The organism is Streptomyces sp. NPDC003032 (genome assembly GCF_053591415.1).
In genome coordinates, this window is record NZ_JBSFTT010000017.1 from 114197 (window position 1) to 171867 (window position 57671).

A 57671-nucleotide genomic window follows, 5' to 3' on the forward strand; every position below is an offset into this window, starting at 1 on the left:
TCGTACAAGGAGCAACCCCGCGGCGCCCTTTACCGTGCCCGTATGACGTGGTGGAACTCCCTTGACCCGGCCGCGGTGACCGTTGACCCCGGTGGCCGAGCGACCGTACGGCTTCGCGTACGCAATACGGGAGACACGGTCGAGGAGTACCGGTTGGGGGTGGTCGGCACCCCGGCGGGCTGGTCCCGCGTCGAACCGGACGTGCTGCGCCTCTACCCGGGCAGCGAGGGCACCGCCGAGATCTCCTTCGCGCCGCCCCGCTCGCCGGACGCGACCGCCGGGCCGACGCCGTTCGGCGTCCGCGTCGAGCCCCGGGAACAGCCCGGGGTCCGCGATGTCGTCGAGGGCCAGGTCACCGTCACGCCCTTCTCCGAGATACGGGCCGAACTCCTTCCGCCCACCATCGTCGGACGCGTCCGCGGCCGGGCCTCCGTCGCCGTGGACAACCTCGGCAACACCCCGCTCACCGCATCGCTGACCGCCCGCGACGACGCAGACCGGCTCACCTTCGACGTCCTGCCCACGAGCGTCCAAGTCGCCCCCGGTCGCGCGGTGTTCGCCAAGTTGGCGGTGCGTCCGCAGCAGGTGCGGTGGACGGGCCCCGCGCAGGCGCACCCGCTCACCGTCTCCGTGCGCCGCTCCGGCGACGAGACCGCCCACGAGCTGCCGGGCAGCTTCGACCAGCGTGCGCTCCTGCCGCGCGGGCTCCTCGCGCTCGGCAGCGTCCTCGTGGCGCTCACCGTCGCGTCCGTGGTGCTCTGGTTCTCCTTCACGCCCAAGATGACGGGCTCAGCGCGTGAGAACCAGGCCGCCGCGGCGCCGGACGCGGCCCCGCAGGGCGGCGAGAAGGACGAACTCGGCGACGCCCCGCCGCCTCCGAAGGAGAAGAAGACCGGTGACGCCCCAGGCAGTGGTGGTACCGGCGGCGGGGGCGCGGGGCCCGGTGGCGGAGGTGACGACGGCGGCTCCGGTGGCTCCGGTGGGTCGTCCTCGTCCGGCGGCGGCGGAGGAGGCGGGGGCGATGGAGGCGGTGTCACCGCCGGTGACGCGACCGGCGGTGACAGGCCGAGGCCCGGCGCCAAGCGCGGCGCCACCCACGCGGGACCGCCGTGGAAGCGGGGCTACAAGCCGGACGTCGTGGTCGAGTACGCCCAGCGCCGCCTCGCCGCCCTCGGCTCCAGTAACGCCTGCACGCTCGACGGCCGTTGGACCCCCGGCGTCATCGACGCCAACACGGAGGACTCGTTGATCTGCTACCAAGAAGCTGTGGTCCGTAGCGGCCGGAGCAGCGGCGACAACACCGCGCAGATCTTCGCCACCGACCAGAAGGGCACGCTCGGCCGGGCCACCCTCACCTCCCTGTGGGCACAGGGTGTCCGCGCCGCCGACGTCCGTTCCGGCGCCGACAGCTGGGAGGTCGTGCAGGTGCAGGCGGCGTTCTGGTGGGCCTCGCAGGCCGGCATCAGCGACGACGACCTGTCCCGCGACCGGGCGTACGCCCAGCACGGCGTCGCCTACTTCGAGAACGGCCGCACCCCGCCCACGACGGCCAGGTACAGCGGCAACACCGCCGCCCACATCAAGGAGTACCAGGGCGCGGTCGGCCTCCCCCGGACCGGCGTCGCGGACACCGCGACCCTCCGGGCGATGGTCGGCGGAAGCGTGAAGAGCCCCGGCGTGGCGGGGCGGTGAGCGGCATGTGGACCGCACTCGAACCCGACGCCACCACCGTGGAGCCCGGCTCCGCCGCGACCGTGCGGCTGCGCGTGCGCAACACCGGCGACACCGTCGAGGAGTACCGCCTCCAGATGGTCGGCGACGCGGCCGGCTGGTCCCGCGTCCAGCCCGACGTGCTGCGCCTGTACCCGGGCGCGGAGGCCACGGCCGAGGTCGTGCTCGCGCCGCCCCGGACCCCGGACGCGCAGGCGGGCCCGGTGCGGTTCGGCGTACGTGTGCGCCCGCGCGAGGCGCCGCACACCGCGGACGTCGTCGAGGGCCAGGTCACCGTGGCCCCGTTCACCGAACTCCGCACGGAGTTGCTTCCGTTGGTCGTACGCGGCCGGCTGCGCGCCAAGGCGGCGGTGGCCGTCGACAACCTCGGCAACCAGCAGCTGACCGCCTCCTTCTCCGGCCGCGAGAACGGCGAGGAGCTGGAGGTGGAGGCCGAGCCCGGCTCGGTCCAAGTCGCCCCGGGGCGCGCCGGTTTCGCGGAGCTGAGCCTGAAGCCCGGCGCGGTGAGCTGGGTCGGCGGCACCCGCAAGCATCCGTTCACCGTCTCCGTGCTCCGGGCCGGGGTGCCCGATCCGGTGGAGCTGCGCGGCACCTACGTACAGCCGTCGGTGTTCCCGCGCTGGGTGATGGCGGTGTTCTCCGTCCTGGTCGCGCTGGGCGTGGCGGCGGCCGTGCTGTGGTTCCAGCACAAGCCGAACGTGACCACCCAGGCCAGGGAGAAGCCCGGCAAGCAGCAGCAGCTCCCGCAGGGCGACGGCATGAAGCAGGCGCCGAGCCCCAAGCCGAGCGCCGACGAGAAGGAGAAGAAGGAGAAGCCCGCGCCCCCGGACGACGGCGAGGAAGACGCGCCGAAGTCCGAGCCGGGCGGCGGCGAGAAGGCCGAGAAGGACGAGAAGAAGGACGACACACCCAAGGGCCCCGAGACGCACACCATCCGCAGCGCCGAGGGAAGCGGCTGGTATCTGGAGGTCAAGAAGGGGGAGCAGGCCGACGGCACCTACGTCGGCCAGAACCCCTCCCTCACGGACGAGTTCGGCGAGAACCAGGACTGGGTCCTGCACCACTACCCCGAGTCCGACACCTACGCCCTGGAGCCCGCCAGCGCCCCGGGCACCGTCATGGACCAGAAGGTCAACACCAACATCGTCCAGATCCTCCGTGCCCCGCCGGAGAACATCAGGACCGGCCGGCTGCCGGACAACCAGAAGTGGAAGCTGGAGAGGCGTGACGACGGGCTGACGCGGATCGTCGCCGTCGGCTCCGGCGAGTGCCTCGTCGACATGCAGAACGACACCAGCGCGGTCACGTGGAAGTGCGACGACCGCACGAGCATGGGCTGGACGATCTCCGACTGGCCGCAGTAGCGGGTCCGCGGGTTCGCGGGTCCGCGGTCCGCGGGTCCGCGGGTCTCCCCGTGTCGGGTCACTGCCAGGGCAGTGACCCACCCGGCTCCAGGCGGCCCATCTTGCGGTACTCCCGCCGCGCCCCGGCCCGTACGTCGGCTCCCGAGACCGGGCCGCCGCGCCCCGCCGCCAGATAGGCGGCGGTGACGGCCGCCGACCGGATGCCGCCACCGGAAAGCTCGAACTCCTTGGCGCACAGGGCGAGTTCCTCCTCCAGGCCAGGTGCGCCGGGCGCGCCCGCCAGGGCGGTCCGCCACAGGGTGACGCGCTGCTCGACGTCCGGGAAGGGGAAGTCGACCACGAGGTCCAGACGCCGTGTGAACGCGTCGTCGATGTTGGCGCGCAGATTGGTGGTCAGCACGGCGATCCCGTCGAAGGCTTCCAGGCGCTGGAGCAGATAGGCGCTCTCCAGGTTGGCGTACCGGTCGTGGGAGCTCTTGACCTCCGAGCGCTTGCCGAAGACGGCGTCGGCCTCGTCGAAGAGCAGTACGGCGTCCGTGCGGTCGGCCTCGGAGAAGATCCGCTCCAGGTTCTTCTCCGTCTCGCCGATGTACTTGTCGACGACCGCCGACAGGTCCACCACGTACAGATCCAGGCCCAGTTCACCGGCCACCACCTCGGCGGACAGGGTCTTCCCGGTGCCGGAGCCCCCGGCGAACATCGCGATCACCCCGCGCCCGCGCCCGCCTCCGGTGCGCAGCCGCCAGGTGCCGAGCACCATGTCGCGGTGCCGGGCGCGCAGGGCCAACTCGCGTAGCTGGGCGAGTGGTTCGTCGGGAAGCACGAGATCCTTGAAGCCGACCTCGGGCCGGATGCGCCGGGCGTGCTTGTCGAGGACCGGCGCGGATTGCAGGCGGGCGCTGCGCTGGATGTGCGCGGCGGTCGGCACGGTCCCGTCGAACGCGGCCAGTCCGGCGGCGACCCGAGCGGCCCGGCGAATCTGCACCTCACCGAGCCGATAGGGGGCGACGGCTTCCCCAAGATCGAAGCCGAGTTCGAAGCCGGGGCCGAAGCGGGGGCCGGTGCCGGGGGCGGAGCGGGGGTCGAAGCCGAGGTCGGAGCCGGGCTCGGTGCCGGGGCCGGGGCGAGGGTCGGAGCGGGGGCCGGTGCCGGGGTCGGGGCCGGTGCCGGTGCCGAGGTCGGAGCTGAGGCCGGAGCGAGGGCCGGTGCCGGGGGCGGAGTTGGGGGCCGTGGCGAGGTCGAGGCCGGTGCCGGAGGTGGGGTCGGGGCCGCGGACCGGCTCGCTGGGCGGTGCGTGTCGGGCGAGTTCGGTGCGCCACACGCGGGGCGCGTCTATGTCGTCCCGCGGCGGCGCGTCCAGGGCGAGCAGTCCCGCGTCGGGCGCCCATCCGGGGTCGTACGGCTCGCTCCCGACGAACACCACCGGTACGTCTCCGGTCGCCAACGAGCGTACGAGGGCCGCCGCTTCGGGAGGGAGCGGCGCCACGACGAGTGCGGCCCGCCGCAGCCGTGCCTCGCGCAGCAGCGCGACGGCGGTCGCGGCATCCGCGCTCCCCGGCCCGGTGGGGGGCAGATGGTGCAGCACGGGCAGCCCGGCGGCGCGCAGCGCGGCGATCACCGGCTCGGCGGCGGTGCCTTCCCTGCGCTCGCGCAGATGGACGAGGACGGGCCGCGCGACGGCGATGTCCGCGAGGCGCGCGGCGAGCGGATCCGCCACCCGTGACTCCTCCGGACGCAGCAGTTCGACAGCGCGGCCCATCAGCTCCGGATCCAGCTCGTCGTCACCGAGCAGCCACGCCACCACCCGCTCCGGCACCCGCAGCGCGCGCCCCGGCAGCGGCCGGTCCTCCTCGTCGAGGACGAGGAGCCCCCCGGCGCGCAGCGGCGCCCGGGGATGGAAGCGGGCGCGGGCCGCCGGGTCGTACGGCCCGGTGCCCGCGAGGTCGAGGGCCAGCGCGACCGTGGCGCGACGCCGCCCCACGTCGTCGTTGAGGAAGCCGTACAGCGGCTCGAAGCGGCGGTCCACGTCGGGCGCGAGGGCGGCCAGCACAATACGAAGGTCCAGCGAGGTGAGCCCGAACAGAGCGGCCAACTCGCCGAGCGAGCCGCCGAGTTCCCGCTCTCCAAAGGTGCGGGACGGGACCGGAGACGGAGCTGTCGCCAGCCGGTGGGCCGTCTCCGGTGACACGTACAGGCCGCGCAGCGGATCCGCCGCCGTGGGGTCGGCCGCGCCGCGCAGCCCGACCAGCTCGGCCACGCGCCCGCGCAACACGTCGAGCTGGGCCAGCACCGTTCCGGACGCGTTCACCGGCTCGGACGCGTTCACTGGGCGTCCTTCCCGTCGCGCGACCGGGTCCGCATCCGCCGTGGCCGCGCGTCGCCCGGCTCGCCGTCGATGCCGTGTACGACGACGGCGCCCTCGGTGACCGGTGGCGCGACGTCGTACGTCGCGGACACCGGGAACGGCACGGTGATGACGACGTCCAGGGACGGCTTCAGCTCGCCGCCGAGCGCCGACCAGATGTCCGCGATGGACCGGGACTCGGGCGGCGGCACCGCGACGCTGAGCGGCAGCGGCACCCGCAGCGCGGCGAGCGCGTCCGGCAGCCGGTCGGGCGGCAGCAGCTCGTGCGCGAGCAGGGTGCCCAGAGCCGCCGAGAGGAGCCGGTGCTCGTCCTCGGGACGGTTGGTCCAGGCGGTGAGCAGGTACGAGAGCCGGAACCAGCGCGGCGGCTGCCGCCTGCGCAGCACGACGCCGTCCGGGCCGCGCTCCGCGTACGCGCCGCGCTCGCGCCGGGCCACGTCCTCGCGGATGTCGTACAGGTACGAGTTGAGCGTGGGCGCGTTGCGGCGCGCCGCCCAGTCGCGGTTCGGCGCCTCGAAGACGACGTCGCCGGTCCCTTCGGGGAGCGCGCCCCGCAGCAGCCGGCGCAGCGCTTCGTCCACTTCGTGGATCACGTCGACGCCCCGGGCCCGGCCGGGCGTCGGAGGTGGTGGTGGGTCGGCGGCATCAGATGTATCCCTCCCGCAGCGCGTACGCGACGGCATGCGCGCGGTTCTGCAGCTGCAGGCGCGTCATCAGCGCGTGCAGCACGTTTTTGACGGTGCGTTCGGAGTAGGCGAGCTTCTCCGAGATCTGCTTGGTGTCCAGGCCGTCCGCGATCAGCCGCACCACGTCCACCTCGCGGGGCGCCATGCCCAGCGTCGGCACGAGCGCGCCGGCGGCCGACGGGGTGCCGTCGAGCGCCGAGAGCCGCAGCCGCCCCAGCTGGGTCATGAGCCGGTTGATGAGGTCGGGCGGCAGCTCCCCTTCGCCCCGCGCCGCGCTGTGCACGGCGCGCAGCAGCTTCTGCGGGGTCGCCTGGTGCCGCCAGAGGATGGCCCGTACGCCGCACTCGACGGCCGCGAGCAGCTCCGGCTCGCGCAGCTCGCTCGCGATCAGCACGACGCGCTGCTCGGCGGACCTGGCGAGGCGGCGCAGCTCGGTGCCCGCGGGGTCGTCGAGCCGGTCGACGAGCATGACGGCGACCCGCTCCGGTGGCGGCGCCGCTTCGTGCGTGGCCCCGGGTGTCTTCGATGTGTCCTCGGTACGGTCCACCAGCTCGACGCTGGGCTGGTGGCGGAGGTGACTGATCACTCCGGCCCTACTGAGGGGGTCGGCGGCGTGCACGGCCACCGATATGCGTGTATCCGACACTGGTTTTCCCTGTCTTCCCCCGAATATCGACGGGCACAGGGTGAGCGAGGTCGATCAATAAACGATTACCGATGGATCAACGCGGACGTTTACGGACGTGAGTGGACGTGCGAGTGGACGTGAGCAGACGTCAGTGTGCGTGGGCGGACGCGAGTGAATGTGCGCGCCCGGGGACTCCCACGCGGTGCCTGACGAGGGAAAATTCCCGGGTGTGCCCGCGGCGGGCGCTGTACTTTGAGGGACCTGACCACCCCCCTCAGCCCTGACCCCGTTTCGAGGCCGACCCACCGTGTTCCTGACGATCAGCACCACCGGCACCCCAGAACGCCCGGCGACCGACCTCGGGTTCCTGCTGCACAAGCACCCCGACAACGCGCAGGCCTTCTCCACCTCCTACGGCACCGCGCACGTCCTCTACCCCGAGGCGACCGCCGAACGCTGTACGGCCGCGCTGCTCCTGGAGGTCGATCCCGTCGCGCTCGTGCGGCGCGGCAAGGGCAAGGGACGGGGCGGGGCGCCCGACGCGGCGCTCGCGCAGTACGTGAACGACCGGCCCTACGCCGCCTCGTCGTTGCTCGCCGTCGCGCTGAGCGCGGTGTTCTCCAGCGCCCTGCACGGCGTGTGCAAGGCGCGTCCCGAGCGGGCCCGGCAGCCGCTGCCGCTGCGCGTCGAGGTGCCGGCGCTGCCCGCGCGCGGCGGCGGTGAGCTGGTGCGGGCGCTGTTCGAGCCGCTGGGCTGGACGGTGGCGGTGACGCCCGTACCGCTGGACGAGCGGTTCCCCGAGTGGGGTGACTCGCGGTACGTCGGCCTCGTACTCGACGCCCCGGATGACAAGTTGACCCTGGGTGAGGCGCTCCGGCACCTGTACGTCCTACTGCCTGTCCTGGACGACGCCAAGCACTACTGGGTCTCGGCGGACGAGGTCGACAAGCTGCTGCGGGCCGGTGAGGGCTGGCTCGCGGACCACCCGGAGCAGCAGCTCATCACCAGCCGCTACCTGGCTCGGCGCTGGTCCCTGACCCGCGAGGCGAGGGAGCGGCTCGAACTGGTGCGGCTCGCCGACGCCGACGACACGGACGTCGACGAGGTCGACAACGCCGTCGACGAGGAGTCCGACACCGACGAGAAGCCGGTGCCGCTCGCCGTGCGGCGCCGTGAGGCGATCCTCGCGGCGCTCACCGCCGCCGGGGCGGGACGCGTGCTCGACCTGGGCTGCGGGCAGGGCCAGCTGGTGCAGGCGCTGCTCAAGGACGCCCGGTTCACGGAGATCGTCGGCGTCGACGTGTCCATGCGCGCGCTGACCGTCGCCTCGCGGCGTCTGAAGCTGGACCGCATGGGCGAGCGTCGGGCGGAGCGCGTGAAACTCTTCCAGGGCTCGCTCGCGTACACCGACAAGCGGCTCAAGGGGTACGACGCGGCGGTGCTCAGCGAGGTCGTCGAACATGTCGACCTGGAGCGGCTGCCGGCCCTGGAGTACGCGGTCTTCGGCTCCGCGCGGCCCCGCACCGTCCTGGTGACGACGCCGAACGTCGAGTACAACGTCCGCTGGGAAACCCTCCCGGCCGGCCACGTCCGCCATGGCGACCACCGCTTCGAGTGGACGCGCGAGGAGTTCGCGTCCTGGGCCCGCCAGGTGTCCGAACGCCACGGGTACGACGTGGAGTTCGCACCGGTCGGCGACGAGGACCCCGAGGTGGGCCCGCCGACCCAGATGGCGGTCTTCACACGGAACGAGGACAAGCGCGACGGCACCGGACCCGCCGAGAGCACGCAGGGAGTGAAGGCGGCATGACCGACGACAGCAGCACCAGCAGCACGAGCAGCAGTACCGAAGCACCTCAGGCGGGGCGAATGCTCCCCGTCACCGACCTCTCCCTCGTCGTCCTCATGGGCGCCACCGGCTCCGGCAAGTCCACCTTCGCCCGGCGGCACTTCAAGTCCACCGAGGTGATCTCCAGCGACTTCTGCCGCGGCCTCGTCGCCGATGACGAGAACGACCAGGGCGCCAGCCGTGACGCCTTCGACGTGCTGCATTACATCGCGGGCAAGCGGCTGGCCGCGGGCCGTCGTACCGTCGTCGACGCGACCAACGTACAGAGCGACAGCCGCAAGCAGCTGATCGAGCTGGCCAGGGAGTACGACGTGCTGCCCATCGCCATCGTGCTCGACGTGCCCGAAGAGGTCTGCGCCGCGCGCAACGCCACGCGCGCGGACCGGGCCGGCGTCCCGCGCCGCGTCATCCAGCGCCACCAGCGCGAACTGCGCCGCTCGCTGCGGCACTTGGAGCGCGAGGGTTTCCGGAAGGTGCACGTCCTGCGTGGGGCGGAGGAGATCGACGGCGCCGGGATCGTCACCGAGAAGCGCTACAACGACCTCTCCCACCTCACCGGCCCCTTCGACATCATCGGCGACATCCACGGCTGCGCCTCCGAACTGGAGAGCCTCCTCGGCAAGCTCGGCTACGTCGACGGGCGGCACCCCGAAGGCCGTACGGCCGTGTTCGTCGGCGACCTCGTCGACCGCGGCCCCGACACCCCCGGCGTGCTGCGCCGCGTCATGGCGATGGTCGCCGCGGGCACCGCGCTGTGCGTGCCCGGCAACCACGAGAACAAGCTCGGCCGCCACCTGAAGGGCCGCCGCGTCCAGCACACCCACGGACTCGCCGAGACCATCGAGCAGTTGGCGCGCGAGAGTGACGAATTCCGCGCCGAGGTGCGTGAGTTCGTGGACGGGCTCGTCTCGCACTACGTCCTCGACGGCGGCAAGCTGGTCGTCTGCCACGCCGGTCTGCCCGAGAAGTACCACGGGCGGACGTCCGGACGGGTGCGCTCGCACGCGCTGTACGGCGACACCACCGGCGAGACCGACGAGTTCGGTCTTCCGGTGCGCTACCCGTGGGCGGAGGACTACCGCGGCAAGGCCGCCGTCGTCTACGGCCACACCCCCGTGCCCACCGCGTCCTGGCTGAACAACACCATCTGCCTGGACACCGGCGCCGTCTTCGGCGGCAAGCTGACCGCGCTGCGCTGGCCGGAGCGGGAACTCGTCGACGTACCGGCGGAGCGGGTCTGGTACGAGCCCGCCAAGCCGCTGCGCACCGAGGCGCCCGGCGGCCACGAAGGACGCCCGCTCGACCTGACCGACGTACACGGACGCCGCGTGGTCGAGACCCGGTACGGGGGCCGCGTCGCCGTCCGCGAGGAGAACGCGGCCGCCGCCCTGGAGGTCATGAGCCGCTTCGCCGTCGACCCGCGCCTGCTGCCGTACCTGCCGCCGACGATGGCACCCACGGCCACCTCCCGCCGGGAGGCCCGCGGCGGAGCCGCTGATGGACCCCGCGGCGGAGCCGCTGATGGAGACTTCCTGGAGCACCCGGCCGAGGCCTTCGCGTCGTACGCGCGGGACGGCGTCGCCCGCGTCGTGTGCGAGGAGAAGCACATGGGCTCGCGCGCGGTGGCCCTGGTCTGCCGCGACGCGGCCGTGGCCCGTGAGCGCTTCGGCGTCGAGGAGGGCCCGACCGGCTCCCTCTACACCCGCACGGGCCGCCCCTTCTTCAGCGACGCGTCCGTCACCGAGGAGATACTCGCCCGGCTGCGCGCCGCCGTCACCGAGGCGGGCCTGTGGGAGGAGCTGGACACGGACTGGCTGCTGCTCGACGCCGAGCTGATGCCGTGGTCGCTCAAGGCGTCCGGCCTGCTCCGTACGCAGTACGCGGCCGTCGGCGCCGCATCCCGGGCCGTCTTCCCCGGGGCGCTGGCCGCCCTGGAGGCAGCGACGGCGCGCGGCGTCGACGCGGGCCCGCTCCTCGCCAGGCAGCGCGAACGCGCCGTCGACGCCGCCGCGTTCACCGACGCCTACCGCCGCTACTGCTGGCCGACCGACGGCCTGGAGGGCGTACGGCTCGCGCCGTTCCAGATCCTGGCCGTCCAGGGCCGCAGCCTCGCCGCGCTCCCGCACGACGAGCAACTGGCCCTGATCGACCGCATGGTGGAGCACGACGGGAGCGGCCTGCTCCGGACCACCCGCCGCCTCTACGTCGACACCGGCGACGAGTCGTCCGTCGGGGCGGGCGTCGACTGGTGGCTGGAGATGACCAGCCGCGGCGGCGAGGGCATGGTCGTCAAGCCCGTCGCGTCCCTCGTCAGGAACGACCAGGGGCGGCTGGTGCAGCCCGGCATCAAGTGCCGGGGCCGCGAGTACCTGCGGATCGTCTACGGCCCGGAGTACACGCGCCCGGAGAACCTGGACAAGCTGCGGGACCGCTCCCTCGGCCACAAGCGCTCGCTCGCCACGCGCGAGTACGCGCTCGGCCTGGAGGCCCTGGACCGCCTCGCGGAGGGCGAGCCGCTGTGGCGCGTCCACGAGTCGGTCTTCGCGGTCCTCGCGCTGGAGTCGGAGCCGGTGGACCCGAGGCTCTGAGCGCCACCGCGTACGGCGTTGACCGCGCGTATGGTGTCGGCCGTGCGTACGGCGTTGACCGCGCGTACGCCGTCCGGCCGGGGAAAGATGGACCCCATGGGATTCCATGTCGACTCCGAGGCCGGGCGGCTGCGCCGCGTCATACTGCACCGCCCCGATCTGGAGCTCAAGCGGCTGACTCCGAGCAACAGGAAAGCCCTGCTCTTCGACGACGTGCTGTGGGTGCGCAGGGCCCGCCAGGAGCACGACGGTTTCGCGGACGTGCTGCGCGACCGGGGCGTCGCGGTGCACCTCTTCGGCGACCTGCTGACCGAGACCCTGGACGTGCCCGCGGCCCGCCTCCTCGTCCTGGACCGGGTCTTCGACGAGAAGGAGTACGGCCCGCTGGCCACCGACCACCTGCGGGTCGCGTTCGAGACGATGCCGTCGGTGGAGCTCGCCGAGGCGCTGGTGGGCGGCATGACCAAGCGGGAGTTCCTGGAGGCCCACCCCGAGCCGACGTCCGTGCGCTTCCACTGCATGGACCTGGACGACTTCCTGCTCCGCCCGCTGCCCAACCACCTCTTCACCCGCGACACCTCCGCCTGGATCTACGACGGCGTCTCCATCAACGCCATGCGCTGGCCCGCCCGGCAGCGCGAGACCGTGCACTTCGAGGCGATCTACCGCCACCACCCGCTGTTCCGCGGCGAGGACTACCACGTCTGGTCGGAGGGCCAGGCGGACTTCCCCTCGACCATCGAGGGCGGCGACGTCCTGGTGATCGGCAAGGGCGCGGTGCTCATCGGCATGAGCGAGCGCACCACACCGCAGGCCGTCGAGATGCTCGCGCACAAGCTGTTCGCGGCGGGCTCGGCGCGGACGATCGTGGCGCTCGACATGCCGAAGCGGCGCGCGTTCATGCATCTCGACACGGTCATGACGATGGTCGACGGCGACACCTTCACGCAGTACGCGGGCCTCGGCATGCTCCGCTCGTACACCATCGAACCGGGCGTCGGCGACCGCGAGTTGAAGGTCACCGACCATCCACCCGAGAACATGCACCGGGCCATCGCCGCCGCGCTCGGCCTCGACGCGATCCGGGTGCTCACGGCCACGCAGGACGTGCACGCGGCCGAGCGCGAGCAGTGGGACGACGGCTGCAACGTCCTCGCGGTCGAGCCGGGCGTGGTGGTCGCGTACGAGCGGAACGCGACCACCAACACGTATCTGCGCAAGCAGGGCATCGAGGTGATCGAGATCCTGGGCAGCGAGCTGGGGCGCGGCCGGGGCGGGCCGCGGTGCATGAGCTGCCCGGTGGAGAGGGGCGCGGTGCCGGGGGCCTAGCCGCGGCCTGCGGCCCCGGGTGCACGGAGTCTCACCTGCCCGCATGCCTGCATATAAATGTCGAGGATCGTATATAGTTTCAATTCCCCTGTCCCCGTTCTCGCGTCCCAGGAGCGTCACCATGGCCACACACCTCACCGGTCGCCACTTCCTCAAGGAGCTGGACTTCACCGCCGAGGAGTTCCGCGGCCTGATCGGCCTGGCCGCCGAGCTGAAGGCGGCGAAGAAGGCCGGGACCGAGACACGGCGCCTTTCCGGCAGGAACATCGCCCTGATCTTCGAGAAGAGCTCCACCCGTACGCGCTGCTCCTTCGAGGTCGCCGCCGCCGACCAGGGCGCCTTCACGACGTACATCGACCCGTCCGGCTCACACATCGGCAAGAAGGAGTCCACCAAGGACACCGCCCGGGTACTCGGCCGGATGTTCGACGCGATCGAGTTCCGCGGGGACGCCCAGGAGACCGTGGAGACGCTCGCCGCCCACGCGGGCGTGCCCGTCTACAACGGCCTGACCGACGACTGGCACCCCACCCAGATGCTCGCCGACGTCCTCACGATGACGGAGCACAGCGCCAAGCCGCTCCCCGGCATCGCCTTCGCCTATCTGGGTGACGCCCGCTTCAACATGGGCAACTCCTACCTCGTCACCGGCGCCCTCCTCGGCATGGATGTCCGCATCGTCGCGCCCAAGGCCTACTGGCCGGCCGAGGAGGTCCTCACCCGGGCCCGCGAGCTCGCCGCGGCCAGCGGCGCCCGGATCACGCTCACCGAGGCGGTCGACGAGGGCGTCCGGGGCGCCGACTTCGTCACCACCGACGTCTGGGTCTCCATGGGCGAGCCGAAGGAGATCTGGGACGAGCGGATCACCGCCCTCGCGCCGTACGCGGTGACGATGGACGTCCTGCGCGCCACCGGCAACGCGGACGTGAAGTTCCTGCACTGCCTGCCGGCCTTCCACGACCTGGGCACCGAGGTCGGCCGCGAGATATACGAGAGCCATGGGCTGACCTCCCTGGAGGTCACCGACGAGGTCTTCGAGTCGGCGCACTCCGTCGTCTTCGACGAGGCCGAGAACCGCCTGCACACCATCAAGGCGGTACTGGTCGCGACCCTCGCCTGACCTGCCGTACGACGAACGCGCGACGCACCACGCTCCACGCACCACCAGAATCGAGAACCACCCATGAGCCCCGCCAACCCGCACAGGTCGCGCGTCAAGTCCCCCGACCAGCTCGTCGCCGAATCCGGCGCCGACCTGGAAGGGCACGGCCTGAAGCGGACCATGGGGCTCTTCCAGCTCGTGTGCTTCGGTGTCGGCGCCATCGTCGGCACCGGCATCTTCGTAGGCCTGTCCGACTCCGTCGCCGAGGCGGGCCCCGCCGTCGCCGTCTCGTACGTCCTCGCGGCCGTGACCTGCATCTTCACCGCGTTCTCGTTCGCCGAGCTGGGTGGCGCGATCCCGGTGTCGGGCAGCTCGTACTCCTTCGCGTACGCCTCTCTCGGCGAGCGCGTCGCGTTCCTCGTCGGCTGGTGTCTGCTCCTGGAGTACGGCGTCTCCGTCTCGGCGGTCGCGGTCGGCTGGAGCCAGTACCTCAACGAACTCCTCGACAGCCTCACCGGATGGCAGCTGCCCACCGTCCTGTCCGCGGGCCCCGGCCAGGGCGGCGCCGTGAACCTGCCCGCCGTCGTCGTCATCCTGCTCGCCGCGGTGCTCCTGGTGCGGGGCATCCGCGAGAGCGCCGGTGCCACCGCCGCGATGGCGGTGCTGAAGATCGGCATCCTGCTGCTGTTCCTGGCCATCGCCTTCACCGCATTCAAGGACGGCAATCTGACGCCCTTCGCGGGCGCGGGCGTCTCCGGCATCACCTCGGGCGCCTCGATCGCCTTCTTCTCCTTCATCGGCTTCGACGCCGTCACCACGGCCGGCGAGGAGGTCAGGAACCCGCGGCGCAACATCCCGCTCGCGATCATGATCTGCATCGGTGTGGTCACCCTGCTGTACGTCGCCGTCGCGCTCGCGGCCATCGGCGCGCTCGGCCCGGACGCCGTGGCCGACAAGCCCGCCGCGCTCTCGCTCATCGTCGACCAGGTCACCGACTCGGCCGTCGGCGGCGGCATCATCGCCTTCGGCGCGGTCGTCGCCATCGCCTCCGTCGTGCTCGCCGTGATGTACGGCCAGACCCGCATCCTGATGTCGATGTCCCGCGACGGCCTCATGCCGCGCGTCTTCGAACGCGTCTCGCCGCGCACGTCGACGCCCGTCGCGGGCACGTGGATCGTCGCGGCCGTCGTCGCCGTCCCCGCCGCCTTCTCCTCGCTGGACGTGGTGGTCAACCTGACCACCATCGGCACGCTCGCGGTCATGGCCGTGGTGAACGTCGCGGTGCTCGCCCTGCGCCGCTCGAACCCCGGCCTGCGCCGCACCTTCCGCGTCCCGCTCCACCCCGTCAGCCCGCTCCTCGGCCTGGGCTTCTGCCTCTATCTGATCTGGGGCACGGGCTGGTCGACGTGGGTGCAGTTCACCGTGTTCCTGGTGGTGGGCGCGGTGGTGTACGCGCTCTACGGCCGCGGCAGGTCCCGTCTCGCGAACGCGCCCGATCAGGCCCTGACGAGGGGCCCCGTCCAGTAAGCCGTTCCGTCGGGTCGCGGTTATATCGCGCACTCATGACGACAGTCACGAAGGGGTGATAAATTCAGGAGCGGAACCACAGCGCACGCGCACAGCGAACAGAGCGTCCAGCGAGCAGCGAGCAGCGAACTCCGCCCCAGCCCCAGCCGCAGGCCGAGGAGGCCGCACTGATGAGTCCCTTCACCGGCTCCGCGACCCGCACCCCCGACTGGCGGCATCTGCGCCTGGCCGTCGACGACGGGGTCGCCACGGTCACCCTCGCCCGCCCCGACAAGCTCAACGCACTCACCTTCGGTGCCTACGCCGACCTGCGGGACCTCCTGGCCGAGCTGTCCCGCGACAGGTCCGTACGCGCTCTCGTGCTCGGCGGCGAGGGGCGCGGCTTCTGCTCGGGCGGCGACGTCGACGAGATCATCGGCGCGACGCTCGCCATGGACACCGCCCAGCTCCTCGACTTCAACCGCATGACGGGCCAGGTCGTGCGGGCGATCAGGGAGTGCCCCTTCCCAGTGATCGCCGCCGTGCACGGGGTGGCGGCGGGCGCCGGCGCGGTGCTCGCCCTCGCCGCGGACTTCCGCGTCGCGGACCCGAGCGCCCGCTTCTCCTTCCTCTTCACCCGGGTCGGCCTCTCCGGCGGCGACATGGGGGCCGCCTACCTCCTGCCGCGCGTGGTCGGCCTCGGCCACGCCACGCGGCTGCTCATGCTGGGCGAACCGGTGCGGGCCCCCGAGGCCGAACGGATCGGGCTGATCAGCGAGTTGTCGGAGGAGGGCAAGGCCGCCGAGGCCGCCCAGACCCTGGCCCGCCGCCTCGCGGACGGCCCGGCCCTCGCGTACGCGCAGACAAAGGCGCTCCTCACCGCCGAACTGGACATGCCGCTGTCCGCCTCCATCGAACTGGACGCGTCGACGCAGGCCCTCCTCATGACCGGCGAGGACTACGCCGAGTTCCACGCGTCCTTCACGGAAAAGCGCCCACCGAAGTGGCAGGGACGGTGAGCGCGGCGACCCCGGCGACCCCGACCGGCTCCGCCGAGGCGCCCGCAGCGCACCGCATCGCCGTCATCGGTGGCGGTCCCGGCGGTCTATACGCCGCCGCGCTGCTCAAGCGGCTCGACCCCGGGCGTGAGGTGACCGTCTGGGAGCGCAATGCCCCCGATGACACGTTCGGTTTCGGTGTCGTGCTCTCCGATGAGACGCTCGGCGGCATCGAGCACGCCGACCCCGCCGTCCACGCCGCCCTCCAGGCGGAGTTCGTACGCTGGGACGACATCGACATCGTGCACCGCGACCGGCGCCACACCTCCGGCGGGCACGGCTTCGCGGCGCTCGGGCGGCGCAGGCTTCTGGAGATCCTGCACGCGCGCTGCCGCGACCTCGGCGTCGAGCTCCGCTTCCGTACCGGGGCGCCGCCCGCCGCCACGCTCGCCACGGCGTACGACCTGGTCGTCGCGGCGGACGGCGTGCACAGCCTCACCCGCGAGGCGCACGCCGACGCCTTCGGGCCGAGCGTCACGACCCACCGCTGCCGGTACATCTGGCTGGCCGCCGACTTCGCCTTCGACGCGTTCCGCTTCGAGATCGCCGAGACCGAGCACGGCGTGATGCAGCTGCACGGCTACCCCTACTCCGCGGCCGGTTCCGGCGCGTCCACCGTCATCGTCGAGATGCGCGAGGAGGTCTGGGAGGCGGCGGGCTTCGACGGCCTCGACGAGCGCGAGTCCACCGACCGCTGCGCCAAGATCTTCGCGGAGGCGCTCGGCGGCCGCCCCCTGCGCGGCAACAAATCCGCCTGGACAAACTTCCGTACGGTCGTCAACTCCCGCTGGTCACACGGCAACACGGTCCTGCTCGGCGACGCCGCGCACACCGCCCACTTCTCCATCGGCTCCGGTACGAAGCTCGCCGTGGAGGACGCGCTCGCCCTCGCCGCCTGCCTCCAGGAGCACCACGACATCCCGAGCGCCCTCCAGGCGTACGAGACGGAGCGCCGCCCCGTCGTCGAGTCCACGCAGCGGGCCGCCCGCGCCAGCCTGGAGTGGTTCGAGCGCCTGCCCGACCATCTCGACCAGCCGCCCCGCCAGTTCGCGTTCAACCTCCTGACCCGCAGCCGCCGCGTCACCCATGACAACCTCCGCCTGCGCGACGCCGGCTTCACCCGCTCCGTGGAGCGCGAGTTCGGCTGCCCGGACGGTACGCCCCCCATGTTCACGCCCTTCACCCTGCGCGGCCTCACCCTGCGCAACCGCGTCGTGGTCTCCCCGATGGACATGTACTCCGCCGTGGACGGCGTCCCCGGCGACTTCCACCTCGTCCACCTGGGCGCCAGGGCGCTCGGCGGCGCGGGCCTGGTCATGACCGAGATGGTCTGCGTCAGCGAGCGCGGCCGCATCACACCGGGCTGCGCCGGCCTCTACACCTGCGAACAGGCCGACGCCTGGCGGCGGATCACCGACTTCGCCCACACCCGGGCGCCCGGCACGGCGATCGGCGTACAGCTGGGCCACTCGGGCCGCAAGGGTTCGACGAAACTGATGTGGGAGGGCATCGACGAGCCGCTGCCCGACGGCAACTGGCCGCTCTCCGCGGCCTCCCCGCTCCCGTACAAGCCGGGCAGCCAGACCCCGCACGCACTCTCCCGGGCCGGACTGACGGAGATCCGCGAACAGTTCGTCGCCGCCGCCCGCCGCGCCGACCACGCGGACTTCGACCTCCTCGAACTGCACTGCGCCCACGGCTACTTGCTGTCGGGGTTCCTCTCGCCCCTCACCAACCACCGCACGGACGCGTACGGCGGCGCCCTGCCCTCCCGCCTGCGCTTCCCCCTGGAAGTCTTCGACGCCGTCCGCGAGGTGTGGCCGGACGGCAAGCCGATGACGGTCCGGATCTCCGCCACCGACTGGGCCGACGGCGGCACCACGGCCGACGACGCCGTCGGGATCGCCCGCGCCTTCGCCGCGCACGGCGCCGACGCCATCGACGTCTCTACGGGTCAGGTCGTCGCCGACGAACGCCCCGCGTACGGCCGCTCCTACCAGACCCCGTACGCCGACCGCATCCGCAACGAAACGGGCATCCCCGTGATCACGGTCGGCGCCATCTCCTCCTGGGACGACGTCAACTCCCTGCTCCTCGCGGGCCGTACGGACCTCTGCGCCCTCGCCCGCCCCCACCTCTACGACCCCCACTGGACCCTGCACGCGGCGGCCGAGCAGGGATACGCGGGCCCCGGCGCGACCTGGCCCCTCCAGTACCGCGCGGGCAGCCGCCGCCCCCGGACGGGACGCACGGACGCACCGAAGCCGCGGCTCTCACTCAGCGGTTGAGGCGGCCCCTCAGCTCCCGTCGGTCGGCGACACGTAACGCGCTCCGGCCTCCCGCAGCCACCCGTCAAGGCCCGCGAACACCGCGGCCGACCGCGCGCCCGGCCAGTCCCGCGGCAGGAGCGCCGCGGGCAGGCCCGGGTCGGCGTAAGGGAGTTGGCGCCAGGAGTCGAGGGCCAGGAGGTAGTCGCGGTAGGCCGCCTCGGGAGGCGGGGGAGCGTCGCCGCGGGCCTCCCAGGAGCGCAGGACCGGCTCGTGACGGTCCAGGAACGCCTCGTGCTGCTTGGCCAGGGCGGCCAGGTCCCACCAGCGGGCCACCGCCTCCGCCGTCGCGGCGAAGCCCAGATGCTCACCGCGGAACAGATCCACATACGCGGCGAGTTGGAGGCGCTCCAGGGTGTGCCTGGTCTCCTCGTACAGGTGCGCGGGGGCGATCCAGACGCCCGGCGCCGCCGTGCCGAAGCCGAGCCCCGCGAGGCGCGAGCGCAGCACATGCCGCTTGTGCCGCTCGGCCTCGGGCACGGAGAAGACGGCGAGGACCCAGCCGCCCTCGCGCGCCCCGGCCGCGCCGCCGTAGATGCGGCGGTCGCCGTCCTCCAGGAGCTGGCGCGCGTCGGGGGAGAGCGCGTACCCGGCCGCGCCCGTCTCCGTGCGCGCGGGCACGAGGAGGCCGCGCCGCTTGAGCCGCGACACCGATGAACGCACCGACGGCGCGTCGACGCCGACCGGCGCGAGGAGACGCACCAGCTCGGCCACCGGGACCGGTCCGGGCGCGGCCCGGCCGTAGGCGCCGTAGAAGGTGACGATCAGGGACCGTGGACTGTGCTGCTCGGACACGTGATCACTCTACGGTCCCCAACCCGACAGCCGCCCCCGCCGTCGGGCCTCCCGCCGTCGGGCCCCCCGCCGTCTCCCCCCGCAGCCGGAACCTCTGCAGCTTCCCCGTCGCCGTCCTCGGTAGTGCGTCCAGGAAGACGATCGCGCGCGGGCACTTGTAGGGGACCAGCTCCGTCTTCACGAAGGCGCGCAGGCGGTCCGCGTCCCGTGGTGTGCCCTCGCGTGGTACCACGTAGGCCACCACCACCTGGCCGCGCAGCTCGTCGGGGCGTCCTACGACCGCCGTCTCGGCGACGTCCGGATGGCGTAGCAGCGCCTCTTCCACCTCGGGGCCCGCGATGTTGTAACCGGCCGAGATGATCATGTCGTCCGCGCGCGCCACGTAGCGGAAGTAGCCGTCGGCGTCGCGGATGTACGTGTCGCCGGTGAGATTCCAGCCGTGACGTACGTACTGGAGCTGGCGTTCGTCGGCGAGGTAGCGGCAGCCGACCGGTCCGCGCACCGCGAGCAGCCCCGGCTCGCCGTCCGGCACCGGCGCCCCGGAACCGTCCACCACGCGCGCGTGCCACCCCGGTACGGGGCGGCCCGTCGTGCCCGGCCGGATCGCGTCGTCGGCGGCGGAGATGAAGATGTGCAGCAGCTCCGTCGCGCCGATGCCGTTGATGACGCGTTGCCCGGTGCGCCGGTGCCAGGCCTGCCAGGTCGCCGCGGGCAGGTTCTCGCCGGCCGACACGCAGCGGCGCAGCGAGGAGACGTCGTACGCGTCGAGCTGCTCCAGCATCGTGCGGTACGCGGTCGGCGCGGTGAACAGCACCGTGATCCCGTGCCGTCCGATCGCGGGCAGCAGCTGCTTGGGGGCCGCCTGTTCCAGCAGCACCGACGAGGCGCCGAAGCGCAGTGGGAAGATGACGAGCCCGCCGAGCCCGAACGTGAAGCCGAGCGGGGGACTGCCCGCGAACACGTCGTCCGGGACCGGCTTGAGGATGTGCCGCGCGAAGGTGTCGGCGATGGCGAGCACATCGCGGTGGAAGTGCATGCACCCCTTGGGGCGGCCCGTCGTGCCGGACGTGAACGCGATGAGCGCGACATCGTCGGCCGCCGTGTCCACCGCCTCGTACGCGCGGCGCCCGCCCTGCCGGGCCGCGCGCGCCAGCAGGTCGTCGGGGCCCCCACCGCCGTACGTGGTGACGTTCAGCCCCGGCACACCGGCCTTGACCAGGTCGTCGACCGACCGTATGTCGCACAGCGCGTGCCGCACCTCGGCGATCTCGCACATGGTGGCGAGCTCCGGCGCGCGCTGCTCGGCGAGGACGGTCACGGCGACCGCGCCCGCCTTCATCACCGCCAGCCAACAGGCCGCGAGCCACGGCGTGGTCGGCCCGCGCAGCAGCACCCGCTGCCCCGGCCGCACATCCAGCTCGGCGCTCAGCACATGCGCGATCCGGTCGACGTGGCCGCGCAGGACGCCGTACGTCCAGGTCTCGCCGGACGCCGAGTGGAAGGCGGGCCGCTCCGGGCCCAGCCGCTCCACCGTCCGGTCCAGCAGCTGCGTGCCGCAGTTGAGGCGGGCGGGGTAGTGCAGCTCGGGGCGGTCGTGGACGAGGGCGGGCCACTGTTCGCGCGGGGGGAGACGGTCCCGGGCGAAGGTGTCGATGTGGCCGGATGGTGTCAGCCCCGGGATGCCGTTCGGTTCCATGGCGGCTCTGCCCCTTGCCTGCCGGTCGGGCGCTGTGGTGGGCTCGCCCCACGAGCGTATCGTGATGGTGACGACAGTCAACGGTGCGCGATAAAGGAGGGGTCCGGGATGGCGGCATCGACGACATTCTCGCTCGACCCGGAACAAACCGCCTGGTGCGAGGAGCTGCGCGGGCTCGCGGCGGGGCGGCTGCGGCCGTTGGCGGAGAAGGGGGAGCCGGGCCGTGTGAACCGGCCATTGGTCGAGGCGCTGGGCGAACTGGGCCTGCTGGCACGCCTCTTCGCCGACGGACACACCCCCCACCCCGGCCGGGGAACCGGCGCCCTCGATCTCTGCCTGATGCGCGAATCCCTCGCCTACGCCTGTACGGAGGCCGAGACCGCCCTCGCGCTGCAAGGCCTCGGCGCGCACCCCGTGCACGTGCACGGCACGGCCGCGCAGCGGGAGCGTTGGATGCCGCCCGTCCGCGCCGGGCGCGCGGTCGCGGCGTTCGCGCTCTCCGAGCCGGGCGCGGGGTCCGACGCGGCGGCCCTGTCCCTCGAAGCGGCACCGGACGGCCCTGATGGCTGGCGCCTCACCGGCGAGAAGTGCTGGATCTCGAACGCCCCCGAAGCCGACTTCTACACCGTCTTCGCCCGTACGTCCCCGGGCGCCGGCGCCCGGGGCGTCACCGCCTTCCTCGTCCCCGCCGACCGCGCGGGCCTGACCGGCACGCCCCTCGACATGCTCTCCCCGCACCCGATCGGCGCGCTCGCCTTCGACGGCGTACGGGTCGGCCGCGACGACGTCCTCGGCGAGACCGACCGTGGCTTCCGGGTCGCGATGACCACCCTGAACCGGTTCCGGCCGAGCGTCGGCGCGTTCGCCGTCGGGATGGCGGCGGCTGCGCTGGACGCGACCCTCGCGCACACCGCCGAACGGGACGCGTTCGGGGGCAAGTTGAAGGACCTCCAGTCGGTCGCCCACCAGGTCGCCGAGATGGCCCTGCGTACGGAGGCGGCCCGTCTGATGGTCTACGCGGCGGCTTCCGCGTACGACCGTGAAGGCGCAGGGGCCCCCGGCGTCGCGCGGCGCGCGGCGATGGCGAAGCTGCTCGCCACGGAGGCGGCGCAGTACGTGGTCGACGCGGCCGTCCAGCTGCACGGTGCGTGTGCGCTGCGGCGCGGGCATCTTCTGGAACACCTCTATCGCGAGGTGCGGGCGCCTCGGATCTATGAGGGGGCGAGTGAGGTTCAGCGCGCGATCATCGCGAAGGAGCTGTACGGGTGACCGCCGGTCGGGTGTTCTGCGGGTCGGCTGTGGCTGGTCGCGCAGTTCCCCGCGCCCCTGGGAGGGGGCGGTCGTGTCGCCCCTATCGTCTCGTCCCCCGACCGAGGAGTACCCGTCCCATGGCCCTGCACCGTGTCAACCCCGCCGAACTCTCCCCGCCCACCGGCTTCTCGCATGCCGTTGTCGGGACCGGATCCCGACTTGTCTTCCTCGCCGGGCAGACCGCTCTGGACAGTGACGGCAAGGTCGTCGGTGCGACCCTGCCCGAGCAGTTCGAGCGGGCGCTCGCCAATTTGCTCGGCGCGCTGCGCCACGCGGGCGGTACCCCCGCCGACCTCGCCCGCGTCACCGTCTACGCCACTGACGTCGCCGACTACCGGGAGCACGCCCCCGAACTGGGCGCGGTCTGGAGGAGGTTGGCGGGGCGCGACTACCCCGCGATGGCCGTGGTGGGCGCCGTCCGACTGTGGGACGATCAAGCGCTGGTGGAGCTTGACGGGGTGGCGGTCCTCGACTGACTGGGGCGCCGCGGAGGCCCTGGTGCGCGGGCCCGCCCGGCCAAGTCTCCCGCGTCGAGGCCCGGTTACGGGGTACCTGGAGACGGCCGCGGCCAACCGGGCCGCGGTCAGTCAGGAGGGGTGAACACGTGCGTGCGACCAAGGTTTCAGGTGTCATCGGGATCATGGGACTCTCGGCCGCTCTGCTGACGGGGTGCGGAGACAGCGGCGACAGCGGCGACGGCGGCGGCTCCGACAAGCCCTTCGCCAAGGACAGCGCCGACCAGATCGCGGCCAAGGCCGTCGAGGCCACCAAGCAGGCCGACTCGATGCGCCTCAAGGGCGACATGCGGCAGGCCGGCGGGAAGTCGGTGAGCGTGGACCTCGCGGTCGACCAGGAGAAGAACTGCGAGGGGACCGTCGACACGGCGGGCGCCAAGGCCGAGCTGCGCCACACGGACGCGACGCTGTATGTGCGCGGCAACGAGCAGTACTGGAAGAACTCGATGAAGAACCAGCCCGGCTCGGACAAGGTGCTCGCCAAGGTCGCCGACAAGTGGGTCAAGATGCCCGCCGACGACGCCTCGACCTCCGGCCTCTGCGACAAGCAGGGCCTGATCGCCTCGATGGACGAGGACAAGTCGACCCGCAAGGGCATGAAGAAGGGCGACACCACGTCCGTCGACGGGAAGAAGGCCATCACCCTGACGAAGAAGGCCTCCGGGGGCGAGACCCACACGCTGTACGTCGCCACGGAGGGCAAGCCGTACATCCTGCGCAGCTCCGTGAAGGGCGGCGACAAGCCCAACGAGGCGACGTTCACCGACTACAACAAGCCCGTGAGCCCGAAGGCTCCGGGCAAGGGCGACACGGTCGACCTCAAGGAACTCGCGGCCTCGGGCCAGTAGCACGCGCGGACCAGTAGCGCGCGGACCAGTAGCGCGCGCGGGTGGGGGCGTGGGCGTGGGCGTGGCGTAGAGCGCCACGCCCACCCGGAACTCAGATGTCCCGGAACGTCTCGATCTGCGCCCCCACCGAGTTCAGCCGCTCCGCCAGATCCTCGTACCCGCGATTGATCACGTACACGTTGCGCAGCACCGACGTGCCCTCCGCCGCCATCATGGCGAGCAGGACGACCACGGCGGGACGCAGCGCGGGCGGGCACATCATCTCGGCGGCGCGCCAGCGGGTCGGGCCCTCCACCAGGACCCGGTGCGGGTCCAGGAGCTGGAGGCGGCCGCCCAGGCGGTTGAGGTCCGTCAGGTAGATCGCGCGGTTGTCGTAGACCCAGTCGTGGATCAGCGTCTTGCCCTGCGCCGCCGCCGCGATGGCCGCGAAGAACGGGACGTTGTCGATGTTCAGGCCGGGGAACGGCATCGGGTGGATCTTGTCGATGGGCGCCTCCAGCTTGGAGGGGCGCACCGTGAGGTCGATGAGGCGGGTGCGGCCGTTGTCCGCCGCGTACTCCGCCGTGCGGTCGTGGTCGAGGCCCATCTCCTCCAGGACCGCCAGCTCGATCTCCAGGAACTCGATCGGCACCCGGCGCACCGTCAGCTCGGACTCCGTGACGACGGCGGCGGCGAGCAGGCTCATCGCCTCGACCGGGTCCTCGGAGGGGGAGTAGTCGACGTCGACGTCGATGGTCGGCACGCCGTGCACGGTGAGCGTCGTCGTGCCGATGCCCTCGACCTTCACGCCCAGCGCCTCCAGGAAGAAGCACAGGTCCTGGACCATGTAGTTCGACGAGGCGTTGCGGATGACGGTCGTGCCGGCGCTGCGGGCGGCGGCGAGCAGCGCGTTCTCGGTGACGGTGTCGCCGCGCTCGGTCAGCACGATGGGCCGGTCGGGGGAGACGTCCCGCGCGACCTCGGCGTGGTACAGCCCCTCGGTCGCCGCGATGTCCAGGCCGAACCGGCGCAGCGCGATCATGTGTGGCTCGATCGTGCGGGTGCCCAGGTCGCAGCCGCCCGCGTACGGCAGCTTGAAGCGGTCCATGCGGTGCAGCAGCGGGCCGAGGAACATGATGATCGAGCGGGTGCGGCGCGCCGCGTCCGCGTCGATGGCGTCCATCTCCAGCTTGGCGGGCGGCACGATCTCCAGGTCGACGCCGTCGTTGATCCAACGGGTGCGCACCCCGATGGAGTTGAGCACCTCCAGGAGGCGGTAGACCTCCTCGATGCGGGCGACGCGGCGCAGCACCGTGCGGCCCTTGTTGAGCAGGGACGCGCAGAGCAGCGCCACGCACGCGTTCTTGCTCGTCTTGACGTCGATGGAGCCGGAGAGCCGGCGTCCGCCGACCACCCGCAGGTGCATCGGCCCGGCGTAACCGAGCGACACGATCTCGCTGTCGAGCGCCTCACCGATACGGGCGATCATCTCAAGGCTGATGTTCTGATTGCCGCGCTCGATGCGGTTGACGGCGCTCTGGCTGGTGCTGAGCGCCTCGGCGAGCTGCGTCTGTGTCCAGCCCCTGTGCTGCCGGGCGTCACGGATGAGCTTGCCGATGCGTACGAGGTAGTCGTCTGCCATGCGTCGCAGGCTATCTCAGATATGAGATGAAGCGCGCGCTGGGGTGAGCCATATGAGGAGCGGCCCCACGGGTGGCCCGTTCGGGGACGCGACCGCCCTCCCGCGTAGGGGAGTTCACCCGCAGCCGCACGAACCGTGCCGCCCACCGTGCACCGACGCGTACGCCGTGGGCCGGGGCCCCGCCGCCGCCCGCGTCACTCGGGCGGCGGCCGCGCGTCCTGCCGACGACTGTGCGTCGTGCACCACTGTGCCCCCGACGAGCGTGAGGCGCACCTCGGTGGAGCTGATATCGGCCACCGGACACCGCGTCACATCGCGGTCCAGCACGACGAGATCGACCATCCTGCCCCGCTCGACAGTACCGGTGACATGGTCGGTACGGAGTTGACGCGCGGTGCCCCGGGTGTGCATGAGCAGGGACGACGTACGGCTGAGCCCTTCCTGGGCGCGGTAGAGGCCGCCCTCGCCGTCCATGCCCTCGCGGTCGATCGCGGTCCGTATCTGGTTCCAGACCTGAAGAGGGTCGACCAGCCAGTCCGAGCCACCCGCGAGCGCCGCGCGCCGCTGGACCCTGGACGCCCTGCTGCCCTACATCGGCGCCGCGCGCCACCGGTGGCTGTACCCGGCGCGCAGCCTCCAGAAGGCGCAGGGCGTACGCGTATCCGTCGAGGGAGGTGCGCACGGCGCGGTCGCCGATGGCGTGCGCGTGCATCTGCCAGCCCTCGGCGTTGGAGGCGGCGCTGAGCCGTCCGTAGTTCCGCGGCCGAGACGTACAGGTCGCCGCGGTTGTCGGTGGGTCTGCCGTCCTTGTCCAGATAGGGCTTCAGCAGCGCGGCGGTCCGCGCCGGGTACTCGATGACGCCGTCGAGGAAGACCTTCACCGTGCCGAAGCGCAGTCCGCGTACGTCCTCGAACTCCGCCCGGAGCCCTTCGGCGTACGCGAGCGCGGCCGCCGGGTCCTTCGTCGGCTCGGCGTCGACGCGCAGGGCGGGCACGATGCGCTGCGGGAGGCGGCCGGACTCGGCGAGACGCCGATACAGGTCCAGCTCGCCGCGGCCCACCACCGCTTCCATGAACGTGGTGATCCCGGACGCGGCGGCCTCGGCGAGGATTTTCGCGGCGGTGTCCGCCAACCGGGTCTCGTCCGGTTCAGGGATGTGCCGGGAGACGAGCGGCTGGGCGTCGTCCTTGAGCACGCCGGTCGGCTTGCCGTCCGCACCCTTGACGATCTTCCCGCCGACCGGGTCGGGCGTGGAAGCGGTGATGTGCGCGATGTCCAGGGCCCGCTGACTGGCCCACAGGTTGTGGCCGTCACCGCCGCGCCGACGCCGTCTACGCGGCGTACGACCCGGGCGGCCGCCAGCTGCTGGCCGCCGCGGCCCGCCACGGGCTGCGCGTCCCGGCGGACCTGCGGGTGGTGTGCGTGAGCGAGGACCCCGGTTACGCCCGTACCGCGCCGCCCGTGACGACGGTGACCCTCGACCCGGACCGCACCGCGCGTGCCGCGGTGACGCTCCTCGTCGACCTGATCGAGGGCACGGCCGCGACGGCTCCCGGCCCCGGCCCCGTCGCCGTACCGACCGAACTCCGGATACGCGCCTCGTCATCGTCCCCGTCCTCCGTACGGCTACGGGCGCGTCACCCGGCCGCCGGATAGTCGACGTACCCCTCCGCGCCTCCCTGGTAGTACGTGGCGGGGTCGCCGGCGGCCAGCTCGCGGCCCAGCGCGAACCGGCCGACCAGGTCCGGATTGGCGATGAAGTGCGTGCCGAACGACACGGCGTCGGCGACGTCCTCCTGGAGGGCGGCGTTCGCGGAGGCCTGGTCGAAGCCGTTGTTCACGATGAGGGGGCCGTCGAAGCGCCGCCGGTAGCGGGCGAACACGGAGAGGTCCGGAGTGTCGCGGCCGGGAGCCCGGAGGTCCCGCCCCCGCAGGTGCAGATAGGCCACGGGGTGGTCGTTCAGCACCGCCACCAGTTCGTCGTACTCGGCGAGCGTCGCCGCGTCGGCGGTGAAGAGCCCGCCGGTCCAGCAGGGCGAGAGGCGCACGCCCACGCCCCGGCGGCCCCAGGGCGCGGAGGCCGCGTCGACGATGTCGAGCAGCAGGCGCCGCCGCCCGGCGCGCCCGCCGCCGTAGGCGCCGGTACGGAGGTTGAGCCTGGGGTTGAGGAACTGGGCGGGGAGGAAGACGCCGAGCGCGCCGATCTCGACTCCGTCGAACCCGGCGCGCCATGCGTTCTCCGAGGCGATGCGGTACTCCTCGACCGTCTCCTCGATGTCCGCGAGGGTCATTTCGCGCGGCGTCACGGTCGCCTTGAAACCGCCCGCCGTGAACGACTTCTCGCGAGGATCGACCGCCGAGGGCCCGGCGGGCAGTTCGCCACCCAGATGATCGGGGTGCGAGGCCGCGCCGGTGTGCCAGAGCTGCTGCACGACGCGGCCGCCGAGCGCGTGTACGACATCGGTGACGCGCCGCCACCCGGCGACCTGCTCCGCGCTGTAGACGCCGGGGACGTGGGGGAAGCCGATCGCCCGCTCGCTCACCCAGGTCCCCTCGGTGACGATCAGCCCCGCCGTGGCCCGCTGCCCGTAGTAGACGGCGTGCAGCTCCGTCGGCGCGAGGGCGTCACCGGTGGCGCGGGCGCGCGTGGTGGGAGCCATCACCACTCGGTTGGGCAGACGCAGTTCTCCCAGGTCGGTGCTGGTCAGCAGGGGCTGGGCGAGAGTGGTGGGCACGGTGGTGGACATGGTGCGCGTCTCCTTCGGGCGGGGCGATGTCACGGCCTGGCCGCCGCGATCGTCGTGTGTAGGTGACGGGGAACGACAAGAAAAGGTGACCGATGGACGGGCAGCAGACAGTGGCGGGCGGGCAGCAGACAGTGGCGGATCGCCAGCAGACAGTGGCGGACGGGCAGCAGACACTGGGCGATCGCCGGCAGGTACCGGCGGGCGGGCAGCAGGCACTGGCGGGCGGGCAGCAGGCACTGGCGGGCGGGCAGCAGGCACTGGCGGGCGGGCAGCACGCACTGGCGGAACGGTTCGAGGCGCACCGGGGGCAGCTGCGCGGCGTCGCCTACCGCATGCTCGGGTCGCTCAGCGACGCCGACGACGCCGTCCAGGAGACCTGGCTGCGGCTCAGCCGCGTCGCCGACGCCGACGGGATCGAGAACCTCGCGGGCTGGCTCCGCACGGTCGTCTCCCGCCTCTGCCTGGACATGCTGCGCTCCGCCGCGGCACGCCACGAGGAGGCGGTGGGCGGCCGACTCCCGGACCTGATGGTGGCGCGACTCGCGGACGGCGGGGCCGACCCGGAGGAGGAGATCCTGCTCGCCGACTCCGTGGGCCGCGCGCTGCTGGTGGTCCTGGACACGCTGGGCCCCGACGAGCGCGTCGCCTTCGTACTGCACGACCTGTTCGCCGTGCCGTTCGCGCAGATCGCGCCCGTCGTGGAGCGCACCCCGGTCGCCACGAAGAAGCTCGCGAGCCGCGCGCGCCAGAAGGTCCGGGGCACGCCACGCCCGGCTGCCCCCGATCTCACCCGGGACCGGCTGGTCGTCGACGCCTTCCTCGCCGCCGCCCGCAGTGGCGACCTCGAAGCGCTCCTGAGGGTGCTCGCCCCGGACGTCGTACGCAGGGCGGACCTCGCCGCGCTCCCGGCGGGCCGGGCGGCGCTGATCCGCGGGGCGCGGGCCGTGGCCGAGGAGACGGTGCTCCTCCAGCGCAACGCCCGCTTCGCCGAGCCCGCGCTCCTCAACGGCACCGTCGGCCTGATCGTGGCCCCGCACGGCCGACTGCTCCTGGCCCTCCTGATCCGGGTGGAGGCCGATCGCGTCACCGCGTACGAGGTGGTAGCCGCCCCGGAGCGCCTGCGCGCGCTGCACGTATCAGTACTCCCACCAACGGCTCAGTACTCCCACCAACGGCCCGCACGGATCACGGAAGGCCCTGCCTCGGGGGCCCGTGGACTGGCGGCGCGATGGGGGATATAGCGTCGCGATCATGAGACCGCTGACCGACACCGCCACCGACCAGGCGCCGGCTGATCCGGCCGCCACCGACGACATGCTGGCCACCCAGCCCATCGGCTACTGGAGTGGCCTCGCCCACGCGGCCGTCACCCGGCATCTGCGTGACGCCATGGCCCGGATCGACGTCACGCAGCCGCAGTACTGGGTGCTCAACCTGGTGAACGGCAGACCCGCGGCGCCGAGCCGCGAGGAGGTCGTCATCCAGCTGACGCCCCTCGCGGACGGGCCGCACGAGATCGCTCGTGTCATCGACCAGCTGCTCCACCGCGGCTGGCTCCGGTTCGACGCCGGGCAGCGTCTGCGGCTCACCGACGCCGGGGAGGCCGCCAGGATGAGGCTGCGCGAGCTGGCGACCGAGGTGCGCGCCGTGGTCCACGAGGGCATCAGCGACGAGGAGTACGTGGCCACGCTCAAGGTGCTGCGCAGGATGGTCGCCAACGTCGAGGACGACGGGGACTCCTAGGTTCCGCCCTCTTCGGTCGGCCAAAGGGCGCGTCGGGCAAAGGGCGCGCCTCGTCGACACCCCGGCTCATGTACTAGAGTTATCTCGACATCGAGATATCTGCCGAGGCGCACCAGAGGCCGCCAGCTGGTAAGGGTTACCTAACTAAGTCTTACCTTAGCGGATCGACGAGGAGTCGTGGCGGCAGGATGTGCTGGAACGCGCACAAAAATGAAGGAGACTGTCGTGTCGGCGAACAGCTTCGACGCCCGCAGCACGCTGCGCGTGGGCGACGAGTCGTACGAGATCTTCAAGCTGGACAAGGTCGAGGGCTCCGCACGCCTTCCCTACAGCCTGAAGGTCCTGCTGGAGAACCTGCTCCGTACTGAGGACGGCGCGAACATCACCGCCGACCACATCCGTGCCCTCGGCGGCTGGGACTCGCAGGCCCAGCCCGCGCAGGAGATCCAGTTCACGCCGGCCCGCGTGATCATGCAGGACTTCACCGGCGTCCCGTGTGTGGTGGACCTCGCCACGATGCGTGAGGCCGTGAAGGAGCTCGGCGGCGACCCGGCGAAGATCAACCCGCTGGCCCCGGCCGAGCTGGTCATCGATCACTCCGTGATCGCCGACAAGTTCGGCACGGCGGAGGCCTTCGGCCAGAACGTCGAGCTGGAGTACGGCCGCAACAAGGAGCGCTACCAGTTCCTGCGCTGGGGCCAGACCGCCTTCGACGAGTTCAAGGTCGTCCCCCCGGGCACCGGCATCGTCCACCAGGTCAACATCGAGCACCTCGCTCGTACGGTCATGGTCCGCAATGGCCAGGCCTACCCCGACACCCTCGTCGGCACCGACTCGCACACCACGATGGTCAACGGCCTGGGCGTCCTCGGCTGGGGCGTCGGCGGCATCGAGGCCGAGGCCGCGATGCTGGGCCAGCCGGTCTCCATGCTCATCCCGCGCGTCGTCGGCTTCAAGCTGACCGGCGAGCTGAAGCCGGGCACCACCGCCACGGACCTCGTCCTCACGATCACCGAGATGCTGCGCAAGCACGGCGTCGTCGGCAAGTTCGTCGAGTTCTACGGCGAGGGCGTCTCCGCCACCTCCCTCGCGAACCGCGCCACCATCGGCAACATGTCGCCCGAGTTCGGCTCCACCGCCGCGATCTTCCCGATCGACGACGAGACGCTGAAGTACCTGCGCCTGACCGGCCGCGACGAGCAGCAGGTCGCGCTCGTCGAGGCGTACGCCAAGGAGCAGGGCCTCTGGCTCGACCCGGCCGCCGAGCCCGACTTCTCCGAGAAGCTGGAGCTGGACCTCTCCACGGTCGTCCCCTCCATCGCCGGTCCCAAGCGTCCGCAGGACCGCATCGTCCTCGCCAACGCCGCCGAGCAGTTCAAGAGCGACGTCCGCAACTACGTGGACAGCGTCGACGAGGCGGGCAAGGAGTCCTTCCCGGCCTCCGACGCCCCGGCCACCACGAACGGCGTCCCGTCGAACCCGGTCCTGGTGACCGCCCCCGACGGCTCGACGTACGAGCTGGACCACGGCGCCGTCACCGTCGCCGCGATCACCTCCTGCACCAACACCTCGAACCCGTACGTGATGGTCGCCGCCGCGCTCGTCGCGAAGAAGGCCGTCGAGAAGGGCCTGACCCGCAAGCCGTGGGTCAAGACCACCCTCGCGCCCGGCTCGAAGGTCGTCACCGACTACTTCGACAAGGCGGGGCTCACCCCCTACCTCGACAAGGTCGGCTTCAACCTCGTCGGCTACGGCTGCACCACCTGCATCGGCAACTCGGGCCCGCTGCCCGACGAGGTCTCCAAGGCCGTCAACGACCACGACCTGGCCGTGACGTCCGTCCTCTCCGGTAACCGGAACTTCGAGGGCCGCATCAACCCCGACGTCAAGATGAACTACCTGGCGTCCCCGCCGCTGGTCGTCGCGTACGCCCTCGCCGGTTCGATGAAGATCGACATCACGACCGAGGCCCTGGGCGCCGACCAGGACGGCAACCCGGTCTACCTCAAGGACATCTGGCCCTCCGAGGCCGAGGTCAACGACGTCGTCGCCAACTCCATCGGCGAGGACATGTTCAACAAGTCCTACCAGGACGTCTTCGCGGGCGACGCCCAGTGGCAGGCGCTCTCGATCCCCACCGGCAACACCTTCGAGTGGGACACCGAGTCGACGTACGTCCGCAAGCCCCCCTACTTCGAGGGCATGACGATGGAGACCACCCCGGTCTCCGACATCACGGGCGCCCGCGTCCTGGCCAAGCTGGGCGACTCGGTCACCACCGACCACATCTCCCCGGCCGGTGCGATCAAGGCCGACACCCCGGCCGGCAAGTACCTCACGGAGCACGGCGTGCAGCGCCGCGACTTCAACTCGTACGGCTCGCGCCGAGGCAACCACGAGGTCATGATTCGCGGTACGTTCGCGAACATCCGGCTGCGCAACCAGATCGCGCCGGGCACCGAGGGCGGCTTCACGCGTGACTTCACGCAGGAGGACGCGCCGGTCTCGTTCATCTACGACGCCTCGCGCAACTACATCGACCAGGGCATCCCGCTGGTCGTCCTCGCGGGCAAGGAGTACGGCTCCGGCTCGTCCCGCGACTGGGCCGCCAAGGGCACCGCGCTCCTCGGCGTCAAGGCCGTCATCGCCGAGTCGTACGAGCGCATCCACCGCTCGAACCTCATCGGCATGGGCGTCCTGCCGCTCCAGTACCCGGAGGGTCAGACCGCCTCCTCCCTCGGCCTGACCGGCGAGGAGACGTTCTCCTTCTCCGGCGTCACCGAGCTGAACAACGGCACGACCCCCCGCACGGTGAAGGTCACCACCGACACCGGCGTGGAGTTCGACGCGGTCGTCCGCATCGACACGCCCGGTGAGGCGGACTACTACCGCAACGGCGGCATCATGCAGTACGTGCTGCGCAGCCTGATCCGTAAGTAGGCCTACGGCACGCAGTAGTTGAGGGCCGCACCTCGTTTCGTACGGGGTGCGGCCCTCGTGTGTCTACTGCTGCGGCCAGCCGCCGTACGGGACCGTGATCAGTTCCATGGCGTGGTCCGCCGGGTCCAGGAAGTAGACCCCTTTGCCGCCGTCGTTGCGGTTGATCTCGCCCGGGTGCTTCTGGTGCGGGTCCGCCCAGTGTTCGATGCCGCGCGCCTTGATCTTCTCGTACGCGGCGTCGAACTCCGCTTCCGAGACCAGGAAGGCGTAATGCTGCGGGGTGATGTGCTCGGCGGGGACGGTGGCGAAGTCCAGGGTGACTCCGTTGCTCAGGGCCACCGCGACGAACGGGCCCCACTCCCCGGCGATCTCAAGGCCCAGCAGCTCCGCGAAGAACTCGGCGGACTCCCGGTTGTCCCGGGCGTGGACGATCGTGTGGTTCAGCTCGACTGACAAGGAATGCCTCCAACAGGCATCTCCTGACACCTCCATGCCTCACCCGGCCGGTGACCGACACGCGATGTCGCCGTGGATCCTAGGCAGAGGCGTATCGAGTTGTCGACCTCATTCCTCGGCGGCCACCAGGTCCAGCAGCCCCGGGAAGCGCTTGTTCAGGTCCTTCCTGCGCAGGACCGCCGTCCGGCTGTTGCCGTGATCGACCATTCGTAGCAGGCCCGCCTCGCGCATCACCTTGAAGTGGTGCGAGGTCGTGGACTTCGACACGGGCAACTGGAAGTAGGCGCAGGTCCGTTCGGCGTCTTCCGGCTCCCGCAGGAACCGGGCGATCACCCCGAAGCGCAGGGGGTCGGCGAGGGCGTGCAGGACCGTGCGCAGGTCCATCTCTTCCGGGAGGGGGTGTCCCTCGTCGTCCGGCATGGGGTGCCTCCTCGGCAGGCTCGGCGCAGGTTCGACTTGCATCGTACCTCGGTGGCATGCCAGGGTCGGCCCAGGTTCGATCGATTCCGAACCTTCCTTCCCCCGGAACCCAAACTGGAGCCCTACCCGTGTCGCTCAGCAAAACGGCGCCAACCAGTCCTGCCCCGGACGGAGTTGGCGGAGACCGAGCCCCCGTCCTGCCGCTCGCCGCCATCCTCCTCGCCGTCTTCGTCGTCCCCATGTCGATCTCCGGGACCGCCGTCGCCCTGCCTGGCATCGGCGCCGACACGGATGCCGGGGCGGCCCCACTCCAGTGGGTGGTGAACGCCTTCAACGTCGCCTTCGCCTGCTTCACCCTGGTCTGGGGCTCGGTCGCCGACATCGTCGGCCGGGTCAGGGCCTTCGCGGCCGGCGCCGCCGTCTACGCCGTCGCCTCGCTCGGCAGCGCCCTCGCCTCCGACGTCCTCCTGCTGGACGCGGCCCGCGCGCTCGCGGGCGTCGGCGGCGCGGCGATCTTCTCGTGCGGCTCCGCGATCCTGTCCACCGTGTACGAAGGTCCGGCGCGGGCCAAGGCGTTCGCGCTCTTCGGCACCGTCGCGGGCGTGGGTGTCGCCATCGGACCCTCGCTCTCCGGAGTGCTGCTCCAGGCCTTCAGCTGGCGCTGGGTCTTCGCCGTGCACGCGGTGGCGCTCGCCCTCGTACTCCTCGCCGTCCCGGCCATCGCGCGCTCACTCCCGGCCACGCCCCGCCCGCGCGGCGCGCGTGTCGACATACCCGGCAGCGCCGTCTTCGTCGTCGCCATGGTGCTCATGACCACCGCCATCGTGCAGGGCTCCCAGTGGGGCTGGGCCAGCGCGGGCGTCCTTTGCCTCTTTGCGGGAGCGGCCGTCGCGCTGGCGGTCTTCGCCTCCGTCGAGAAGCGCCGCGCCCACCCCATGCTGGACCTGACCCTGCTGCGGAACCGCCGCTTCCTGGCGCTGTGCCTGGTGCCCGTCGCGGGCTCGTTCGGCTTCGTCACGATGCTCACGTATCTGCCGAGCTATCTGACGGAGGTGACCGGGCGCGGCACGGCCGCCGCGGGGCTCCTGATGGTCCTGCTCACCGCGCCGATGCTGGTCCTGCCGCTGCTCGCCGCGAAGCTGGTGGCGCGTGGGATTCCCGCGCTCACCATCATCTACGTCAGCCTCGGCGCCCTCGTCGTGGGCGACGCCGCCCTCACCGTCTTCGGCCCGGACGTCTCCGTGGCCGTGATCGCACTGCCGATGATCGTCACCGGCGCGGGCATGGCACTGGCCGCCGGGCTCGTCGACGGCCAGGCCCTCGACCTCGTCGACCCCGCGAAGGCGGGCATGGCCGCGGGCTTCCTCAACACGCTGCGGCTCGGCAGCGAGGCGGTCGCGGTGGCGCTGTACGGCTCGATCCTGACCACGCTCACCGCGTCACGGTCCTACGACGCGGCGTTCCATCTGGTGCTCTGGGGGCTCGCGGGCGTCTGCCTCGTCCTCGGGCTGATCATCTTCGCCCTCCTGCGAGGGGTCAGGCCGATTCCTGAGTGAGCGACAGGAAGGCGGTCCAGGCGTCCGGGGCCACGGTGAAGTGCGGGCCTTCACGGTTCTTGGAGTCGCGGATGTGTACGGAGGTGGGGTGGGCGGCGAATTCAAGGCAGGCGCCGCCTTCGTCTCCGCTGTAGCTCGACTTACGCCAGGCGTAGGCCATTTCGAGGCAGGCGCCGCCTTCCCCGCTGCTGTAGCTGGACTTGAACCATTGAAGCGCGGTGCTGCTGCCGCTCATTGTTCTCCTAGCATTCGGTCCAACAGGTCCCGGGTGTCCTCCGCGTTGAGGGCCTGAGTTCGCAGCATCGCATACTTCTGGGTCAGGATCGCCACCTCATCCGGATCGGCGATCAGATGACTGCCGCGCTGGGTCTCGGTGTAGGCAAGCCGCTGGTGTTCGGGTGTCTCCAGCAGGATGAAGGGACCTTCGAGTCCGGCGTGAGTGGAGCGGCCCAGCGGGAGGATTTGCACGGCCAGGCCTGGCAGTTCGGCGTACTCGCGCAGGTGGCGAAGCTGCTGGGCGTGCACGTCTTTTCCGCCCAGCTGGTCGCGCAGCGCCGCCTCCCAGATCATGAAGCTGGCCATCGGCGGCTGCTTGCGGTGCAGGATCTCGCGCCGCTCGATGCGCGCCGCGACGAGCTGCTCGATCTCGTCCTCGTCGTACACCGGGACGCGGCTGCGGAAGACCGCTCGCGCGTACGCCTCCGTCTGGAGCAGGCCGGGCACCAGCAGACTCTCGTACCACGAGATCGCGATCGCCTCCCGCTCCCGATCCAGATACTCCTCGGCCCACCGGGGAATCAGGTCCACCTCCGGCATGTGCTCGACCGCCGTCGCCAACGTCCCGTTGGTTCCCAGGAGTTCGTCCAGCTGGATCGCCAGGTCCATCTTCAGGGGCCGCCGCCCCTGCTCGATGGAGGCGATGTGGTCCTCGCCCACCACGAAGTGCTCGGCCAGCGACTTCTGGGTGTACCCGGCCGCCTCCCGGTGGATGGCGAGCAGCGCGCCCACCATCCGCATCGCCGAGGCGTTCCTCCGTGACCGTCGCTTTGGGCTGTTCATGTAGTCCAACTCCCCACCTGAAGTCTCGCGTTCACGCGAAAATCTCGTACAGCACCGCCGTACGAGATAACGCACTGCTTCATGATGGGCACGGAGTGTGACTCTGGTCATGTGAACGAGGAAACTTCACCCCGGCCCACGCGTGAACGCTTCTACCGCCGTGAGCGTCAGTCCGTCCCCGCCGCCCGCGCCTTCACGCGCGCCGCGCTCGCCGACTGGGGGATCGGCGACAGGGGGGACGAGATCGCGCTCTGTGTGAGCGAGTTGGCGACCAACGCGCTGCTGCACGGCGTCCCGCCCGGCCGGGGTTTCCGGCTCTGCCTGTGCTGTATCGACGACGTACTCCGTGTGGAAGTGCACGACAGCGGCGACGGATGGCCCCGACCCGGCGGTGAGAGCAATGACACCGACGAGTCGGGGCGGGGCCTGCTGCTGGTGGCGGCGCTGGCCGACAAGTGGGGAGTCGACGAACGCGACCCCGGCAAGGTGGTCTGGTGCGAGTTCGGGGCTGAGCCTCAGCTGTAGCGGGGCCTGACACGACCGAGACCGGACACACCAGCGTGGGGGACAGGTGTGGCCGGTCGTCTGCGGGTCAGGCGGTGGTCAGGCGTTCCTCTCCACTACCTTGAAGAACTGCGTCAGGTACTGCTGGAAGGGCAGCAGGTACAGAAGCATGTTCGTGTTGGTGAGTGGGGCGACCGCCACGGAGAGGTCCTCGGCCGGGTGCAGGCTGAAGCTGCCGAACAGCCCCGACGCCTGGACGCGCCATTTCTGACCGGTGGGGTAGAGGCTCCCGGAGAGAACGACCTTCTTGTAGTTCAGGCCGGAGGCTCCGGTGGTCAGTTCCCGGCCCGAAGCGGCGTTGGTGATGGTGTAGGTGTCGTTCCCAGCAGCCGTGAAGCGCCACTGCTCGCCGGGCGTGTTGGCGTTGTCCCGGTCGTGGAACAGCCACGTGTGGCCGTTCTCCCCGCCGGCCCAGCCCTCACTGTTGAGGTGCAGCGAGGTGACCAGGTGGTCGATCCACACGTTCCGGTCCGTGGGAATGTGGAGGGACGGCTGCGGCGGGGTGGGCGGTACCGGGTCCTCGTAGGGACGGGGCTCAGGCATGGTGGGGCTCCTTTTCGTGTACCCGCTTCTCGGTGGGGTTCGGGTGGTGCGGTGACGCTCCGGTCACTCGCCTCCGCCTTCTTCGCCCCGCGAGACAGGGGCGAACATCCAGGCGTGGTAGAGGCTGGGGTGGCCGTTCCAGGCTCGGATGAGCCGGACCTCGGAGCCCATGGAGAGCCCGCCGCCGCTGAGGCCGAGGGCGTAGCCCGTGCCACGGGCGATCAGGGCGCGGACGGGAGCCTTGCCGGTGTCGCTCAGCCCGGAGACGGGAACGAGCGCCCAGTGCTGCCGGTAGTCGCCCTCGGCCCTGCTCTTGATGCGGACGTTGGCGTTGTACCCGGCCGAGTACTGCACGGTGAGGAACCGCTGGCCGCTGGTCGTGCCGATGCGGTAGAAGCCGCTGGGCAGACGGGTGATCCTCCACAGGGCGGCCGCGCCGGCGGACAGCGGGTCGATAGCCTGGATCTCGACCTCGTCCTCCTCGGTGTTGTCGTTGCCGTTGTCCGGCAGGAGGTAGCCGTTGGTCACGCTGTGGATGAGCATCGCCTCAGCAGGCAGGTTGCTCGGCGGGACGGGGGGAGTGGGTTCGGACATGACGGTTCCTTTCGTTGTTGTTGTGCAGGGCGGGTCGGTGCGGGTCAGTACAGGGACGAGAGGTGCAGCACGCGGCCGGTGCGCCGGGAGAACTTCAGCGTCTTCTTCGGGGCGCCGGTCTCGTCCTTGAGGGCCTGGTAGTCGTAGAAGCGGACGGTGCCGCCTCCCGTGCCGGTGACGGCGATGTCGACGCGGTCGAGGATCCAGTCGTCGTCGACGACGTGGGGCTCGAAGCGGATGTAGACCGGGTGACGGTCCAGGTCCGCGACCCGGAGCTGCGGGTTGCGCGGATCGTTGCCCGCGGCGTTCTCGACGTTGGCGCCCTCGCCGAGGACGAACGTGTCCGTGGTGGGCCGGCCGCCGGTGGGCGGTTCGAAGTCGTCGGCGGCGGTGTCGAGTTGGAACTCGCGGCCCCCGATGCCGAGGTAGACCCAGCCGTTGGTGCCGGCGCCGGGAGAGGTGTCGGTCTGCGTCTTCACCTCGATCCGGGTGATCAGCTGCGGCTCGTTGGGGTCGATGGGGCGGGGATTGGGCATGGCAGGGCTCCTGTTCGCGCGGCGAGGGGTCAGTAGACCGAGGCAAGGGACAGCTGGACGCCGGCGTAGGTGCCGAGCCACAGCTTCCGCTTGGGGCCGGAGTCGTCGGTGATCACCGGCGAGCGGTAGTCGTAGAAGCGCACCACGCCGCCGCCGGCGGCGGTGAGGGTCACGTTCACCCAGTCGATCTCCCAGTTGTCGTTGTCGTCGGCCGGCTGGAAGCTGAGGTAGGCCGGGTAGCGGTCCAGGTCGGAGATCTGGATCTGGGGCCTGCGCGGGTCGTTGTCGTCCGGGTTGTTGACGTTGGCACGGTCGCCGAGGACGAAGGTGTCGACGTTGGTGGGCGGGTCGGGCCGCTCGAAGTCGTCGGCCGCGGTGTCCAGCAGGAACTCGCGGCCGCCGATGCCGAGGTAGACCCAGCCGTTGGTGCCCGCGGTGGCTTCGGTGCCGGTCTGGACCTTCACCTCGATCTGCGAGATCAACTGCGGCACGGAGGGGTCGATGGGCCGGGGGTTGGGCATGGGAGTGCTCCTTGGCTCGGTTCTCCGAAGGGAGAGGGACGGGGCGCTGCCCCGGTGTCAGGGGCCGCCGGTGTCAGGGGGGCCCGTTGTCAGGGCGAGGGGGTGAGGTAGACCCGTTCGCTGAAGCGGGTCCCCATGCGCAGGGTCCGCTTCTTCCCGCCTTCGTCGGCGAGGGCCTGGTAGCTGCGGGTGTTGGCCGGGCTTCCGTCGCCGGACGTCACGGTCACGTCCACCCGCTCCAGGTGCCACATGTCGTTCTGGTCGACGGGCCGGAAACGGACGTACGGCGGGAACGCGTCCAGGAACGAGGCGCGGAGCTGCGGATCACGCGGATCGTTGCTGGCACTGTTGTGGACGTTGGCGCCCTCGCCGAGGACGAAGTTCTGCGACCCCGGTTCATGGTCGTTGCCCTGGGCCGTCTTGAGCAGGAACTCGCGGCCCGCGATGAACAGGTACACCAGGCCGTCGGTGCCGGCGTCCGTCTCCCGGACGGTCTGCACCAGCACTTCGATCTTCCTGATGTTCTCGTCGGCCATGGCTGGTCTCCTTACTGACGGGGGTTGCTCCTGCCTGCGGACATGCCGGATCAAGCCGCGACCGGGCACGCCCGGCAGGAGGGAAAGAGGGGGGATCAGGCGAAGCGCCTGAGAGAGACGGTCGTGATGGACCGTGCATGGATGGCATGCCCGAGTCACATTCAGCGACACGCGCGTTCATCAGAACGAGGGACAAAAGTGATACGAGCATCGGTTCGGTCGACCCCGCGTACGCCGTGCACGCATCCGACGACCACACACCCTCGAACACGCCCACGGCCTTTGGACGCACCCTCGACACGCCCCCCAGACACCCCGAGACGCCCCTGAACGCAAAGAACCGTGCGGCGCCGACATTTGTCAGCGCCGCACGGTCACGGTCCGGCAGGAACCGCTCAGCTCAGGACAGCAACTCCACCTCCGCCAGCGTCGCGGAACCGTCCGGCACCAGCCGGTAGTGGAGGTACGTCCCCGGGTGGGCCACGGTGAACACCCGGGTCTGCTGGTCCCAGGCGAAGGACTCACCGGAGCGCTTGTCCACGGTCTTCCACTCCTGTCCGTCGGCGGAGCCCTGCAGCACCCAGCCGCGCGGCGCCTTCGCCTTGTCGGTGGACGACGTCAGCGTGTACTGCACCGCCTCGGTTTTCCCGGTGACAGGAAGCTCCACCGCTGAACCCGAAGTGGCGTCCGTGGCCGACGAGTTGTCGAAGAGCGCGCCCTCGCCCTTGAGGGAGTCCTTCCTCGGCGACGGCACCTTGTCGTCCTGCGTGATCGACGTCGGCTGGGCGTGCTTGCCGGAGCCCCACGAGGACGGCTTCGGGCCCATGTCGAACTCCAGGACCCCGCCGCGCGCGATCAGCTCGTGCGGCAGCGCGGTCGACTTCCACGCCTTGCCGTTGACCTTGAGGCCCTGGACGTAGATGTTCTTCGCGCTGTTCTTCGGCGCCTTGACGACCAGGTCGCGGCCGTTGTCCAGGTGCACGGTCATCTTCGTGAACTGCGGCGACCCGATCGCGTACTCGCCGCTGCCCATGACCAGCGGATAGAAGCCGAGCGAGGAGAAGAGGTACCAGCCGGACTGCTCGCCGTTGTCCTCGTCGCCGTGGTAGCCCTGGCCGATCTCGCTGCCGGTGTAGAGGCGGGAGAGGACCTCGCGTACCTTCTCCTGCGTCTTCCACGGCTGCCCGGCCGCGTCGTACATGTACGCGGCGTGGTGGGCGACCTGGTTGGAGTGCCCGTACATGCCCATGCGCACGTCACGCGCCTCCGTCATCTCGTGGATGACGCCTCCGTAGGAGCCCGCGAACTCGGCGGAGCCGGTCTCAGGGGTCGCGAAGTACGTGTCGAGCTTCTCGCCGAGGCCCTTGCGGCCGCCGTACAGGTTCGCCAGACCGCGCGAGTCCTGCGGCGCCGTGAAGGCGTAACCCCAGGCGTTCGTCTCGGTGTAGTCGTGACCCCACACGCGCGGGTCGAACTTCTCCGAAGGCACCCGCCAGACACCCTTGGCGTCCTTGCCCTGGAAGAAGCCGGGAGGCGAAGCGGGGGGCGAACCGGGTGACGTGGCGGGTGACGTGCCCGCGCCTGCCGCCTTGTCGTCGAACAGATTCACGTAATCGCGGGCGCGGTTCAGGAAGTACGCGGACTCCTCCTTGTAGCGCTTCTCGCCCGTCTTCTTGTAGAGGGCCGCGCCCATGCGGGAGATGCCGTAGTCGTTGAGGTAGCCCTCCAGCGCCCACGACATGCCCTCGTGCGTCTCGCTGCTCGTGTAGCCGAGGAAGGGAGAGGTCTTCATGCCCTTGCGGCCGACGCCCGAACTCGGCGGTACGACCGTCGCGTTCTTCAGGGCCGCCTCGTACGCGGCCTTCGCGTCGAACTTCACGTCCTTGACGTACGCGTCGGCGAACGCGACGTCGGAGGAGGTGCCCGTCATCAGATCCGCGTACCCCGGCGAGGACCAGCGCGAGGTCCAGCCGCCGTCCTTGTACTGCTGCACGAACCCGTCGACCAGCTCACCCGCCTTCTTCGGAGTGAGGAGGGAGTACGCGGGCCACGTCGTCCTGTAGGTGTCCCAGAAGCCGTTGTTGACGTACGGCTTGCCCTCGACGATTTTCGCGCCGGTGTGGGTCGGGGTGTCGGGCCCGGTCTGCGGCGAGAACGGCGAGGCGTACTTGTACGTGGCCTTGCCGCCCGCCTTGCCACCTTCCTTGCCACCTCCCTTGCCGACCTTCTCGAAGCCCGAGTTGGGGTAGAGGTACAGCCGGTAGAGCGAGGAGTACAGGCTCGTCAGCTGGCCCTGGCTCGCCCCCTCGACCTCCACCTTGCCGAGGATGGCGTCCCACTGCTTCTGGGCGCGGTCCTTGACGCGGCCGAAGGAGGTGCCCGCCGGGATCTCCTCGTCGAGATTGGCCTTCGCCTGGTCCACGCTGATGAGAGACGTGGCGAGACGGAGACTGACGGCGCGGTCCTTGCCCGCCTCGAAGCGGAGGTAGCCGGTGACGTCACCGCCACCGCCGCCTTCGAGCTTGCCGCCCGCCGTGACGGGTGAGTCGAAGGTTCCGTAGACGAACAGGCGCGTGGCGCCCGTCGACAGTCCGGACTTGACGTCCGAGAAGCCGGAGACGACACCCCGCTCCTTGTCGAGAGTGAGGCCGGCCTTGTCCGAGACGTTGTCGAAGATGACGCTCGCGTCGTCACCAGGATAGGTGAACTTCATCATCGCGGCATGGTCCGTGGGCGCCATCTCGGCCTTCAGACCGTTCTCGAACGTCACGCCGTAGTAGTGCGGGCGCGCCGTCTCCCTCTCGTGCCGGAAGGGCAGCGCCCGCTTGGTCCGCGAGGCGCTCGGCGTGTCCTTGTCGACGGACGGCATCATCTGGAACGTCTGCCGGTCACCCATCCACGGGCTCGGCTCATGGCTCGCGCTGAACGCCTGGATCGTCGGCAGGTTGTCGTCGTTGTTGCCGCGTGCGTAGTCGTACAGCCAGCTCAGGGAGCCCGCGTTCGTCACCGGCGTCCAGAAGTTGAAGCCGTGCGGGACGGCTGTCGCCGGGAAGTTGTTGCCGCGCGAGAAGCCGCCGCTGGAGTTGGTGCCGCGTGTCGTGTCCGCGTAGTCGGAAGGGTGCGCCTTGGGCCTCGGCGGGGCCTTCTCCTTCAAGGACACGTCGTCCAGCCAGCCGCGGAACTTCGCCGGGCCCTTGGGAGCGTCGTACGCGAGGAGGACCCGGTCGACCGTCTTGCCGCGCGCGACCTGGCCTATGCGCGAGGCGACGTTGTTCCACTGGTTGACGTAGAGCACCTTGGCGGCGCCCTGGCCGCGCGGGCTCAGCGGGAAGCCGTGCTGGTCGGTGGCGCCGAGGTCGCTCAGATAGGTGCCGTCGGTGAACGCCAGGTCCACGGCGACGTTCGTGGCCGCGTAGTCGAGGTCGCCCTCGGCCATCGAGGGGAAGACGCGATAGCTCAGCTCGGTGTCCCGCCGCACCGGAACGTCGACATCGAAGACCTTGTTGTACGAGTAGCCGTGACCGTCGGCCTTGTGGGTGCCCGCATAGCGCAGCGCGTGCTTGCCCGTGAACCCGGCGCGCGACTTCGCGGTGGGGGAGCCGCTGGGGCCGCGGTCCACCAGGCTCAGCATGTCCTCGGGGGCGGGGGCCTGCGTGCCGCCCACCGACAGGTGTACGTCGGCGAGTTGCAGGATGTCGGCGGCGCCGTTGTTCGCGGTGACGTCGAGACGGAAATGGGAGTACGCCGGCGCGTCGGCCCCGCCCGCGACGTCGTACTTCTTCATCCTGTGCCGGCCGTCGAACGCCTCGCCCTCGCGCCCGTCGAGGACCTTCCAGTCCTTGCCGTCCGTGGAACCCTTGAGGGTCCAGTCCTTCGGGTCGCGCGGGGCGTGGTCGTTCGCCGATGTCAGCGCGTACGTCACGACCTTGGCGGGCGCGTCCAGGTCGAACTCGACCCAGCCGTCCTTCGCGAACGTCAGCCACTTGCTGGTCGCCTCGCCGTCGACGAGGTTCTCCGCGACCTCGCCCGAGCCCGCGTTCTCGCCGCTGGCCCGGACCTCGGTGACGTGGTCCATCACGCTGCCGGGCAGACCGGAGCTGAACTCGCCGTTGACGCCCGAGGCCTTCTTCTTGCCGCCGGGACCGGTCTCGACGGTGCTCAGCCAGTCCGGCTGGGCGTCACCGTCCTCGAACGAGGAGGCGAACGCCCGGCCGGTGCCGGGCGGTTGCGGGGCCTTGGCGGCAGCGGCTCCCTGGGCGGCCCCTTGGGCAGCCCCCTGCGTGGCCACGACGAGTGCCAGCGCCAGCGCCGACGCGCCGACGACCACGACCGATCGGGGTCCGGGCGTTCCCGGACGGTGGTGTCTGTAACGAGGTCTGCGTGCCGTGTACGGCATCCCCGAGCCCCTCCTTGCGAGTTGGACAACGTTGTCACGATCGCTGCGCAAGGTCTAGTAGGGAGTCAAGTGGCGCGGGGTGTCAAGGCTGTTGACGGGTTTCCCGGGACGGGCGGCCGACGGCCGCTGAGTGCCGCCATCGACGAGGGCTGAGACCAGCGGGCCCGCAGCAGCTCTCAGCCTGCCGCCGCGCGCCCCGCGCAGGCGTCGGCGATGGCCTGAGTGTCCCAGTAGAACGGACGGACCTCGGTGATCTGCCCGTCCCTGACCGTGATTGTCTGCAAAATCGGGAAGCTGAGTTCACGGCCGGTCGCACGGGCGCGGGCACGGACCTGAGTGAGCACGACCGCGGTCTCACCGGTGGCGAGGAACTCCTGCTCCACCATGTCGAACGCCTCCCAGGCCTGCTCCATCGCGAGGAAGAACCGCGCCATTCCCTCGTGCCCACGCCAAGTACCTCCGTACGGCAGGGCATCGGCTTGACGCAGCTCGACATCCGCCGCGAAGAAGGGCGCGAGCAAATCGAACGAGGCCTCGCCAGGACCGCCGGCCGCCAGGTACTCGGCCTCAGCCGCGTACATGCCGGTGAGGACTGTCACGGAGTCTGTAGTCGTTGAGATCGTCATGGCGCCAGCATGGTCAGCGACGGCGCGTCCTGCTCGCGGAAATCGGACGTCGCAGTCGGGCGGCCCCGGCAGTCATCGAGCCACCGGCGGGGAGATGAAGAGGGCCCTGCCCGAGGCAGTCTCGGGCCCCCAGAAGCACCCCAGCCCCACCCGCGGCGGCCCCGCGGGAAAGTCCATGCGAACTGCCGCGAAAGTCCACGCGCCGGCGAGGCGATGTGCGAGAGGTTTTGACCAGGGGTCTTCGCAGGTCTCAACTCGGAAAACGTCCGGGGGAAACCGGTATTCGATCTTGCCGAGTCAACCGGAAGTGGACTATACCTGTCGGCATTCGCGCTGCAGTTACGGCACCACCGCACGACCCCAGCTTCACACCACCGCGGTGCCGGGGAGGGTCCGGTTCACCGCCTGAGTCCTGTTGGAAGGCGAGGACTTGAGCATGGGATCCACCAGCGTCAACCGTCGTGATGTCATGAAGAGGGCGGCGGCCGCCGGTCTGCTCGCGGTGCCGGCCGTCGGGGCGCTCAGCTCCTGTGCCAGCGGGGGCGGCTCGGAGAACAAGGCCGAGAAGGGCGAGAAGTCCAAGAAGAACCCGCTCGGCGTGAAGGCGGACGCGGGGCTGACCGTCTACATCTTCAACGGCGGCTACGGCGACAAGTACGCCCAGTTCGTCACGGACATGTACGCCGAGAAGTACCCCAAGGCCGCACCGGAGCAGAAGGCGACCGAGAAGATCGCCACCCAGGTGCAGCCGAAGATCGTCCGGGGCAAGCCCACGGCGGACGTCGTCAACAACTCCGGCGCCGAGCAGATGAACATCGGCAAGCTCGTGCACAACAAGCAGGTCGCCGACCTCGGTGAGCTGCTCGACGCCCCCTCCTGGGACGACCCGGACGTCACCGTCCGCGAGACCCTGGTGCCGGTCGTCGAGCAGATGGGCCGCTTCGGGGGCGAGGAGTGCTACCAGCTCAACATCGCCCTGACGGTGTACGGCAACTGGTACTCCAAGAAGCTGCTGGAGGACGGTCTCGACTCCGCGTACCCGAAGACCTGGGACGAGATGCTCGCGGTCTGCAAGAAGGCCAAGGCCAAGGGCATCCACGGCTGGAGCTATCCGGGCGGTCACCCGCGCTACATGTTCTTCAGCATGTACGCGATGTTCGCCCAGCGCGGCGGCCGCGACGTCACCGAGGCGATGGACTACCTGGAGCCGGGCGCCTGGCAGCACGACGCCGTCAAGGACGTCTTCGAGGCCTGGGAGGAACTGGTCGCCAAGAAGTACGTGCTGACCGGCTTCGACGGCACCGAGGCGCACACCGAGATGCAGACCGCGTGGACGCAGGGCGGCAAGTGTCTCTTCGTACCCAACGGCTCCTGGGTGGAGAACGAGGCGAAGGACACCACGCCCAAGGACTTCCGGATGACGGTGGGCGCCACCCCGTCCCTCGACTCCGGCGACAAGATGCCCTTCGGCACGCTCTACGCCCCGGCCGGTGAGCCCTTCATCGTCCCCGCCAAGGCGAGGAACCGGCAGGGCGGCCTGGAGTGGCTGCGGATGATGTACAGCAAGGAAGCGGCCCTCAACCTCTTCAAGGAGGTCGGCTCGATGCCCGTCGTCAAGGGTGCCATCGACGGCGAGGACCTGCCGTCGGGCACGGCGAGCGCACAGGCGGCGATCAAGGCGGCCGGTGACAACATCGTCATCCCGCAGTTCATGGACTGGTACAACGAGCTGTTCCGCGAGGACTTCAACAACATGATCCACAAGTTCATGCAGGGCCAGATCGGACCCAAGCAGGCGATGGACACCATGCAGAAGGCCAGCGAGCGGATCCTGAAGGACCCCGACATCAGCAAGGTCAAGAAGGCCTGAGCGGCGACGTGAAGACCGACGCCAAGGTGGATGACCCTCCACCCTCGAAGAAGCAGGTGGCGGAGCGCAGCGCTCCGCCCGGTCCGGCGAACGGGCTGCTGCTGTGCCTGGCGGTGCTCACACCACCCCGGTTCACCCCGAAGCGAGTGCGCTACGACCGGCGCTACCGCACGCTCGACAAGTACCGCTTCATCGTGGGCTTCCTGGCCGTGCCGCTCGCCTTCTACGCGCTCTTCGTCATCTCGCCCTTTCTCCAGGCGATCTACTACTCGTTCACCGACTGGTCCGGCGGGCCCGTCGCGAACTTCGTCGGGTTCGACAACTACCAGAAGATGTGGAACGACGACCGCTTCTGGGACTCCCTCAAGGTCAGCACCCTCCTGCTCGTCATCGCCCCCTTCTGCACCCTCGTACTCGGCATGTTCTTCGCCTACATGATCACCGCGGGCGGCCGGCACCGCAGGGGACAGGCCATCGCGGGTGTCGCCGGATCGTCGTTCTACAAGGTCGTCTACTTCTTTCCGCAGGTCCTGTCCGTCGCCATCATCGCCGTGGTGTGGGGGCGCGTCTTCAACACCAACAGCGGGCTCGTCAACGGCGGGCTCGACAAGCTCGGCGTCGACGGGCCGGCCTGGCTCGGCGGCGACCGGACGCTCGGGCTTCTCGCGCTGCTCACCGTGATCAGCTGGAGCTTCATCGGCTTCTACGTCGTGCTGTTCTCCGCCGCGATGGGGGCGATCCCCAAGGACATCTACGAAGCCGCGCTCCTGGACGGCGCGGGGCGCGCCCGCACCTTCTTCGGCGTCACGCTCCCGCTGATCCGGGACACCGTGCGCACCGGCTGGATCTACATGGGAATCCAGGCGCTCGACACCTTCGCGATCTGCCTGGTGATGGTGCCCCCGCACGTCCTGAAGGTCACCCCGGTCTTCCTCTACGAACGCTTCCGTGACGGCCAGTACGGCTACGCCACGTCCATCGGCGTCGTCCTCCTCGTCCTGAGCATGGCGTTCTCCCTGATCGTCATGCGGGTCGGGAATCGCGACCGGATCGAATACTGAGACCGCGGGAGCCACTGCATCATGACCACGACCGCCGCCGCCGCGCCCCGCCCCGAGGCCACCGAGGCCCCCCGCCGCGAGAAGGAGGCGGGCGGCACCACCCTCAACGTCTTCTCGCACGCCTTCCTCGTCCTGTGGGTCGTCCTCGCCGCCGGGCCGCTGATCTGGGTCGCGCTCACCGCGTTCCGGCCCTCGGCCGAGATCCTCAGCGATCCGATGGGCTGGCCCGCCTCCTTCCACTGGGAGAACTTCACCAACGCGTGGAACAAGGCCAACATCGGGCAGTACACGCTCAACTCACTGATCATCCTGGCCGGTTCACTGACCGGCACGATGCTGCTCGGCTCGATGGCGGCGTACGTCATCGCCCGCTTCACCTTCCCCGGCAACCGCCTGATCTTCATGCTCTTCGCGGGCGGCATGATGTTCCCGGTCATCCTCGCCCTCGTCCCGCTCTTCGCCGTGATGGAGAACTTCGGGCTCCTCGACACCCGGCCGGGCCTGATGATCGCGTACATCGCGTACTCGCTGCCGTTCACCACCTTCTTCCTGACCTCCTTCTTCCGTACGCTGCCGACCGGCGTGCAGGAGGCGGCGATGGTCGACGGGGCCTCGCACACCCGCACCTTCTTCCAGATCATGCTGCCGATGGCCAAGCCGGGCCTGGTCAGCATCGGCATCTTCAACTTCCTCGGCCAGTGGAACCAGTACCTGCTTCCGCTGCTGCTCAACAACGAGGAGGAGAAGAGCTACGTACTGCCCCAGGGACTCGCCTCGCTGGCGGTCTCCCAGGGCTACCGCGGCGACTGGGGAGCGCTCTTCGCGGGCCTGACGATCGCCATGGTCCCGGTGCTCGTCGTCTACGCGGTCTTCCAGCGCCAGGTGCAGGCCGGTCTGACCGCCGGGGCCCTCAAGTGACCTGCCGGAGCAGGTGATTTCAGCTTGGCCACGAAAGTGGTCTAGGCCTGTCGAGGCGAATCGGGCCGTGAGTAGTGTCGGCGCCACGGCGCCGCGGGGGTGCGACTGTACGCGCTCAAGTCGACACCGATGTCGAAGGGTTGAACAGCATGAGGAATCGAATGGTCGCCACCGGTGCGGCAACGCTCTGCATGGCGCTGGGACTCACCGCCTGCGGCGGGGACAGCGACAGCGGCGACAGCAAGACGATCAAACTCGTCGCCGCCGACTACGGCGACAAGGCCTCCAACGCCTCCAAGGTGTACTGGAACCAGGTCAAGAAGGAATTCGAGAAGGCCAACAAGGGCTACGAGGTCGACGTCCAGGTCATCAACTGGAACGAGATCGACAAGTCCGTGAAGAACATGATCCAGGCTGGCGACGAGCCGGATCTGCTCCAGACCGGCGGCTACGCCGACAAGGTCGCCGACGACCTCCTCTACAAGGCGGACGAGGTGATGTCCGCCAAGACCCGCGAGAACCTCATCCCCACCTTCGCCAAGGCCGGTGAGGTCGACGGCACCCAGTACGGCATACCGTGGGTCTCCTCAAGCCGCGTGATGTTCTACAACAAGGACGTCTTCAAGAAGGCCGGCGTGAAGACCCCGCCGAAGACCTGGGACGAACTCGCCGCCGCCGCGAAGAAGATCAAGGACAAGAAGGCCGCAGAGACCCCGTACGCCCTGCCGCTCGGCCCCGAGGAGACCCAGGGCGAGACGATGATGTGGGAGCTGGGCAACGGCGGCGGCTACACCGACGCGGACGGCAAGTACACCATCGACAGCGCCCAGAACGTCGAGACCTTCGAGTGGCTCAAGGCCAAGCTGGTCAAGCCCGGCCTCACCTACGCCAACCCCGCCTCCACCGACCGCAAGACGGCCTTCGCCGACTTCGCGGCCGGCAAGGTCGGCATGCTCAACGGTCACCCCAGCCTCATCCAGATGGCCAAGGAGGGCAACGTCGACTACGGCGTCGTGCCCATCCCCGGCAAGGAGGGGCCGCTGGAGAGCACCCTCGGCGTGGCCGACTGGATGATGGCGTTCAAGGACGGCGGCGCGGAGAAGGAGGGCGTGAAGAAGTTCCTGGACTTCACGTACTCCAAGAAGATGCTGGCGTTCGACGAGATGTACAACCTGATGCCGGTCACCCAGGACGCCCTGAAGACCATGCAGAGCAACGGCAAGCACAAGGACCTGGAGCCGTTCTTCGAGGTGCTGCCGAACGCCAAGTTCTACCCGCTGGGCGACACCTCCTGGGACCTCGTCTCCGCCGAGATCAAGAAGACCGGCGGCAAGGCCGTCGTCGACGACCCGAAGCAGGTCCTCGGCGACCTCCAGAAGAAGGCGGAGTCGGCGGCCGCCGACGCCAAGTAGCCCACCCCTCGTCCAACTGGTTCGCACAGTCCACCCGGTTCGCAAGGAGACCTTGTGTCACTGAAGGCCCCTCCGTCCCCGGCCGGCCCAGGCCGGGGACGGGGCGGGCGCGCGGCCAGGCCGGTGAGCCGCCGCAGCGGCATCGCCCGGCTCGGCCCGCTGCCCTGGATAGCGCCCGTCATCCTGCTGATCCTCGCCGTGGTCGTCTGGCCCGTCATCGAGCTGATCCGCACCTCGTTCCTCAACATCTCCATCTCCGGCAAGGTGCGCGGCAGCGCCGGGACCGACAAGTTCAAGAAGCTCTTCGAGGAGAGCGACTTCGGGGCCGTCCTGACCTGGACCGTCATCTGGACGGTCGTCGTCGTCACCGTCACGATGCTGCTCTCCCTGGCCCTCGCCCAGCTCTTCAACCAGAAGTTCCCGGGCCGCCGCATCACCCGCTGGGCGCTCATCGCCCCCTGGGCGGCCTCCGTCCTGATGACCGCCATCGGCTTCAAGTGGATGCTCAACCAGACCGCGGGCGTCCTCAACACCGTGATGCTTGACCTCGGCCTCATCGACAGCTCCAGGGACTGGCTCGGCAAGCCGGAGACCGCCTGGCCCTGGATGATGGCCGTCGCCGTCTTCGTCTCCCTGCCCTTCACCACGTACACGCTCCTCGCCGGGCTCCAGACGATCCCGCAGGACGTCTACGAGGCGTCGCGGATCGACGGGGCCGGGCCCTGGCAGACGTACCGCCACATCACGCTGCCGATGCTGCGGCCCGCCTTCCTCGTCGGCGTGGTCATCAACCTCATCAACGTCTTCAACTCCTTCCCGATCATCTGGGCCATGACCCAGGGCGGTCCGGGCTACGACACCTCCACGTCGATGGTGTTCATGTACAAGCTGAAGGAGACCGACATCGGTGAGTCCGCGGCCATGTCGGTCGTCAACTTCCTGATGGTCGTGGTGCTCGTGCTGATCTTCCTGAAGGTCAGCCGGTGGAACGAGGAGGACTGATGGCCACCGCGACGGCGACCCGCCCCGCGCCCGAGAAGGGCCGCACACCCAAACGCGCCTTCCGGCCCCGCACCCTGGTCATCACGGCCTGCGCCTGGCTCCTGGCGGCGGTCTTCCTCGCGCCGTACCTGGAGATGATCGTCACCGCGCTGCGCCCCAAGGAGGAGCTGCGGGACCGCACGTACCTGCCCCAGAACCTGGAGTGGGCCAACTTCATCGACGTCTGGAAGGAGTCCGAGCTAGGACAGAACCTCCAGGTCACCCTGCTCGTGGCGGGCGGCGCCACGCTGCTGGTCCTGCTCGTCTCGCTGCCCGCCGCGTACTACACGGCACGCATGCGCTACCGGGGCCGCAAGCTCTTCCTGCTCCTGGTCCTGGTCACCCAGATGTTCCAGCCCACGGCCCTGCTCGTCGGCCTCTACCGCGAGTTCCACCAGCTGGACATGCTGAACTCGGTCTGGACGCTGATCCTCACCAACGCGGCGTTCAACCTCGCCTTCGCCGTGTGGATCCTGACGGCGTACATCAGCTCGATCCCCCCGGAGCTGGAGGAGGCCGCCATGGTGGACGGCACCAGCCGCTTCGGCGCCATGATCAGGGTGACGCTGCCGCTCGCGCTCCCCGGCGTGGTCACGGCCGTGATCTTCACCTTCATCACGTCCTGGAACGAGTTCGTGATGGGCCTGACCCTCACGACCGAGCCGGACAAACAGCCGCTGACGGTCGGCATCAACAACTTCATCGGCAACTACACGGTCCAGTGGAACTACCTCTTCGCCGCGTCCGTGGTCGCCATCGTGCCGGTCATCGTGCTGTTCGCCTTCATCGAGCGGCATGTGGTGTCGGGGCTCACGGCGGGGTCGGTGAAGTAGCGGCGTCCGAAACCGGGCCCGGCGGGAGGTGCCTTCCGCCGGGCCCGGTTTTTTTCCGCTGTTCCAGTGGCGTCTATTTCCGTCAAGGACTTGACTGCGCCAACCCCTTCATCGGAGCTTGGAGTTCACAACTTGTACGGGCGGCCCTGTGCCGTACGTCATACGGCAAAGGTGGAAGAGTCAATGGAGACTCCGGGGTCGCAGTCCTCTCTGCACCGGGCCAACCTGGAGCGGGTCGTACGCGCCGTACGGCTCGCCGGGTCGCTCACGCAGGCGGAGATCGCAAGGACGACGGGCCTGTCGGCGGCGACGGTCTCCAACATCGTGCGGGAGCTGAAGGACGGCGGAACGGTCGAGGTCACGCCCACCTCGGCGGGCGGCAGGCGGGCCCGCAGCGTCTCGCTCAGCGGCGACGCTGGCATCGTCATCGGCGTCGATTTCGGACATACGCATCTGCGCGTGGCGGTCGGCAACCTCGCCCACCAGGTGCTCGCCGAGGAGGCCGAGCCGCTGGACGTGGACGCGTCCGCCGCGCAGGGCTTCGACCGGGCCGAGCAGCTGGTCAGCAGGCTGCTCGCGGGCACCGGCGTGGACCGCGCGAAGATCACCGGCGTGGGGCTCGGCGTGCCGGGGCCCATCGACGTGGAGTCCGGGACGCTCGGCTCGACCTCGATCCTGCCTGGCTGGACCGGCACCAAGCCCGCCGAGGAGCTGGGCGCCCGCCTCGGCGTGCCGGTGCACGTGGACAACGACGCCAACCTCGGCGCGCTCGGCGAGCTGGTCTGGGGGAGCGGCCGCGGGGTCAAGGACCTGGCGTACATCAAGGTCGCGAGCGGTGTCGGCGCGGGGCTCGTGATCAGCGGGCGGATCTACCGGGGGCCCGGCGGCACCGCCGGGGAGATCGGCCACATCACCCTCGACGAGTCGGGTCCGGTCTGCCGCTGCGGCAACCGCGGCTGCCTGGAGACCTTCACCGCCGCCCGTTATGTCCTGCCGCTGCTCCAGTCCAGCCACGGCACGGACCTCACCATGGAGCGCGTGGTGGGCCTCGCGCGGGACGGTGACCCGGGGTGCCGGCGCGTGATCGCCGACGTCGGGCGGCACATCGGCAGCGGCGTCGCGAATCTCTGCAACCTCCTCAACCCCTCCCGGGTCGTCCTCGGCGGCGACCTCGCGGAGGCCGGTGAGCTGGTGCTCGGCCCCATCCGGGAGTCCGTCGGGCGGTACGCGATCCCGAGCGCGGCGCGTCAACTGACCGTGCTTCCCGGGGCACTTGGCGGCCGCGCCGAGGTGCTCGGCGCGCTGGCCCTCGCACTCAGCGAGATGGGCGATTCAACCCTTTTGGACGGAACGCTCCCCGCGGGCGCACCTGCCTTCACTTAGATAACGCATGGCACCGTTGTCATCTCGTTAAGGATTTACTCCTTGACGCTGGTGTGGCGGCCGAGTTGACTTCGAGCCACCTCGGCCGCAACGACGCGGCCTCGTCAGGGAGGCACCCCACCATGAACGCAGTGACGCGTCGCGTCGTCATAGGCACGGCCGCGGTTTCGATGGCACTGGCCATGACCGCGTGCGGCAAGGCCGGAGACGGCGACGACAAGGGCAGCGGCGGCGACACCAAGACCATTGGTCTGCTGCTCCCCGAGAACAAGACCACCCGGTACGAGACCTTCGACCGCCCCATCATGGAGGCGAAGATCAAGGAACTCTGCTCGGACTGCAAGGTCAAGTACAACAACGCCGCTCAGGACATCGAGAACCAGAAGAAGCAGTTCGACGCCCTCATCACCCAGGGCGTCAAGGTGATCATTCTGGACGCGGTCGACTACAAGTCCACCAAGTCCTGGGTCGAGCGGGCCGACAAGCAGGGCGTGAAGGTCGTCGCGTACGACCGCCTCGCCGAGGGCCCGCTCGCCGCCTACGTCAGTTACGACAACGAGAAGATCGGCCGCCTCCAGGGCGGGGCCATGGTCAAGGCGCTCGGCTCCAAGGCCAAGGACGCCAACGTCGTCATGATCAACGGCTCGCCGACCGACCCGAACGCCCCCTTCTTCAAGAAGGGCGCCCACTCGGTGCTCGACAAGAAGGTCAAGAAGATCGCGTACGAGCAGGACATCCCGGACTGGTCGCCGGACGAGGCGAACCGCAAGATGTCCTCCGCGATCGACAAGCTCGGCAAGGACGGCATCCAGGGCGTCTACGCCGCCAACGACGGCATGGCGGGCGGCGTGATCACCGCCCTCAAGCAGCGCGGCATCAAGGTCCCGGTCGGTGGCCAGGACGCCGAACTCGCGGGCGTGCAGCGCCTGCTGAGCGGCGACCAGGACTACACGATCTACAAGGAGATCAAGCCGGAGGCCGAGACCACCGCCGAGATCGCCGTGGCGCTGCTCCAGGACAAGGCCATCGACGCGATCACCGACCGCAAGGTCGACTCGCTCAGCGGCGACTTCAAGGGCATCCCGGCCAAGCTGTACGACGCGCAGGCGATCACCAAGAACGAGGTCGCCGACACGATCGTCAAGGACAAGGTCTACAAGGTCGGCGAGATCTGCACCGCCCAGTACAAGAAGGCGTGCGACGCCGCGGGCATCAAGTAACCCCGCTTCCCGTACCGGTCCGGTGCCCGCCCCGTTCATCCGCCCCGCAAACGGGGGGCGGGCACCGGCCCTGCCCTTGCTGCACCACCATCCCCGCCGGTCAGGCGGCGAAGGAGATGATTCACGTGTCCGCTACGCCCGTGCTGGCGTTGCGCGGGGTCTCCAAGCGGTTCGGCGCCGTCCAGGCGCTCACGGACGTAGACCTCGAAATCCACACCGGTGAGGTGGTCGCCCTGGTCGGCGACAACGGCGCCGGCAAGTCCACCCTCGTCAAGACGATCTCGGGCGTCCACCCGATCGACGACGGCACCATCGAGTGGGAGGGCCGCCCGGTCCGCATCGGCCGGCCGCACGACGCCCAGAACCTCGGCGTGGCCACCGTCTACCAGGACCTCGCCCTCTGCGACAACCTCGATGTCGTCGCCAACCTCTTCCTCGGCAGCGAGCTGAAGAGCGTCTCCGTCCTCGACGAGATCAAGATGGAGAAGCGGGCCAGGGAGCTCCTGGACACCCTCTCCATCCGCATACCCAGCGTCCGCATCCCGGTCGCGGCGCTCTCCGGCGGTCAGCGCCAGGTCGTCGCCATCGCCCGCGCGCTGGTCGGCGACCCCAAGGTCGTCATCCTCGACGAGCCCACCGCGGCCCTCGGCGTCGAGCAGACCGCACAGGTCCTCGACCTGGTGGAGCGGCTGCGCGAGCGCGGTCACGGCGTGATCCTCATCAGCCACAACATGGCCGACGTGAAGGCCGTCGCGGACAAGGTCGCGGTGCTGCGGCTCGGCCGCAACAACGGCATCTTCCCCGTCGCCGACACCACCAACGAAGAGATCATCGCCGCGATCACCGGCGCCACGGACAACGCCGTGACCCGCCGCAAGGCGCGTACGGCCACGGCACCGAAGGAGGGAGCGAAGTGAGCGACCTCGCCAAGACCCCCAAGACCCCCCGGAACGCCGCGTCCTCCGCGTCCTCCTCCGGCGCCCCGGCCTCCGCCGCGCCCGCCCCCGCCGTCGACCCGCGCCTGCTCGTCCGCGAGGAGGGCCTGGCCGGCTACTGGACCGAGTTCAAGCGCAAGATGCGCGGCGGTGAGCTGGGCTCGCTGCCCGTCGTCATCGGCCTGATCGTCATCGCGGTCGTCTTCCAGCTGAAGAACGACCACTTCCTGGACGCGAGCAGCCTCGCGAACATCGCGGTCTTCACCTCCGGCCTCGGCATCATGGCCGTCGGCATCGTCTTCGTCCTGCTGCTCGGCGAGATCGACCTCTCGGTCGGTTCGGTGGCCGGCATGGGCGCGGCGGTCTGGGCCGTGCTCAGCGTCACCCATGGCCTCAACGACTGGCTCGCCGTCGTCCTCGCCATCCTGGCCGGACTGGTCATCGGCGCCGTCCACGGGTTCTTCTTCGCCAAGATCGGCGTGCCCGCCTTCGTGGTCACCCTCGCGGGCTTCCTCGGCTGGAGCGGTCTGCAGATCTGGCTGATGGGCGGCGAGGGGAGCATCAACACTCCCGAGGGCAGCGTCGTCGAGGACCTCACCGGGCACTTCTTCGCGGAGAAGGGCGCGGCCTACGGTCTCGCCGCCGTCGCGATCATCGCGTACGCCGCGTCCCTGCTGCTCGACAGCAGGCGCCGCAAGGCCGCCGGGCTGCCCTCGCGCCCGGTCAGCGAGATCGTGCTGCGCACGGTCGTCGTCGCCGTCCTCGCGGGCGGCGCCGCGTACGTCCTGAACGAGCCGGTCGGGGCCCGCGGGCTGCCGCTGGCCCTGGTGCTCTTCCTCGCCGTCCTGGTGATCGCGGACTTCGTGGCGCGGCGCACCACCTTCGGCCGCCAGGTCTTCGCGGTCGGCGGCAACGCGGAGGCCGCACGCCGGGCCGGCATCAACGTCGACCGGGTCCGGATCACCGTCTTCGCGATCTCCGGCATGCTGGCGGCCTTCGGCGGCCTGTTCGTGGCGAGCCTCTCCGGTGGCGCCACGAAGAGCCTGGGCGGCGGCAACACGCTGATGATGGTGATCGCGGCGGCCGTCATCGGCGGGACGAGCCTCTTCGGCGGGCGCGGCAAGGTGTGGTCCGCGCTCCTCGGCATGCTCGTGATCCAGTCGATCCAGCAGGGGCTGAACCTGCTGGGCATGGCGAGTGAGATTCAGTACATGATCACGGGTGCGGTGCTGCTCGCGGCGGTGGTCATCGACTCTGTTTCGCGGCGTACCCAGAAGTCGGCGGGGCGGGCGTAGCGCTCGGCCGGGGCTTTCCCCGCGTCCCTGCCAAGGGGCGCGGGGTTTCCGTGTGTCCGGGAAATGTGCCTCCCGGAGGCGGGTGCCTGTCGCGGAACATTAGACTCGACAGACCCGGCAACGCTCGAACAGCACATCTCAGCTCTACTGCAAGGAGGCACGGGTGCCGCTGCTGACCCGCATCACGGGACCGCGCGATCTGGACCGGCTCAGTCCCGAGGAGCTGAACCAGCTGGCCGGAGAGATCCGCAGCTTCCTCGTCGAGGCGGTCTCCAAGACCGGCGGCCATCTCGGCCCCAACCTCGGCGTGGTCGAGCTCACCATCGCCCTGCACCGCGTCTTCGAGTCGCCGCAGGACAAGGTCCTCTTCGACACCGGCCACCAGAGCTATGTGCACAAGCTGCTCACCGGCCGCCAGGACTTCGGCAAGCTGCGCACCAAGGGCGGCATCTCCGGCTACCCCTCGCGCGCCGAGTCCGAGCACGACGTGATCGAGAACAGCCACGCCTCCACGGTCCTCGGCTGGGCCGACGGCCTCGCCAAGGCGAACGAGGTGCGCGGCAAGGACGACCACGTCGTCGCCGTCATCGGTGACGGCGCGCTCACCGGCGGCATGGCCTGGGAGGCGCTGAACAACATCGCGGCCGCCAAGGACCGCCCGCTGGTCATCGTCGTCAACGACAACGAGCGTTCCTACGCCCCCACGATCGGTGGCCTCGCCAACCATCTCGCGACGCTGCGCACGACCGACGGCTACGAGCGGTTCCTCGCCCGCGGCAAGGACCTCCTGGAGCGCACGCCGGTCGTCGGCAGGCCGCTCTACGAGACGCTGCACGGCGCAAAGAAGGGCCTGAAGGACTTCATCGCCCCGCAGGGCATGTTCGAGGACCTCGGCCTGAAGTACGTCGGTCCGATCGACGGCCACGACATCGAGGCCCTGGAGTCCGCGCTGCAGCGCGCCAAGCGCTTCGGCGGCCCGGTCATCGTGCACTGCCTCACCGAGAAGGGCCGCGGCTACCAGCCCGCCGAGGAGGACGAGGCCGACCACTTCCACGGCATCGGCCCGATCCACCCCGACACCGGGCTGCCCATCGCCTCGGGCGGCATGGACTGGACGTCCGTCTTCGGCGAGGAGATGGTCAAGCT

48 protein-coding genes and 1 pseudogene (1 of these 49 cut by a window edge) are annotated in these 57671 nt (G+C 70.3%); 29 read left to right on the forward strand and 20 right to left on the reverse strand.

Going from position 1 to position 57671, the window contains the following annotated elements; translation table 11 throughout:
• Nucleotides 1–42 precede the first annotated feature (42 nt).
• Nucleotides 43–1692, forward strand: a complete 1650-nt coding sequence (locus ACWDZ7_RS24010) for a peptidoglycan-binding protein (protein WP_451799623.1) — start codon at nt 43–45, stop codon at nt 1690–1692.
• Between the two features lie 5 nt (nt 1693–1697).
• Nucleotides 1698–3095, forward strand: coding sequence for an RICIN domain-containing protein (locus ACWDZ7_RS24015; protein WP_451799625.1), 1398 nt, complete (start codon nt 1698–1700; stop codon nt 3093–3095).
• 58 nt (nt 3096–3153) lie between these two features.
• Here ACWDZ7_RS24015 and ACWDZ7_RS24020 read toward each other — a convergent pair whose 3' ends face one another.
• From ACWDZ7_RS24020 to ACWDZ7_RS24030, 3 genes are read right to left on the reverse strand one after another with little or no spacing between them, the layout of a single operon-like run.
• On the reverse strand, nt 3154–5421 hold the full coding sequence (locus tag ACWDZ7_RS24020) for an AAA family ATPase (protein WP_451799626.1): 2268 nt from the start codon (nt 5419–5421) through the stop codon (nt 3154–3156).
• On the reverse strand, nt 5418–6053 hold the full coding sequence (locus ACWDZ7_RS24025; protein WP_451799628.1) for a DUF4255 domain-containing protein: 636 nt from the start codon (nt 6051–6053) through the stop codon (nt 5418–5420). Before ACWDZ7_RS24025 ends, ACWDZ7_RS24020 begins: the two co-directional genes overlap by 4 nt.
• A 52-nt stretch (nt 6054–6105) precedes the next feature.
• Nucleotides 6106–6792, reverse strand: coding sequence for a response regulator transcription factor (locus ACWDZ7_RS24030; RefSeq protein ID WP_451799630.1), 687 nt, complete (start codon nt 6790–6792; stop codon nt 6106–6108).
• A gap of 289 nt (nt 6793–7081) precedes the next feature.
• On the opposite strand from ACWDZ7_RS24030, the gene ACWDZ7_RS24035 reads away from it, so the two are divergent.
• The 7 genes from ACWDZ7_RS24035 to ACWDZ7_RS24065 all read left to right on the forward strand — a co-directional run bounded on the left by ACWDZ7_RS24035 (nt 7082) and on the right by ACWDZ7_RS24065 (nt 18494).
• On the forward strand, nt 7082–8584 hold the full coding sequence (locus ACWDZ7_RS24035; RefSeq protein ID WP_451799631.1) for a 3' terminal RNA ribose 2'-O-methyltransferase Hen1: 1503 nt from the start codon (nt 7082–7084) through the stop codon (nt 8582–8584).
• On the forward strand, nt 8581–11211 hold the full coding sequence (locus tag ACWDZ7_RS24040) for a polynucleotide kinase-phosphatase (RefSeq protein WP_451799633.1): 2631 nt from the start codon (nt 8581–8583) through the stop codon (nt 11209–11211). The genes ACWDZ7_RS24035 and ACWDZ7_RS24040 overlap by 4 nt, the downstream gene beginning before the upstream one ends.
• Nucleotides 11212–11307: 96 nt before the next feature.
• Entirely contained in the window at nt 11308–12540 is a 1233-nt protein-coding gene (locus ACWDZ7_RS24045; protein ID WP_451799706.1) for an arginine deiminase, read from the forward strand.
• Nucleotides 12541–12661: 121 nt separating this feature from the next.
• The gene (gene argF / locus ACWDZ7_RS24050; protein WP_451799634.1) at nt 12662–13660 is read left to right on the forward strand and encodes an ornithine carbamoyltransferase; all 999 of its coding nucleotides are present in this window, start codon (nt 12662–12664) and stop codon (nt 13658–13660) included.
• Nucleotides 13661–13723: 63 nt separating this feature from the next.
• The gene (locus tag ACWDZ7_RS24055; RefSeq protein WP_451799635.1) at nt 13724–15169 is read left to right on the forward strand and encodes an amino acid permease; all 1446 of its coding nucleotides are present in this window, start codon (nt 13724–13726) and stop codon (nt 15167–15169) included.
• A 170-nt stretch (nt 15170–15339) separates the two neighbouring features.
• On the forward strand, nt 15340–16167 hold the full coding sequence (locus ACWDZ7_RS24060; RefSeq protein WP_451799636.1) for an enoyl-CoA hydratase family protein: 828 nt from the start codon (nt 15340–15342) through the stop codon (nt 16165–16167).
• Entirely contained in the window at nt 16164–18494 is a 2331-nt protein-coding gene (locus ACWDZ7_RS24065) for a bifunctional salicylyl-CoA 5-hydroxylase/oxidoreductase (RefSeq protein WP_451799637.1), read from the forward strand. Before ACWDZ7_RS24060 ends, ACWDZ7_RS24065 begins: the two co-directional genes overlap by 4 nt.
• Before the next feature lie 9 nt (nt 18495–18503).
• Here ACWDZ7_RS24065 and ACWDZ7_RS24070 read toward each other — a convergent pair whose 3' ends face one another.
• Together ACWDZ7_RS24070 and ACWDZ7_RS24075 are read right to left on the reverse strand one after the other, a co-directional pair.
• Entirely contained in the window at nt 18504–19328 is an 825-nt protein-coding gene (locus ACWDZ7_RS24070) for a PaaX family transcriptional regulator (protein WP_451799638.1), read from the reverse strand.
• A 4-nt stretch (nt 19329–19332) separates the two neighbouring features.
• Nucleotides 19333–21024, reverse strand: coding sequence for an AMP-binding protein (locus tag ACWDZ7_RS24075; protein ID WP_451799639.1), 1692 nt, complete (start codon nt 21022–21024; stop codon nt 19333–19335).
• A 108-nt stretch (nt 21025–21132) separates the two neighbouring features.
• Here ACWDZ7_RS24075 and ACWDZ7_RS24080 point away from each other — a divergent pair, with 108 nt between their 5' ends.
• The 3 genes from ACWDZ7_RS24080 to ACWDZ7_RS24090 all read left to right on the forward strand — a co-directional run bounded on the left by ACWDZ7_RS24080 (nt 21133) and on the right by ACWDZ7_RS24090 (nt 23698).
• Entirely contained in the window at nt 21133–22293 is a 1161-nt protein-coding gene (locus ACWDZ7_RS24080) for an acyl-CoA dehydrogenase family protein (protein WP_451799640.1), read from the forward strand.
• Between the two features lie 119 nt (nt 22294–22412).
• Nucleotides 22413–22811 carry a RidA family protein gene (locus tag ACWDZ7_RS24085; protein WP_451799641.1) on the forward strand — a complete coding sequence of 133 codons (399 nt, stop codon included), beginning with the start codon at nt 22413–22415 and terminating at the stop codon, nt 22809–22811.
• 128 nt (nt 22812–22939) lie between these two features.
• Nucleotides 22940–23698, forward strand: coding sequence for a hypothetical protein (locus ACWDZ7_RS24090; protein ID WP_451799643.1), 759 nt, complete (start codon nt 22940–22942; stop codon nt 23696–23698).
• 91 nt (nt 23699–23789) lie between these two features.
• Here the strand turns inward: ACWDZ7_RS24090 and ACWDZ7_RS24095 are convergent, their stop codons facing one another.
• The 3 genes and pseudogenes from ACWDZ7_RS24095 to ACWDZ7_RS24105 all read right to left on the reverse strand — a co-directional run.
• Entirely contained in the window at nt 23790–25319 is a 1530-nt protein-coding gene (locus ACWDZ7_RS24095; protein WP_451513446.1) for a helix-turn-helix domain-containing protein, read from the reverse strand.
• A 114-nt stretch (nt 25320–25433) separates the two neighbouring features.
• Entirely contained in the window at nt 25434–25850 is a 417-nt protein-coding gene (locus ACWDZ7_RS24100) for an amidohydrolase family protein (protein WP_451799707.1), read from the reverse strand.
• A gap of 281 nt (nt 25851–26131) precedes the next feature.
• Nucleotides 26132–26620, reverse strand: a pseudogene (locus ACWDZ7_RS24105) (amidohydrolase family protein); the annotation flags it as partial.
• Between the two features lie 65 nt (nt 26621–26685).
• Here ACWDZ7_RS24105 and ACWDZ7_RS24110 point away from each other — a divergent pair.
• Nucleotides 26686–26976, forward strand: a complete 291-nt coding sequence (locus tag ACWDZ7_RS24110) for a substrate-binding domain-containing protein (RefSeq protein WP_451799709.1) — start codon at nt 26686–26688, stop codon at nt 26974–26976.
• On the opposite strand, the gene ACWDZ7_RS24115 is transcribed toward ACWDZ7_RS24110, so the two are convergent.
• The gene (locus ACWDZ7_RS24115) at nt 26958–28067 is read right to left on the reverse strand and encodes an oxidoreductase (RefSeq protein ID WP_451799644.1); all 1110 of its coding nucleotides are present in this window, start codon (nt 28065–28067) and stop codon (nt 26958–26960) included. The genes ACWDZ7_RS24110 and ACWDZ7_RS24115 overlap by 19 nt on opposite strands.
• A 92-nt stretch (nt 28068–28159) precedes the next feature.
• Here ACWDZ7_RS24115 and ACWDZ7_RS24120 point away from each other — a divergent pair, with 92 nt between their 5' ends.
• From ACWDZ7_RS24120 to acnA, 3 genes are all read left to right on the forward strand, one after another.
• Entirely contained in the window at nt 28160–29308 is a 1149-nt protein-coding gene (locus tag ACWDZ7_RS24120; protein ID WP_451799645.1) for a sigma-70 family RNA polymerase sigma factor, read from the forward strand.
• A 10-nt stretch (nt 29309–29318) separates the two neighbouring features.
• Nucleotides 29319–29810 carry a MarR family winged helix-turn-helix transcriptional regulator gene (locus ACWDZ7_RS24125; RefSeq protein ID WP_451799647.1) on the forward strand — a complete coding sequence of 164 codons (492 nt, stop codon included), beginning with the start codon at nt 29319–29321 and terminating at the stop codon, nt 29808–29810.
• A gap of 225 nt (nt 29811–30035) precedes the next feature.
• Nucleotides 30036–32750, forward strand: coding sequence for an aconitate hydratase AcnA (gene acnA / locus ACWDZ7_RS24130; protein ID WP_451799648.1), 2715 nt, complete (start codon nt 30036–30038; stop codon nt 32748–32750).
• A gap of 63 nt (nt 32751–32813) precedes the next feature.
• Here acnA and ACWDZ7_RS24135 read toward each other — a convergent pair whose 3' ends face one another.
• Both ACWDZ7_RS24135 and ACWDZ7_RS24140 read right to left on the reverse strand, forming a co-directional pair.
• Entirely contained in the window at nt 32814–33206 is a 393-nt protein-coding gene (locus ACWDZ7_RS24135) for a VOC family protein (RefSeq protein ID WP_451799650.1), read from the reverse strand.
• Nucleotides 33207–33314: 108 nt separating this feature from the next.
• A complete protein-coding gene (locus ACWDZ7_RS24140) occupies nt 33315–33626 on the reverse strand; it encodes an ArsR/SmtB family transcription factor (RefSeq protein ID WP_451799651.1) in 312 nt (103 codons plus the stop codon).
• 128 nt (nt 33627–33754) lie between these two features.
• Here ACWDZ7_RS24140 and ACWDZ7_RS24145 point away from each other — a divergent pair, with 128 nt between their 5' ends.
• Nucleotides 33755–35182, forward strand: a complete 1428-nt coding sequence (locus tag ACWDZ7_RS24145) for an MFS transporter (protein WP_451799653.1) — start codon at nt 33755–33757, stop codon at nt 35180–35182.
• Here ACWDZ7_RS24145 and ACWDZ7_RS24150 read toward each other — a convergent pair.
• A complete protein-coding gene (locus tag ACWDZ7_RS24150; protein ID WP_451799654.1) occupies nt 35163–35417 on the reverse strand; it encodes a DUF397 domain-containing protein in 255 nt (84 codons plus the stop codon). The two genes, ACWDZ7_RS24145 and ACWDZ7_RS24150, sit on opposite strands and share 20 nt — an antisense overlap.
• Nucleotides 35414–36241 carry a helix-turn-helix domain-containing protein gene (locus ACWDZ7_RS24155; protein ID WP_451799655.1) on the reverse strand — a complete coding sequence of 276 codons (828 nt, stop codon included), beginning with the start codon at nt 36239–36241 and terminating at the stop codon, nt 35414–35416. The genes ACWDZ7_RS24150 and ACWDZ7_RS24155 overlap by 4 nt, the downstream gene beginning before the upstream one ends.
• A gap of 111 nt (nt 36242–36352) precedes the next feature.
• On the opposite strand from ACWDZ7_RS24155, the gene ACWDZ7_RS24160 reads away from it, so the two are divergent.
• A complete protein-coding gene (locus ACWDZ7_RS24160; protein ID WP_451799656.1) occupies nt 36353–36766 on the forward strand; it encodes an ATP-binding protein in 414 nt (137 codons plus the stop codon).
• A gap of 78 nt (nt 36767–36844) precedes the next feature.
• On the opposite strand, the gene ACWDZ7_RS24165 is transcribed toward ACWDZ7_RS24160, so the two are convergent.
• From ACWDZ7_RS24165 to ACWDZ7_RS24195, 7 genes are all read right to left on the reverse strand, one after another.
• On the reverse strand, nt 36845–37348 hold the full coding sequence (locus tag ACWDZ7_RS24165) for an RICIN domain-containing protein (RefSeq protein WP_451799657.1): 504 nt from the start codon (nt 37346–37348) through the stop codon (nt 36845–36847).
• 63 nt (nt 37349–37411) lie between these two features.
• A complete protein-coding gene (locus ACWDZ7_RS24170) occupies nt 37412–37942 on the reverse strand; it encodes an RICIN domain-containing protein (protein WP_451799659.1) in 531 nt (176 codons plus the stop codon).
• 44 nt (nt 37943–37986) lie between these two features.
• On the reverse strand, nt 37987–38478 hold the full coding sequence (locus tag ACWDZ7_RS24175) for a hypothetical protein (RefSeq protein ID WP_451799660.1): 492 nt from the start codon (nt 38476–38478) through the stop codon (nt 37987–37989).
• Nucleotides 38479–38507: 29 nt separating this feature from the next.
• Nucleotides 38508–38999: a hypothetical protein gene (locus tag ACWDZ7_RS24180; RefSeq protein WP_451799661.1), complete on the reverse strand. Its 492-nt coding sequence runs from the start codon at nt 38997–38999 to the stop codon at nt 38508–38510.
• 89 nt (nt 39000–39088) lie between these two features.
• Nucleotides 39089–39535: a hypothetical protein gene (locus tag ACWDZ7_RS24185; RefSeq protein ID WP_451799662.1), complete on the reverse strand. Its 447-nt coding sequence runs from the start codon at nt 39533–39535 to the stop codon at nt 39089–39091.
• A 400-nt stretch (nt 39536–39935) separates the two neighbouring features.
• The gene (locus tag ACWDZ7_RS24190) at nt 39936–43931 is read right to left on the reverse strand and encodes a GH92 family glycosyl hydrolase (protein WP_451799664.1); all 3996 of its coding nucleotides are present in this window, start codon (nt 43929–43931) and stop codon (nt 39936–39938) included.
• 176 nt (nt 43932–44107) lie between these two features.
• Nucleotides 44108–44557, reverse strand: coding sequence for a nuclear transport factor 2 family protein (locus ACWDZ7_RS24195; protein ID WP_451799665.1), 450 nt, complete (start codon nt 44555–44557; stop codon nt 44108–44110).
• Nucleotides 44558–44993: 436 nt separating this feature from the next.
• Between ACWDZ7_RS24195 and ngcE the strand changes: the two genes are divergently transcribed.
• The 11 genes from ngcE to dxs all read left to right on the forward strand — a co-directional run.
• Nucleotides 44994–46427 (forward strand): N-acetylglucosamine/diacetylchitobiose ABC transporter substrate-binding protein, encoded by a 1434-nt coding sequence (ngcE, locus tag ACWDZ7_RS24200; protein ID WP_451799666.1) that lies wholly within the window; start codon nt 44994–44996, stop codon nt 46425–46427.
• A gap of 146 nt (nt 46428–46573) precedes the next feature.
• Nucleotides 46574–47488 (forward strand): carbohydrate ABC transporter permease, encoded by a 915-nt coding sequence (locus tag ACWDZ7_RS24205; RefSeq protein WP_451799710.1) that lies wholly within the window; start codon nt 46574–46576, stop codon nt 47486–47488.
• A gap of 21 nt (nt 47489–47509) precedes the next feature.
• The gene (locus ACWDZ7_RS24210) at nt 47510–48406 is read left to right on the forward strand and encodes a carbohydrate ABC transporter permease (protein WP_451799668.1); all 897 of its coding nucleotides are present in this window, start codon (nt 47510–47512) and stop codon (nt 48404–48406) included.
• A gap of 149 nt (nt 48407–48555) precedes the next feature.
• Nucleotides 48556–49818 (forward strand): extracellular solute-binding protein, encoded by a 1263-nt coding sequence (locus tag ACWDZ7_RS24215; RefSeq protein WP_451799669.1) that lies wholly within the window; start codon nt 48556–48558, stop codon nt 49816–49818.
• Nucleotides 49819–49872: 54 nt separating this feature from the next.
• On the forward strand, nt 49873–50820 hold the full coding sequence (locus ACWDZ7_RS24220) for a carbohydrate ABC transporter permease (RefSeq protein WP_451799670.1): 948 nt from the start codon (nt 49873–49875) through the stop codon (nt 50818–50820).
• Nucleotides 50820–51692 carry a carbohydrate ABC transporter permease gene (locus ACWDZ7_RS24225; RefSeq protein WP_451513420.1) on the forward strand — a complete coding sequence of 291 codons (873 nt, stop codon included), beginning with the start codon at nt 50820–50822 and terminating at the stop codon, nt 51690–51692. The genes ACWDZ7_RS24220 and ACWDZ7_RS24225 overlap by 1 nt, the downstream gene beginning before the upstream one ends.
• A 183-nt stretch (nt 51693–51875) precedes the next feature.
• A complete protein-coding gene (locus ACWDZ7_RS24230; RefSeq protein WP_451799672.1) occupies nt 51876–53075 on the forward strand; it encodes an ROK family transcriptional regulator in 1200 nt (399 codons plus the stop codon).
• Between the two features lie 122 nt (nt 53076–53197).
• Nucleotides 53198–54295, forward strand: a complete 1098-nt coding sequence (locus ACWDZ7_RS24235) for a substrate-binding domain-containing protein (RefSeq protein ID WP_451799674.1) — start codon at nt 53198–53200, stop codon at nt 54293–54295.
• A 116-nt stretch (nt 54296–54411) separates the two neighbouring features.
• Entirely contained in the window at nt 54412–55212 is an 801-nt protein-coding gene (locus ACWDZ7_RS24240) for an ATP-binding cassette domain-containing protein (protein WP_451799676.1), read from the forward strand.
• The gene (locus ACWDZ7_RS24245) at nt 55209–56525 is read left to right on the forward strand and encodes a sugar ABC transporter permease (RefSeq protein ID WP_451799677.1); all 1317 of its coding nucleotides are present in this window, start codon (nt 55209–55211) and stop codon (nt 56523–56525) included. The genes ACWDZ7_RS24240 and ACWDZ7_RS24245 overlap by 4 nt, the downstream gene beginning before the upstream one ends.
• A 163-nt stretch (nt 56526–56688) precedes the next feature.
• A protein-coding gene (gene dxs, locus ACWDZ7_RS24250) for a 1-deoxy-D-xylulose-5-phosphate synthase (RefSeq protein ID WP_451799679.1) crosses the window boundary here: on the forward strand, nt 56689–57671 show its 5' portion. The gene runs 946 nt beyond the window's last position; only the first 983 of its 1929 coding nucleotides appear in the window; the start codon lies at nt 56689–56691; its stop codon lies off the right edge, out of view.

Coding starts and splice junctions, on each gene's coding strand:
- ACWDZ7_RS24225 (WP_451513420.1), top strand. CDS start 50,820: ATGGCCACCGCGACGGCGACCCGCCCCGCGCCCGAGAAGGGCCGCACA.
- ACWDZ7_RS24190 (WP_451799664.1), bottom strand. CDS start 43,931: ATGCCGTACACGGCACGCAGACCTCGTTACAGACACCACCGTCCGGGA.
- ACWDZ7_RS24080 (WP_451799640.1), top strand. CDS start 21,133: ATGGCGGCATCGACGACATTCTCGCTCGACCCGGAACAAACCGCCTGG.
- ACWDZ7_RS24010 (WP_451799623.1), top strand. CDS start 43: ATGACGTGGTGGAACTCCCTTGACCCGGCCGCGGTGACCGTTGACCCC.
- ACWDZ7_RS24230 (WP_451799672.1), top strand. CDS start 51,876: ATGGAGACTCCGGGGTCGCAGTCCTCTCTGCACCGGGCCAACCTGGAG.
- ACWDZ7_RS24125 (WP_451799647.1), top strand. CDS start 29,319: ATGAGACCGCTGACCGACACCGCCACCGACCAGGCGCCGGCTGATCCG.
- ACWDZ7_RS24120 (WP_451799645.1), top strand. CDS start 28,160: ATGGACGGGCAGCAGACAGTGGCGGGCGGGCAGCAGACAGTGGCGGAT.
- ACWDZ7_RS24170 (WP_451799659.1), bottom strand. CDS start 37,942: ATGTCCGAACCCACTCCCCCCGTCCCGCCGAGCAACCTGCCTGCTGAG.
- ACWDZ7_RS24240 (WP_451799676.1), top strand. CDS start 54,412: ATGATTCACGTGTCCGCTACGCCCGTGCTGGCGTTGCGCGGGGTCTCC.
- ACWDZ7_RS24115 (WP_451799644.1), bottom strand. CDS start 28,067: ATGTCCACCACCGTGCCCACCACTCTCGCCCAGCCCCTGCTGACCAGC.
- ACWDZ7_RS24175 (WP_451799660.1), bottom strand. CDS start 38,478: ATGCCCAATCCCCGCCCCATCGACCCCAACGAGCCGCAGCTGATCACC.
- ACWDZ7_RS24015 (WP_451799625.1), top strand. CDS start 1,698: ATGTGGACCGCACTCGAACCCGACGCCACCACCGTGGAGCCCGGCTCC.
- ACWDZ7_RS24040 (WP_451799633.1), top strand. CDS start 8,581: ATGACCGACGACAGCAGCACCAGCAGCACGAGCAGCAGTACCGAAGCA.
- ACWDZ7_RS24185 (WP_451799662.1), bottom strand. CDS start 39,535: ATGGCCGACGAGAACATCAGGAAGATCGAAGTGCTGGTGCAGACCGTC.
- ACWDZ7_RS24155 (WP_451799655.1), bottom strand. CDS start 36,241: ATGAACAGCCCAAAGCGACGGTCACGGAGGAACGCCTCGGCGATGCGG.
- ngcE (WP_451799666.1), top strand. CDS start 44,994: ATGGGATCCACCAGCGTCAACCGTCGTGATGTCATGAAGAGGGCGGCG.
- ACWDZ7_RS24150 (WP_451799654.1), bottom strand. CDS start 35,417: ATGAGCGGCAGCAGCACCGCGCTTCAATGGTTCAAGTCCAGCTACAGC.
- ACWDZ7_RS24095 (WP_451513446.1), bottom strand. CDS start 25,319: ATGGCAGACGACTACCTCGTACGCATCGGCAAGCTCATCCGTGACGCC.
- ACWDZ7_RS24055 (WP_451799635.1), top strand. CDS start 13,724: ATGAGCCCCGCCAACCCGCACAGGTCGCGCGTCAAGTCCCCCGACCAG.
- ACWDZ7_RS24210 (WP_451799668.1), top strand. CDS start 47,510: ATGACCACGACCGCCGCCGCCGCGCCCCGCCCCGAGGCCACCGAGGCC.
- ACWDZ7_RS24075 (WP_451799639.1), bottom strand. CDS start 21,024: ATGGAACCGAACGGCATCCCGGGGCTGACACCATCCGGCCACATCGAC.
- ACWDZ7_RS24165 (WP_451799657.1), bottom strand. CDS start 37,348: ATGCCTGAGCCCCGTCCCTACGAGGACCCGGTACCGCCCACCCCGCCG.
- ACWDZ7_RS24060 (WP_451799636.1), top strand. CDS start 15,340: ATGAGTCCCTTCACCGGCTCCGCGACCCGCACCCCCGACTGGCGGCAT.
- ACWDZ7_RS24045 (WP_451799706.1), top strand. CDS start 11,308: ATGGGATTCCATGTCGACTCCGAGGCCGGGCGGCTGCGCCGCGTCATA.
- ACWDZ7_RS24235 (WP_451799674.1), top strand. CDS start 53,198: ATGAACGCAGTGACGCGTCGCGTCGTCATAGGCACGGCCGCGGTTTCG.
- ACWDZ7_RS24215 (WP_451799669.1), top strand. CDS start 48,556: ATGAGGAATCGAATGGTCGCCACCGGTGCGGCAACGCTCTGCATGGCG.
- ACWDZ7_RS24195 (WP_451799665.1), bottom strand. CDS start 44,557: ATGACGATCTCAACGACTACAGACTCCGTGACAGTCCTCACCGGCATG.
- ACWDZ7_RS24140 (WP_451799651.1), bottom strand. CDS start 33,626: ATGCCGGACGACGAGGGACACCCCCTCCCGGAAGAGATGGACCTGCGC.
- ACWDZ7_RS24180 (WP_451799661.1), bottom strand. CDS start 38,999: ATGCCCAACCCCCGGCCCATCGACCCCTCCGTGCCGCAGTTGATCTCG.
- ACWDZ7_RS24085 (WP_451799641.1), top strand. CDS start 22,413: ATGGCCCTGCACCGTGTCAACCCCGCCGAACTCTCCCCGCCCACCGGC.
- argF (WP_451799634.1), top strand. CDS start 12,662: ATGGCCACACACCTCACCGGTCGCCACTTCCTCAAGGAGCTGGACTTC.